The organism is Streptomyces sp. NPDC049597, assembly GCF_040675505.1.
Taxonomy (GTDB): Bacteria; Actinomycetota; Actinomycetes; order Streptomycetales; family Streptomycetaceae; genus Streptomyces.
Genome location: NZ_JBFAOY010000002.1, coordinates 62,409 through 118,479, shown reverse-complemented (window position 1 = coordinate 118,479; position 56,071 = coordinate 62,409). Strand labels below are relative to the sequence as shown.

At 73.4% G+C, this 56,071-nt stretch carries 47 protein-coding genes and 1 pseudogene (1 of these 48 running past the window's edge); 25 read left to right on the top strand and 23 right to left on the bottom strand.

The genetic code is table 11. The features are described from left to right. Positions 1 to 143, bottom strand: partial view of a PaaI family thioesterase gene (locus AB0K02_RS04390; protein WP_365990838.1) — the 5' end (the start) only. Its footprint begins 271 nt before the window's first position; only the first 143 of its 414 coding nucleotides appear in the window; its start codon is at positions 141 to 143; its stop codon lies beyond the left edge, outside the window. Positions 144 to 649: 506 nt separating this feature from the next. Here AB0K02_RS04390 and AB0K02_RS04385 point away from each other — a divergent pair. Beyond that, positions 650 to 2,206 (top strand): alpha/beta fold hydrolase, encoded by a 1,557-nt coding sequence (locus AB0K02_RS04385; RefSeq protein ID WP_365990837.1) that lies wholly within the window; start codon positions 650 to 652, stop codon positions 2,204 to 2,206. A gap of 12 nt (positions 2,207 to 2,218) precedes the next feature. Beyond that, complete coding sequence (locus tag AB0K02_RS04380) at positions 2,219 to 3,823, top strand: alpha/beta fold hydrolase (protein ID WP_365990836.1); 1,605 nt, start codon at positions 2,219 to 2,221, stop codon at positions 3,821 to 3,823. Positions 3,824 to 3,947: 124 nt separating this feature from the next. On the opposite strand, the gene AB0K02_RS04375 is transcribed toward AB0K02_RS04380, so the two are convergent. After that, positions 3,948 to 5,168 (bottom strand): amidohydrolase family protein, encoded by a 1,221-nt coding sequence (locus tag AB0K02_RS04375; RefSeq protein WP_365990835.1) that lies wholly within the window; start codon positions 5,166 to 5,168, stop codon positions 3,948 to 3,950. A gap of 157 nt (positions 5,169 to 5,325) precedes the next feature. Here AB0K02_RS04375 and AB0K02_RS04370 point away from each other — a divergent pair, with 157 nt between their 5' ends. From AB0K02_RS04370 to AB0K02_RS04360, 3 genes are all read left to right on the top strand, one after another. Next, positions 5,326 to 6,141 (top strand): polysaccharide deacetylase family protein, encoded by an 816-nt coding sequence (locus AB0K02_RS04370; RefSeq protein WP_365990834.1) that lies wholly within the window; start codon positions 5,326 to 5,328, stop codon positions 6,139 to 6,141. 124 nt (positions 6,142 to 6,265) lie between these two features. Then, complete coding sequence (locus tag AB0K02_RS04365) at positions 6,266 to 9,223, top strand: BTAD domain-containing putative transcriptional regulator (RefSeq protein ID WP_365990833.1); 2,958 nt, start codon at positions 6,266 to 6,268, stop codon at positions 9,221 to 9,223. Between the two features lie 196 nt (positions 9,224 to 9,419). Next, complete coding sequence (locus tag AB0K02_RS04360; RefSeq protein ID WP_365990832.1) at positions 9,420 to 9,650, top strand: hypothetical protein; 231 nt, start codon at positions 9,420 to 9,422, stop codon at positions 9,648 to 9,650. Between the two features lie 73 nt (positions 9,651 to 9,723). Here AB0K02_RS04360 and AB0K02_RS04355 read toward each other — a convergent pair whose 3' ends face one another. Continuing rightward, entirely contained in the window at positions 9,724 to 11,295 is a 1,572-nt protein-coding gene (locus AB0K02_RS04355) for a FadD3 family acyl-CoA ligase (RefSeq protein WP_365990831.1), read from the bottom strand. Between the two features lie 55 nt (positions 11,296 to 11,350). On the opposite strand from AB0K02_RS04355, the gene AB0K02_RS04350 reads away from it, so the two are divergent. Genes AB0K02_RS04350 through AB0K02_RS04340 form a run of 3 tightly spaced genes read left to right on the top strand, consistent with a single transcriptional unit; the run spans position 11,351 to position 13,719 of the window. Then, positions 11,351 to 12,499 (top strand): lipid-transfer protein, encoded by a 1,149-nt coding sequence (locus tag AB0K02_RS04350; protein WP_365990830.1) that lies wholly within the window; start codon positions 11,351 to 11,353, stop codon positions 12,497 to 12,499. 9 nt (positions 12,500 to 12,508) lie between these two features. Then, on the top strand, positions 12,509 to 12,931 hold the full coding sequence (locus tag AB0K02_RS04345) for an OB-fold domain-containing protein (protein ID WP_365990829.1): 423 nt from the start codon (positions 12,509 to 12,511) through the stop codon (positions 12,929 to 12,931). After that, positions 12,928 to 13,719 carry an enoyl-CoA hydratase/isomerase family protein gene (locus tag AB0K02_RS04340; protein ID WP_365990828.1) on the top strand — a complete coding sequence of 264 codons (792 nt, stop codon included), beginning with the start codon at positions 12,928 to 12,930 and terminating at the stop codon, positions 13,717 to 13,719. Before AB0K02_RS04345 ends, AB0K02_RS04340 begins: the two co-directional genes overlap by 4 nt. Positions 13,720 to 13,773: 54 nt before the next feature. On the opposite strand, the gene AB0K02_RS04335 is transcribed toward AB0K02_RS04340, so the two are convergent. The 4 genes and pseudogenes from AB0K02_RS04335 to AB0K02_RS04320 all read right to left on the bottom strand — a co-directional run. Then, entirely contained in the window at positions 13,774 to 14,262 is a 489-nt protein-coding gene (locus AB0K02_RS04335) for a hypothetical protein (RefSeq protein WP_365990827.1), read from the bottom strand. A gap of 110 nt (positions 14,263 to 14,372) precedes the next feature. Continuing rightward, positions 14,373 to 14,966, bottom strand: coding sequence for a hypothetical protein (locus AB0K02_RS04330; RefSeq protein ID WP_365990826.1), 594 nt, complete (start codon positions 14,964 to 14,966; stop codon positions 14,373 to 14,375). Positions 14,967 to 15,108: 142 nt separating this feature from the next. Continuing rightward, positions 15,109 to 17,490 carry a PQQ-binding-like beta-propeller repeat protein gene (locus AB0K02_RS04325; protein ID WP_365990825.1) on the bottom strand — a complete coding sequence of 794 codons (2,382 nt, stop codon included), beginning with the start codon at positions 17,488 to 17,490 and terminating at the stop codon, positions 15,109 to 15,111. 1,133 nt (positions 17,491 to 18,623) lie between these two features. Next, positions 18,624 to 19,418 (bottom strand): annotated as a pseudogene (locus AB0K02_RS04320) (VOC family protein); the annotation flags it as partial. 255 nt (positions 19,419 to 19,673) lie between these two features. On the opposite strand from AB0K02_RS04320, the gene AB0K02_RS04315 reads away from it, so the two are divergent. The 3 genes from AB0K02_RS04315 (at position 19,674) to AB0K02_RS04305 (ending at position 22,471) form a co-directional block, all read left to right on the top strand. Then, the gene (locus AB0K02_RS04315; protein ID WP_307714933.1) at positions 19,674 to 20,321 is read left to right on the top strand and encodes a TetR family transcriptional regulator; all 648 of its coding nucleotides are present in this window, start codon (positions 19,674 to 19,676) and stop codon (positions 20,319 to 20,321) included. Between the two features lie 231 nt (positions 20,322 to 20,552). Further along, positions 20,553 to 21,722, top strand: a complete 1,170-nt coding sequence (locus AB0K02_RS04310) for an acetyl-CoA acetyltransferase (protein WP_365990824.1) — start codon at positions 20,553 to 20,555, stop codon at positions 21,720 to 21,722. A gap of 68 nt (positions 21,723 to 21,790) precedes the next feature. Next, positions 21,791 to 22,471 carry a pyridoxal 5'-phosphate synthase gene (locus AB0K02_RS04305; RefSeq protein WP_365990823.1) on the top strand — a complete coding sequence of 227 codons (681 nt, stop codon included), beginning with the start codon at positions 21,791 to 21,793 and terminating at the stop codon, positions 22,469 to 22,471. A gap of 3 nt (positions 22,472 to 22,474) precedes the next feature. Here the strand turns inward: AB0K02_RS04305 and AB0K02_RS04300 are convergent, their stop codons facing one another. Next, on the bottom strand, positions 22,475 to 22,870 hold the full coding sequence (locus AB0K02_RS04300; RefSeq protein WP_365990822.1) for a Zn-ribbon domain-containing OB-fold protein: 396 nt from the start codon (positions 22,868 to 22,870) through the stop codon (positions 22,475 to 22,477). Beyond that, positions 22,867 to 23,319 carry a DoxX family membrane protein gene (locus AB0K02_RS04295; protein ID WP_365990821.1) on the bottom strand — a complete coding sequence of 151 codons (453 nt, stop codon included), beginning with the start codon at positions 23,317 to 23,319 and terminating at the stop codon, positions 22,867 to 22,869. Before AB0K02_RS04295 ends, AB0K02_RS04300 begins: the two co-directional genes overlap by 4 nt. Positions 23,320 to 23,473: 154 nt before the next feature. Here AB0K02_RS04295 and AB0K02_RS04290 point away from each other — a divergent pair, with 154 nt between their 5' ends. The 5 genes from AB0K02_RS04290 (at position 23,474) to AB0K02_RS04270 (ending at position 29,256) form a co-directional block, all read left to right on the top strand. After that, entirely contained in the window at positions 23,474 to 24,658 is a 1,185-nt protein-coding gene (locus AB0K02_RS04290; protein ID WP_365990820.1) for an NAD(P)/FAD-dependent oxidoreductase, read from the top strand. Between the two features lie 260 nt (positions 24,659 to 24,918). Next, a complete protein-coding gene (locus AB0K02_RS04285) occupies positions 24,919 to 27,150 on the top strand; it encodes an acetate--CoA ligase family protein (RefSeq protein ID WP_365990819.1) in 2,232 nt (743 codons plus the stop codon). A gap of 65 nt (positions 27,151 to 27,215) precedes the next feature. Further along, positions 27,216 to 27,941, top strand: a complete 726-nt coding sequence (locus AB0K02_RS04280) for an enoyl-CoA hydratase-related protein (protein ID WP_365991013.1) — start codon at positions 27,216 to 27,218, stop codon at positions 27,939 to 27,941. Between the two features lie 182 nt (positions 27,942 to 28,123). Then, entirely contained in the window at positions 28,124 to 28,711 is a 588-nt protein-coding gene (locus AB0K02_RS04275; RefSeq protein WP_365991012.1) for a flavin reductase family protein, read from the top strand. A gap of 44 nt (positions 28,712 to 28,755) precedes the next feature. Then, a complete protein-coding gene (locus tag AB0K02_RS04270) occupies positions 28,756 to 29,256 on the top strand; it encodes a DUF1203 domain-containing protein (RefSeq protein ID WP_365990818.1) in 501 nt (166 codons plus the stop codon). Between the two features lie 104 nt (positions 29,257 to 29,360). Here AB0K02_RS04270 and AB0K02_RS04265 read toward each other — a convergent pair whose 3' ends face one another. Then, entirely contained in the window at positions 29,361 to 30,668 is a 1,308-nt protein-coding gene (locus AB0K02_RS04265) for an MFS transporter (protein ID WP_365990817.1), read from the bottom strand. A 73-nt stretch (positions 30,669 to 30,741) separates the two neighbouring features. Between AB0K02_RS04265 and AB0K02_RS04260 the strand changes: the two genes are divergently transcribed. Beyond that, a complete protein-coding gene (locus AB0K02_RS04260; RefSeq protein ID WP_365990816.1) occupies positions 30,742 to 31,728 on the top strand; it encodes a helix-turn-helix domain-containing protein in 987 nt (328 codons plus the stop codon). 73 nt (positions 31,729 to 31,801) lie between these two features. On the opposite strand, the gene AB0K02_RS04255 is transcribed toward AB0K02_RS04260, so the two are convergent. The 3 genes from AB0K02_RS04255 to AB0K02_RS04245 form a co-directional block, all read right to left on the bottom strand. After that, the gene (locus tag AB0K02_RS04255) at positions 31,802 to 32,851 is read right to left on the bottom strand and encodes a Zn-dependent alcohol dehydrogenase (RefSeq protein ID WP_365990815.1); all 1,050 of its coding nucleotides are present in this window, start codon (positions 32,849 to 32,851) and stop codon (positions 31,802 to 31,804) included. Then, on the bottom strand, positions 32,848 to 33,111 hold the full coding sequence (locus AB0K02_RS04250) for a hypothetical protein (RefSeq protein ID WP_365990814.1): 264 nt from the start codon (positions 33,109 to 33,111) through the stop codon (positions 32,848 to 32,850). Before AB0K02_RS04250 ends, AB0K02_RS04255 begins: the two co-directional genes overlap by 4 nt. A gap of 415 nt (positions 33,112 to 33,526) precedes the next feature. Then, the gene (locus AB0K02_RS04245) at positions 33,527 to 34,441 is read right to left on the bottom strand and encodes an SDR family oxidoreductase (RefSeq protein WP_365990813.1); all 915 of its coding nucleotides are present in this window, start codon (positions 34,439 to 34,441) and stop codon (positions 33,527 to 33,529) included. An 80-nt stretch (positions 34,442 to 34,521) separates the two neighbouring features. Here AB0K02_RS04245 and AB0K02_RS04240 point away from each other — a divergent pair, with 80 nt between their 5' ends. Beyond that, positions 34,522 to 35,448 carry a cyclase family protein gene (locus tag AB0K02_RS04240; protein ID WP_365990812.1) on the top strand — a complete coding sequence of 309 codons (927 nt, stop codon included), beginning with the start codon at positions 34,522 to 34,524 and terminating at the stop codon, positions 35,446 to 35,448. A gap of 10 nt (positions 35,449 to 35,458) precedes the next feature. Here AB0K02_RS04240 and AB0K02_RS04235 read toward each other — a convergent pair whose 3' ends face one another. The 4 genes from AB0K02_RS04235 to AB0K02_RS04220 all read right to left on the bottom strand — a co-directional run bounded on the left by AB0K02_RS04235 (position 35,459) and on the right by AB0K02_RS04220 (position 39,547). Further along, complete coding sequence (locus AB0K02_RS04235; protein WP_365990811.1) at positions 35,459 to 35,968, bottom strand: ATP-binding protein; 510 nt, start codon at positions 35,966 to 35,968, stop codon at positions 35,459 to 35,461. Between the two features lie 377 nt (positions 35,969 to 36,345). Then, a complete protein-coding gene (locus tag AB0K02_RS04230; RefSeq protein ID WP_365990810.1) occupies positions 36,346 to 37,221 on the bottom strand; it encodes an acyl-CoA dehydrogenase family protein in 876 nt (291 codons plus the stop codon). Next, the gene (locus tag AB0K02_RS04225; RefSeq protein ID WP_365990809.1) at positions 37,221 to 38,354 is read right to left on the bottom strand and encodes an acyl-CoA dehydrogenase family protein; all 1,134 of its coding nucleotides are present in this window, start codon (positions 38,352 to 38,354) and stop codon (positions 37,221 to 37,223) included. The genes AB0K02_RS04230 and AB0K02_RS04225 overlap by 1 nt, the downstream gene beginning before the upstream one ends. Next, on the bottom strand, positions 38,354 to 39,547 hold the full coding sequence (locus AB0K02_RS04220; protein ID WP_365990808.1) for an amidohydrolase family protein: 1,194 nt from the start codon (positions 39,545 to 39,547) through the stop codon (positions 38,354 to 38,356). Before AB0K02_RS04220 ends, AB0K02_RS04225 begins: the two co-directional genes overlap by 1 nt. Positions 39,548 to 39,688: 141 nt before the next feature. Here AB0K02_RS04220 and AB0K02_RS04215 point away from each other — a divergent pair, with 141 nt between their 5' ends. Next, positions 39,689 to 41,179, top strand: coding sequence for an AMP-binding protein (locus tag AB0K02_RS04215; protein WP_365990807.1), 1,491 nt, complete (start codon positions 39,689 to 39,691; stop codon positions 41,177 to 41,179). Between the two features lie 51 nt (positions 41,180 to 41,230). On the opposite strand, the gene AB0K02_RS04210 is transcribed toward AB0K02_RS04215, so the two are convergent. Continuing rightward, positions 41,231 to 41,749, bottom strand: coding sequence for an EF-hand domain-containing protein (locus AB0K02_RS04210; protein WP_365990806.1), 519 nt, complete (start codon positions 41,747 to 41,749; stop codon positions 41,231 to 41,233). Positions 41,750 to 41,904: 155 nt separating this feature from the next. Further along, the gene (locus tag AB0K02_RS04205) at positions 41,905 to 42,279 is read right to left on the bottom strand and encodes an STAS domain-containing protein (RefSeq protein WP_365991011.1); all 375 of its coding nucleotides are present in this window, start codon (positions 42,277 to 42,279) and stop codon (positions 41,905 to 41,907) included. 239 nt (positions 42,280 to 42,518) lie between these two features. On the opposite strand from AB0K02_RS04205, the gene AB0K02_RS04200 reads away from it, so the two are divergent. Next, positions 42,519 to 43,100 carry a sigma-70 family RNA polymerase sigma factor gene (locus tag AB0K02_RS04200; protein ID WP_365990805.1) on the top strand — a complete coding sequence of 194 codons (582 nt, stop codon included), beginning with the start codon at positions 42,519 to 42,521 and terminating at the stop codon, positions 43,098 to 43,100. Further along, positions 43,097 to 44,866 carry a zf-HC2 domain-containing protein gene (locus AB0K02_RS04195; protein ID WP_365990804.1) on the top strand — a complete coding sequence of 590 codons (1,770 nt, stop codon included), beginning with the start codon at positions 43,097 to 43,099 and terminating at the stop codon, positions 44,864 to 44,866. Before AB0K02_RS04200 ends, AB0K02_RS04195 begins: the two co-directional genes overlap by 4 nt. 16 nt (positions 44,867 to 44,882) lie before the next feature. Here AB0K02_RS04195 and AB0K02_RS04190 read toward each other — a convergent pair whose 3' ends face one another. Next, positions 44,883 to 45,197 carry a trypco2 family protein gene (locus AB0K02_RS04190; RefSeq protein ID WP_365990803.1) on the bottom strand — a complete coding sequence of 105 codons (315 nt, stop codon included), beginning with the start codon at positions 45,195 to 45,197 and terminating at the stop codon, positions 44,883 to 44,885. Between the two features lie 36 nt (positions 45,198 to 45,233). Here AB0K02_RS04190 and AB0K02_RS04185 point away from each other — a divergent pair, with 36 nt between their 5' ends. Genes AB0K02_RS04185 through AB0K02_RS04175 form a run of 3 tightly spaced genes read left to right on the top strand, consistent with a single transcriptional unit; the run spans position 45,234 to position 51,642 of the window. Continuing rightward, the gene (locus tag AB0K02_RS04185; protein ID WP_365990802.1) at positions 45,234 to 48,911 is read left to right on the top strand and encodes a tetratricopeptide repeat protein; all 3,678 of its coding nucleotides are present in this window, start codon (positions 45,234 to 45,236) and stop codon (positions 48,909 to 48,911) included. Further along, complete coding sequence (locus AB0K02_RS04180; protein ID WP_365990801.1) at positions 48,908 to 50,335, top strand: hypothetical protein; 1,428 nt, start codon at positions 48,908 to 48,910, stop codon at positions 50,333 to 50,335. The genes AB0K02_RS04185 and AB0K02_RS04180 overlap by 4 nt, the downstream gene beginning before the upstream one ends. After that, positions 50,332 to 51,642, top strand: a complete 1,311-nt coding sequence (locus AB0K02_RS04175; RefSeq protein ID WP_365990800.1) for an extracellular solute-binding protein — start codon at positions 50,332 to 50,334, stop codon at positions 51,640 to 51,642. The genes AB0K02_RS04180 and AB0K02_RS04175 overlap by 4 nt, the downstream gene beginning before the upstream one ends. A 21-nt stretch (positions 51,643 to 51,663) precedes the next feature. Here AB0K02_RS04175 and purU read toward each other — a convergent pair whose 3' ends face one another. Beyond that, complete coding sequence (gene purU, locus AB0K02_RS04170; protein ID WP_365990799.1) at positions 51,664 to 52,515, bottom strand: formyltetrahydrofolate deformylase; 852 nt, start codon at positions 52,513 to 52,515, stop codon at positions 51,664 to 51,666. A 70-nt stretch (positions 52,516 to 52,585) separates the two neighbouring features. Continuing rightward, entirely contained in the window at positions 52,586 to 53,032 is a 447-nt protein-coding gene (locus AB0K02_RS04165; protein ID WP_365991010.1) for a hypothetical protein, read from the bottom strand. Between the two features lie 173 nt (positions 53,033 to 53,205). Between AB0K02_RS04165 and AB0K02_RS04160 the strand changes: the two genes are divergently transcribed. Beyond that, complete coding sequence (locus AB0K02_RS04160) at positions 53,206 to 54,516, top strand: ABC transporter substrate-binding protein (protein ID WP_365990798.1); 1,311 nt, start codon at positions 53,206 to 53,208, stop codon at positions 54,514 to 54,516. Between the two features lie 63 nt (positions 54,517 to 54,579). On the opposite strand, the gene AB0K02_RS04155 is transcribed toward AB0K02_RS04160, so the two are convergent. Beyond that, positions 54,580 to 55,902, bottom strand: a complete 1,323-nt coding sequence (locus tag AB0K02_RS04155; RefSeq protein ID WP_365991009.1) for a hypothetical protein — start codon at positions 55,900 to 55,902, stop codon at positions 54,580 to 54,582. Positions 55,903 to 56,071: the final 169 nt, after the last annotated feature.

Genomic DNA, 56,071 nt, shown 5'->3' with positions numbered 1-56,071 from the left:
TCCCGGGCGAGCCGCTCGGACCACGGCAGGCGCAGCACGGCGTGCAGCTCGCCCGCCTCGTGGACGGTCAGCCCGAGGTCGAGCACCCAGGGGGCGAAGTTGTCGGAGAGGATCTTGTCTGCTTCGGCGAGGGAGAGCGTCATGCCCCGATGGTGCCGGGCCGCAACGCGTCACGGTAGCGGCCCTGCCCGCGCGCTGGGGCCTCCCTGATGGATTCGGCCACTCGTGTCGAGCGCGACCGCTGAGTATCGACTGGCCCGCCATGCGAGGGAGGCGCATCATGACGGTGATGCTGGAACGCCCCCGTTCGACTGTCACGTCGACACGACTGGCTTCCAGGCGCCCGGCGAAGGCTGACCAAGGAAAGGCGGCGCGCCCCGTCGTGCGGCCTCAGGTCCGTGCAGCGCGGCTGCCGCACGAAGTCGTGAACGCCCGGGCCACCCCGGCGTTCGGTTCCCGCGAACCTCGCACGGTCCACGACGAGATCCACGATCACCGCCGTCCGTTGTCCGCCATGTCACGGGTTGCGACCGCTCCACGTGCGCGTGAAAGCGCCACCCGGTAGCGTCGAGAAGGTGCGTTCCGCCCAAACCGCTGCGGGCCTGGCCCGGCAGGGCCGCCGCCTACGTCGGCAGAGGAACGAGACCACATGCCAAAGCACAGCATCCACGCGGTGATGGCCGCGACGGCTCTGGCCTGCCTTGCGGCATTCGGCCCCACACCCGGTGGCGCCGCGTCACCAGCCGACCGGGCCGCGGGGCAGCTCAGCCAGGTGGCCCCGTCCCGGTTCGTGCCCGGCCCCTGTCCGAAGCCTCCCGAGCCCATCGAAGCGCTGAGCGGCGCACGGTGCGGCTTCCTCGAGGTTCCCGAGAACCGCTCCCGCCCAGGCGGCCGGACCATCAAGCTGGCCGTGGCGGTCATTCCGGCTGTCACCCCGGCGAAGCCCGCACAGGAACCCGTGGTGTTCATGTCGGGCGGTCCCGGCGGCGACGCGATCGACGACATCCCGTTCCTCGTCGACTCCGGCCTGAACAGGAACCGCGACCTGATCGTGATGACCCAGCGCGGGGACCTCTACGCGCAGCCGAACCTCGCCTGCCCGGAGATCGACCGGTTCAACGCGCGGGCCGTGGGCCTGCGCTATGGCGCGAAGCCGACGGAACAGCTCATGCTGAAGGCGGTGAAGGAGTGCCGGGACCGCCTGACGGCCGACGGCGTCGACCTGAGCGCCTACAACACCACCGAGAACGCCGCTGACTTCGCCGACCTGCGGAAGGCGCTCGATCTCCCCCGGTGGAACGTCTACGGGTACTCCTACGGCAGCGACCTGGCCCTCACATACCTGCGCCTGCACCCCGAGGGAATCCGCGCGGTGGCGATCGACTCGATCACACCTCCCCAGAGCGCGACCCTGCCATGGGGATGGAGCAGCGCCGCTGAGGGGATCAACAACATCTTCGAGGCGTGCGCGGCGCAGCCCGCCTGCAAGGACCGGTACCCGGACCTTCCCCGTACGCTGACGGAGCAGGTGCGCAAGCTGGAGGCCCAGCCCCTGAGGCTGAACGTCGCGCCGCCGGGTGGAGGAGAGCCGGTCGAGGTCGTCCTCGACGGGGGCGGGCTGCTGGACCTGATCGTCGCCTTCCATCCCCGGCCCAAGGACCTCCCGGCGGCGCTCGAGGAACTCAGCAACGGGAACCCGAAGCGCTTCGCGCAGGCCCGCGCGGCCGGTTCGGTCCAGAACGTCGGCGCGTTCGCACATGGCCTGACGGAGTCGGTGGCGTGCAGCGAGTGGGCGCCGGGATACTCCGAACCCGACGTGCTGAAGGCGGGGCGCAAGGCCTTCCCCGGGTGGCCGGACACGGTCCTGGCCCAGGTGCCACAACTTCCCTTCCAATACCCGGCGTGCCGGATCTGGAATGTTCCGGACCGCGCGTCCGTCCAGCGGGTGGCCACGGTCAGCTCGGTGCCGGCGCTCGTCATCTCCGGCACGTTCGACGCGAAGACCGGGGCGAGTTGGGCGCGGGGCGTGGCCCGTGACCTGTCCCGCTCGACCGCCGTGCAGATTCCCGGAATCGGCCACTGGGTCGTCCCGCAGTCGCCTTGCGCGCAACGCGTGCTGGCCTCGTTCCTCGCTCGCCCGACCGCGCCCGACACCAGTTGCGTGGACGATCTCGAGCCCGAACCGTTCACGATCATCCCGAAATGACCGGGAGGGCAAATGGAATTCCACCAAGCGCCCCGTCGCCGGCGCACCGCACGGCGACTCCTGGCCCCGTCGGCCGCCACGGCGACCGGTCTCCTCGTCACCGGCCTGCTCACGGCACCCGCCCAGGCACAGCCCCTCACCGGCACCGGCACCGGAGCGCCGATCGGCACGGTCGCCCGGACGGTGGGCGACGCCAGCTTCGAACCGGGCCCCTGCCCGAAGACGCCGGAACCGATCGAGGAACTGAAGGGGGCCCGCTGCGGAACGCTCACCGTGCCCGAGAACCGCGCCGAACCGAGCAGAAGAACGATCGAACTCGGTGTCGCGATCGTGCCCGCCGCGGCCGACAAACCGAAACCCGATCCCATCGTGTGGCTCGCGGGCGGCCCCGGGGACGACGCGGTCGGCGAGGCGAAGATGGCGATCGACGGCGGTCTGAACCGCGACCGTGACGTGATCCTCATGTCCCAGCGCGGTACGTACTCGGCCGATCCGAATGTTCTCTGCCCCAACATCGACGAGTTCAACGCACAGGCGGTCGGCCTCGTCTACGACGCGCCGTCCACCGAGCGCCTGCACGTCGAGGCCACCAAGGCCTGCCGCGACAAACTGGCGGGCCGCGGGATCGATCTCAGTGCCTACAACGACAGTGAGAGCGCCGCCGACTACGACGACCTGCGCACCGCGCTCGGCATCAAGCAGTGGAACCTGTACGCCATCTCCTACGGCACCCACCTGGCACTGGTCTACATGCGCCTGCACCCCGAGGGGCTCCGCTCGGTGGGCCTCGACGGCATACTGCCGCCCTCCAAGGGCGGATCGGCTCTGACCTGGAGCAGCGCCCGGCAGGGCTTCGACGGCCTGTTCAAGGCCTGCGCGGACCAGCCGGCGTGCAACAAGCGCTATCCGAACCTGCCGGCCACCTTCGACAAGCTCGTCCGCGACCTCGAAGCCAAACCGGTCACGACCAACGTCACGCTCCCCGGCGAGGACAAGCCGGTGAAGGTCGTACTGGACGGCGGAGCCCTGGTGAACTGGATGACCTCCGCGACCCACGTGGCGGAGCAGGTACCCGCCGCCCTCGACGAGCTGGCGAACGGCAAACCGGAGCGGATCGCGAAGCAGTGGGCGGGCGGCAAGCTCAGTCCCCAGGCCGTGGGAAGGGTCGCGCACGGTCTCGTCTACGGCGTCTTCTGCAGCGAGTGGACGCCGTACGAGAGCCAGGAGGAGGCGCTCAAGGGCGGCCAGGAGGCGTTCCCCTCATTCCCCCGCTCGGTGCAGGCCCAGGCTCCCCAGCTCACCTTCCTCCGTCCGGACTGCGCCGTCTGGAACGTCCCCGCGGCGGCGCCCTCGATCCGGGACGTCACGCGCGGCGACATCCCCACCCTCGCCCTGTCGGGCGGGTTCGACGCCCAGACGGGGGCGGACAACGGACCGTACGTCGCCCGTACGCTGAGCAAGGCCAAGGTCGTCACGGTCCCCTACGAGCCGCACGTGGTGTTCGCCACGTCGGAGTGCGCCCAGGAGATCGCCGTCTCGTTCTTCGAGGACCCGGCCGCGCCGAAGACCGAATGCCTGAAGAGACTCGAGCCGCCCAGGTTCGAGATCGTGCGCTGAAACCGGGTCGTTGTCCTGGGCTCCGCCCCGGCCCGTGTGCCTCACATGCCGGTGGGGCTGGATGTCCGGTCCCGCCGGCATGTACGACGCGCCCACCGCTCAGGCCCCGGCCCGCCGGATGGCGTTACGGCCCCGCCCACAACCCGTCCTCCGTCAGGCCCAGCAACTCGATCGCGTTGCCGCGCACGATGCGGTTCACCACGTCCGGGGGGAGGTGGGCCATCTGGGACTCGCCGACCTCCTTCGACTTCGGCCAGGTCGAGTCGGAGTGCGGGTAGTCCGTCTCGTAGAGCACGTTGTCCGCGCCGATCGCGCGCAGGCTTCGCAGGCCGAAGGCGTCGTCGAAGAAGCAGCCGTACACGTGCTCGGCGAACAGCTCCGAGGGCGGCCGGGTGACCTTTTCGGCGACACCTCCCCAGGCGCGGTTCTCCTCCCAGACCACGTCCGCCCGTTCCAGGATGTAGGGGATCCAGCCGATCTGGCCCTCGGCGTACATGACCCGCAGGTTGGGGAAGCGCTCGAACTTGCCGCTCATCAGCCAGTCCACCATCGAGAAGCAGCAGTTGGCGAAGGTGATGGTCGACCCCACGGCCGGCGGGGCGTCCGCCGACGTCGAGGGCATCCTCGAGGACGAGCCGATGTGCATGGCGACGACCGTGCCCGTCTCGTCGCACGCGGCGAGGAACGGGTCCCACGCGTCGGTGTGGATGGACGGCAGCCCGAGGTGCGGGGGTATCTCGGAGAAGGCGACCGCGCGCACGCCGCGTGCCGCGTTGCGCCGGACCTCGTCGGCGGCGAGGCGGGCGTCCCACAGCGGGACGAGGGTGAGCGGGATCAGCCGGCCGCGGGCCTCGGGGCCGCACCACTCCTCCACCATCCAGTCGTTGTACGCCCGCACACACAGCAGGCCGAGCTCCCGGTCGGCCGCCTCGGTGAAGGTCTGGCCGCAGAAGCGGGGGAAGGTCGGGAAGCAGAGCGCGGACTGCACGTGGTTGACGTCCATGTCGGCGAGCCGGTCGGGCACGGAGTACGACCCCGGGCGCATCTGCTCGTAGGTGATGATCTCCAGCCTGATCTCGTCCCTGTCGTACCCGACGGCCGTGTCGAGCCGGGTCAGGGGGCGGTGCAGGTCCTCGTACACCCACCAGTCGCCGATCGGGCCGTCGTCGCCGGGCGCCCCCATGACCGGGGAGAACTTCCCGCCGAGGAAGGTCATGTCCTTCAGCGGGGCCCGGACGACGCGCGGGCCGGTGTCGCGGTACTTCGACGGGAGCCGGTCCCGCCAGACGCTGGGGGGCTCCACCGTGTGGTCGTCCACCGAGATGATCTTCGGGAAGGTCTCCATGAACCCACGGTAGCGCTGATCTGACGAGTCGTCAGCTCCCTGCGGGCCAACCGGGAATCCCCTCTATACACCGTGTGTATAGTGCGCTCACGCACCACGGCAGACCACCGCGGCACACCGCCGCGCGCCGTGACCATCACACAGGGGGAACACCGTCATGCCCGTCAAGACGCACATACGCAGGCCGCGGGTTGTCTCCGCGCTCGCCGCCGCCTCACTCGCGCTCGTTCTCGCCGGCTGCTCGGCGGACGCCACCTCGCCCGCCGACGCCCGCGCGGACGCCCGCGCCGACGGGGCGGCGTTCTCCGGCGACGAGCAGCCCGGCAGCGGCAAGGGCGTCGGAGCGGGGGCCCGGCCGGCCGTGGACTGCGAGAAGGCCAAGTGCATCGCCCTGACCTTCGACGCGGGCCCCGGCAAGGACACCCCGCGGCTGCTCGACATCCTCAAGAAGGAGAAGGTGCCCGCCACCTTCTTCCTTCTCGGCAAGAACCACGTCGTCAGGTACCCGGACGTCGTCCGGCGCCTCGCCGCCGAGGGTCACGAGGTCGCCAACCACACCTGGACGCACCAGCGCCTGGACCGGCTGGACAAGGAGGAGATACGCGATGAACTGGGCCGCACCCAGGACGCCATCGCCGACATCACCGGCACCAAGCCCACCCTGATGCGCCCGCCCCAGGGCCGTACCGACGACGACGTCACCGCCGTCAGCAAGGAACTCGGCCTCTCCCAGGTGCTGTGGAGCGCCACGGCCAAGGACTACTCGACCACCGACTCCGCGCTCATCGAGAAACGCATCCTCGACCAGGCCGGCCGTGACGGAATCATCCTGCTGCACGACATCTACGACGGAACGGTGCCGGCCGTCCCCGGCATCATCGAAAAGCTGAAGGAACGCGGTTACACCTTCGTCACGGTCCCCGAGCTCCTCGCGCCCGCCGAACCGCAGCCAGGAAAGGTCTATCGTCCCTGATCAGGTGTGGGACGAGGTTCACATGGGCAGGCGGGAGACGGAGGTGCCCCGCTGCTGACGGGGCCGCCCCCCACAGGGCAGACTGTCGAGGGCGATTTCCGGCAGTACGGGCAGGGGGCAGCCAATGGACCGTGACAGCGGGCCACGCGTACCGAATCAGCGCGCTCCGCTGCACAGCGGCGCGGACGACGCGGCCCAGCTCCACTTCAGCGTGCTCGGACCGGTCCGGGTCAGGCGGGGCGCCGAGACCCTGCCGCCCGGCTCGCCGCAGCAACGCGCCCTGCTCGCCGCCCTGTTGCTGCGCGACGGCCGGACCGCGACGGCGTCGGAGCTGATCGACGCGATCTGGGGCGAGGAACCGCCCTCGCAGGCGCTCGCCGCCGTTCGCACATACGCCTCACGGCTGCGCAAGTCGCTGTCCGCCGCCGCGCTCGTGAGCGAGTCCGGCGGTTACGCCCTGCGGGTGGGGCGCGACGCGCTCGACCTCGCCGTGGCGCAGGAGCTCGCCGCGGAGGCGGAAAAGGCACGCTCCGCCGGCGACCGCTCCCAGGCCCGGACGCTGATCAACAAGTCGCTCGGCCTGTGGGACGGCGAACCGCTGGCCAACGTCCCCGGGCCGTACGCGGAGAACCAGCGCGCCCGGCTGGAGGAGTGGCGGCTACAACTGCTGGAGACCCGCCTCGATCTGGACCTGGAGCTCGGCTGTCACGCCGAGGCCGTCTCGGAGCTGACCGCGCTCACCGCCGCGCATCCGCTGCGCGAGCGGCTGCGGGAACTGCTGATGCTCGCGCTGTACCGCAGCGGGCGGCAGGCGGAGGCCCTGGCCGTCTACGCCGACACGCGGCGACTGCTCGCCGACGAACTGGGCGTGGACCCGCGGCCCGAGCTGGCCCGCCTCCAGCAGCGCATCCTCCAGGCGGACGCCGAGCTGGCGCGACCGGTCGAGGAGCCGTCACCCGCGCCGCAGGTCACGCGCCCCGCGCAACTTCCCGCCACCGTGCCGGACTTCACCGGCCGGGCCTGTTTCGTACGGGAGCTGGGCGACCAGCTCGCCACCGCCGAGGGCTCGGTGATGGCGGTCTCCGCCCTCGCGGGCATCGGCGGCGTCGGCAAGACGACGCTGGCCGTGCACGTCGCCCACCAGGCGCGCAAGCACTTCCCGGACGGGCAGTTGTACGTGGACCTCCAGGGCGCGGGCAACCGGGCCGCCGAGCCGGAGACCGTGCTCGGCGCGTTCCTGCGCGCCCTCGGCACGGCGGACTCCGCGATCCCGGACACGCTGGACGAGCGGGCCGCGCTGTACCGCTCGACGCTGGACGGGCGCCGAGTGCTCGTCCTGCTGGACAACGCGCGCGACGCGGCCCAGATCCGGCCCCTGCTGCCGGGCACGGCCGGGTGCGCGGCGCTGATCACCAGCCGGGTGCGGATGGTGGACCTCGCGGGCGCGCACCTGGTGGACCTGGACGTGATGTCGCCGGAGGAGGCGCTGCAGCTCTTCACGCGGATCGTGGGCGAGGAACGGGTGCGTGCGGAGCGGGAGGCGGCGCTGGACGTGGTCGCGGCGTGCGGGTTCCTGCCGCTGGCGATCCGTATCGCGGCCTCGCGCCTGGCGTCGCGCCGGACCTGGACCGTCTCGGTCCTGGCGGCCAAACTCGCGGACGAACGCCGCAGACTGGACGAGCTCCAGGCGGGCGACCTGGCGGTGAAGGCGACGTTCGAGCTGGGCTACGGCCAGTTGGAGCCGGCCCAGGCCCGCGCCTTCCGCCTGCTGGGCCTGGCGGACGGCCCGGACATCTCGCTGGCAGCGGCCGCGGCGGTGCTGGACCTCCCCCTCCACGAGACGGAGGACCTGCTGGAGGCCCTGGTCGACACGTCCCTGCTGGAGTCGGCGGCGCCGGGCAGGTACCGCTACCACGACCTGGTCCGCCTCTACGCGCGTGCATGCGCGGAGCGGGACGAACGGCCGCCGTCCGAAGCGGAGGCGGCGCTGTCGCGGCTGCTGGACTTCTATCTGGGGACGGCGGCGCGGGTGTTCGCCATCGAACGTCCCGGCGACCGGCTGGTGGACCATCTGGAGCCGACCGGGGACGCCGGGCTGTCGTTCGCCGACCGGCAGGAGGCCCAGGACTGGCTCTACGCCGAGGCGAACTGCCTGCTGGCCTGCGCGCGCCAGGCATCCGGCGGGACGCACCTCCGGCGGGCGGTGGACCTGCTGTGGGCCGCCCAGAACCTGGCCGAGTCCGGGGCCAACGCCAAGACCTACGAGGCGGCCGCCTTCCTCGCTTTCGAGGCGGCCCGAGCCGCCGGTGACGCGCGCACGGAAGCCCGTGCGAGGACATCGCTCACCAATGTCCACCTGGTCGCGGGCCGTTACACGGAGGCGGACGAGGAGGCCGCTCAGGCGGCCGTGCTGGCGAAGGCCGCGGATGATCCGGCGCCGGTCTACTGGTCGGACAACGACCGCGGCATCATCGCGTTCAACCAGGGACGCCATGCGGAGGCCGAACAGCATCTGCGTCACGCCATGGAGGGCTCCCGCGCCGACGGCAATCTGCCCGGCGAGGCGAGCGCACTGTGCAACCTGTCGCGCGTCCATGTTGTCACCGGCCGGGCCTCCGAAGCCATCACGCTGGCCCGTGAGGGCGTCGCCATATACGAGAGGATCGGCCACAAGCTGCGCCTCGCGAACGCCAGGTTCGCACTCGGCATCGCGCTCACGGCGGCGGGACAGCTCGCTGAGGCGCTGAAGCAACTGACCGAAGCTCTGGGACAGTTCGAGGCGAACCGGCAGCGACTGTGGGAAGGGACGACTCACTTCCGCATCGCCGAGGCCCACCTGTCCGCCTGCCGCCCCGCCGGGGCGGCCCAGCATGCCGAACAGGCTCTGGCCATCGGCTGCATCGGAGGCGACCGCACGCGCGGCAAGGTGCTGCTCACACTCGGCCGGGCGCTGGAGGCTCTCGGCCAGGCGGACCGGGCCCGCGCCTGCTGGCGAGAGGCGCTGGCCCTGCACGAGCAGTCCGGCGCAGCTGAGGCCGATGAGGCCCGGCAACTGCTCACCACTCCACTGAGTGCCGCCTGAAAAGGCCGGGCCAGGGCGTTCATCGAATGTTTATGCTCGTCCGACATGCTCAACGGCAGTCGATCCGTCGCGTCGGGGGGCAGACGGATCACCGGGGCCGAAAGGTCCACCGGCCTTCCGTCCGGCAGCCCTCGGGGGAGTTTCCGGGCGGAGGGCCGAACTCAGTCGCATCGGTCAATCCCATGGGGGACGAAACATGAGCAGCACCGAGAAGAAGAGCGAAGAGATCACCACGATGGGCGACCACCACTCGCCGGTACCGCCGGCCGACGGCGGCATCACCACCATGGGCGACCACCACTCGCCGCTGCCTCCCGCCGACGGTGCGGTGACGACTCTCGGGGACCACCACTCTCCGCTTCCGCCTGCCGACGGCGGCATCACCACCATGGGCGACCACCACTCGCCCGCCCCGCCGCGCGACTGAGCCACATCCGACGGGGAACGGCCGCGGCGGCGCGGAGGGGGAGCCGCCGCGGCCGTGGTGCGTCCGGGCGCGGTCAGTCGGCGTGCCGCGCCCTGAGCTCCGCCTTCAGCACCTTCCCGCTCGCGTTCCGCGGCAGTTCGTCCACGAACTCCACCTGCCGCGGCACCTTGTAGTTCGCCATCTCCCGCCGCGACCAAGCGATCAGGTCGTCCGCCGTGAGCGTCGCGCCGGGGCGGCGGACCGCGTACGCCTTGCCGGCCTCGCCGAGGCGGGCGTCCGGGATGCCGATCACCGCGACGTCCGCGACGTCGGGGTGCAGGCCGAGCAGTTGCTCGATCTCCGCGGGGTAGGCGTTGAAGCCCCCGACGATGAACATGTCCTTGATCCGGTCCGTGACGCGCAGGTTGCCGTCCCCGTCGAGGACGCCCACGTCGCCCGTGTGCAGCCAGCCGTCCGGGGTGATGGTTCGGGACGTCTCGGCCGGGTCCTCGAAGTAGCCCGTCATCACGTTGTGCCCGCGGACGAGGATCTCGCCCGGTTCGCCGGGGGCGGCGAGGACCTTCACCTCCGTGCCGGGGATCGCGCGGCCCGAGGTCGCGGCGATCACCGAAGGGGCGTCACCGCGGCGGCACATGGTGACGATGCCGCTCGCCTCGCAGAGGCCGTAGGCGGTCAGCACGGTGGGCACCCCGAGTTCGCCGCGGAGACGTTCGACGAGGCGCAGGGGCACCACCGCGGCCCCGGTCACCACGAGGCGCAGGGCCGACAGATCGTGCCGGCTCCGGGCGGGATGGTCGAGCAGCGACTGGTGCAGGGCCGGCGGTCCGGGCAGGACCGAGATCCGTTCGGCGGCGATGTTGGCGAGGACCGTGTCCACGGTGAAGACGGGTTGCGGCACCATCGTCGCGCCGCGGGTGAGGCAGGCGATCACGCCCGCCTTGTAGCCGAAGGTGTGGAAGAACGGGTTCACGATCAGGTAGCGGTCGCCCGTGCGCAGACCGGCGAGGTCGCTCCACAGGTCGTAGCAGCGCAGTGTCTGGGCGTGGGTGACGACCGCGCCCTTGGGGCGACCGGTGGTGCCCGACGTGTACAGGATGTCGGACGGGTCGGCACCGGTGACGGTGTCCGCGCGGGCCCGGACCTCGCGGGCCGTGACCGAGTCGCCGCCCGCGAGGAAGTCCTTCCAGGTGCGGTAGCGGGTGTCGTCGGGCGCGCAGTCGGCGAGGACCACGATCTGTCCAAGGTCGGGCAGTTCCCCGCCGGTGCGGCGCAGCGAGGCGACGTACGAGGTGCCGAGGAAGGTCCCGGTGACGAACAGGAGCCGGGCGCGGGAGCGCCGCAGGACGTCGGCTGCCTCGGCGCCCTTGAAGCGGGTGTTGAGGGGGACGAGCACGGCGCCGGCCGTGACCGCGCCGAGCGCGCAGACGATCCAGTCGAGGGAGTTGGGCGCCCAGATCGCGACCCGGTCTCCCTTGGCGACGCCGGAGGCGACGCATGCGGCGGCGGCGCGTTCGACGCGTTGGCCGAGTTCGGCGTAGCTGACGCGGGTGCGGCCGTCGACGACGGCCTCCCGTTGCCCGTACCGCTCGGCCGCGTCCCGCACCAGCCCCGGGACAGAGCCCCACTCCAGGTCGCCGCGTCGCATCGCAAGCCCCTCTCGTTAGCTGACGGTATGTCAGATTAGCTGTACGCTGCCCGGCATGGCGACCCTCAAGGACCGGGCGGCGATAGTCGGCACAGGACAGACCGCCTTCGCGAAACATCTGCCGGAATCCGAGAAGGCCCTGGCCTGCCGGGCGGTGCTCGCCGCACTCGACGACGCCGGCATCGCGCCGTCGGAGGTCGACGCCTTCGCCTCGTACACGATGGAGGAGACGGACGAGGTCGAGCTCGCGAAGGCGATCGGCGCCGGGGACGTCACCTTCCTCTCACGGGTGGGCTTCGGCGGCGGGGGCTCCTGCGCCACCGTCGCGCACCTCGCCGCCGCGATCGCCACCGGACAGGCGACCGTCGGCGTCGCCTGGCGCTCCCGCAAACGCGGCTCGGGCCCGCGCCCCTGGAGGAACACGGCGGTCCAACTTCCCACGCCCGCCCAGTGGACGCGTCCCTTCGGGCTGCTGCGGCCCGCCGACGAGATCGGCATGCTCGCCCGCCGCTACATGCACGAATACGGCGCGACCCGCGACCACTTCTTCAATGTGGCGCTGGCGTGCAGGAACAGGGCCAACCAGAACCCGGCCGCGATCATGTACGACCGGCCGCTGACCCGCGAGATGTACATGACGGCCCGCTGGATCAGCGAACCGCTGTGCCTGTTCGACAACTGCCTGGAGACCGACGGCGCCCTCGCCTGCGTGGTCGTCTCCGCCGAACGGGCCCGCGACTGCCGCAGGCGGCCCGTCTACGTCCACTCGGCCGCCCAGGGCCTGCCCGCCCAGCACCACGGCATGGTCAACTACTGGAACGACGACCCGCTCACCGGCCCGGCCTGGACCGCGGCCCGGCAGCTGTGGAAGCAGGCCGACTTCGGCCCCGAGGACGTCGACGTGGCCCAGATCTACGACGCGTTCACGGCACTCGTCCCGTTGTCCCTGGAGGGCTACGGCTTCTGCGGCAGGGGCGAGGGAGGCGCCTTCACGGAGGGCGGGGCACTGGAGATCGGCGGACGGCTGCCGATCAACACCGGCGGGGGCGGGCTGAGCGAGGCGTACGTGCACGGCTTCAACCTGATCAACGAGGGCGTGCGGCAACTGCGCGGCACGTCGACGGCCCCGGTGGCGGGCGCGGCGACATGCCTGGTCACCGCCGGCGAGGGCGTGCCCACATCGGCCCTTCTGCTGCGTACCTGAGGAGTGGAGATGCTCGTACCGGTGGTCGACGACGACGGCGCCCCCTTCTGGGAGTACGCCGCCCGCGGAGAGCTCCGCGTCCAGTGCTGCGCCCGGCCCGGCTGCGGTGAGCCGCGCTTCCCGCCCCGCCCGTGCTGTCCGCACTGCGGGTCCTTCGACAGCGAGTGGCGCCCCGTGTCGGGCCGCGGGCGCATCTGGTCGTACGTGGTCCCCCACCCGCCGCTGCTGCCCGACTACGCCGCCCAGGCCCCGTACAACGTGGTCGTCGTCGAACTGGCCGACGCTCCCCGCATCCGCCTCGTCGGCAATGTCGTCGCCTCCCCCGACGCCCCGCTGGACTCGCTCGACCCGGCAGGGCTGCGGATCGGGGCGCCGGTGAGGGCGGTGTTCGACCGCACCGGCCTGCCCCGCTGGCTCCTGGAGCGGCCGTGAGCATCCGGGTGGAGACGGACGAGGGCACGGGTGTCGCGCTCGTCACGCTCGACCGGCCGGCCAGGCACAACGCGATCGACCTCGCCATGGCCGGTGAACTGGCCGCCGTCTGGCGGCGGTTCCGCTTCGACGACACGGTGCGCGCGGCGGTGGTGACGGGTGCGGGCACCGCGGCGTTCTGCACGGGCATCGACCGCTCGGCCGAGGTGCCGCAGCCCTCGTCCCCGTACTCGGTGGACGATCCGCTGCTGAGGATCGGCCCCAAGGCCAACGACCTGTGGAAGCCGGTCGTCTCGGCGGTGGAGGGCATGGCCTGCGGAGGCGCGTTCTACCTGCTCGGGGAGAGCGAGTTCGTGGTGGCCTCGCGCGAGGCGACGTTCTTCGATCCGCACACGTCGTACGGGATGGTCAGCGCGTACGAGTCGGCGTACATGGCGCTGCGGATGCCGCCGGGTGAGGTGGCGCGGATGGCGCTGATGGGGACGGCGGAGCGGCTGTCGGCCCGGCGCGCGTACGAGACCGGTCTGGTCTCGGAGCTGACCGAGCCGGGCGGGGCCGTCGCGGCGGCGCTGCGGGCCGCCGCGGTGATCGCCGCGTACCCGCCGGAGGCGGTACAGGGCACCGTGAGGGCGGTGTGGTCGGCGACGGAGTCGGCACGAGCCGGGGCACTCGCCCTTGCCCCGCACCTCGTCGTGCTCGGCAACCTGCCGCCAAAGCGGCAGGCCGCGTTGTTCACGGAGGGGCGGGGCAGGGACGGGCGGGGCAGGGCCGGGTTCACGCTGCGCTGAGGAGGGCCGGTGCGGCCCGTTCCGCCGCGCCGCCGAGGCGCGGCGGCCGGTCCGTCAGCTGCGAGAGGCGCGGGAGACCTCGCACTTGGTGTACTCGGAGCCGTCACCGGTACCGGTGTACGGGGTGGTGAGCACGGCGCTCTCGGAGGCGCCCGCGGCGACGGCGATGGCCGTCTTGGTGGCGGTCGCCGGGACGACGGAGCCGCCGGCGCCACCGACGAACTTCATGGTGACGTCGTAGTCGTAGTCCAGCGCACCGCTGTTGGTGACGGTGATCCTCGCGGTGAGGTTCTTCGTCGCGGTGTCGTACTTGCACTCGTCGATGGTGATGTCACGCGCGGCCTTGTCGGCTCCGGCACCGCCGCCGGGCAGCGAACCGCCGCTGCTGCCGGAGCTGTCGTCGTCGCGGTGGCTGCTGCCGCCGCTGCTGCTGCTGGAGCTGCCGTGGTTGTCGCAGCCGCCGCCACTGGAGCCTCGGGCTCCGGTCAGGGCGACGAGCGCGATCCCGAAGACGGCGAGCGCGCGGACATGACGGATCTTCACGTTTCAACCCCCGTTGAAAGTGTCGGCGTATGGGCTCGGTTGACGAGCGCACGTCACCCTAGCAGCGCTGGAGACCCCTCTCGCGCCGCCCGCCTGCCGCCGCGAGCGTCTCAGCGCTCGTCGCGCTGCCCCGGTGCGGGATACGTGGGCGGGCCCTCGCGCCCGTATCGGTCGTCGGGGTGGAGCCGGTAGGGGCTGTCGCGGTACGGGACGGGCCCGCTGGGGTCGGACCCGTGCGGCCCCCAGTCCTCCTCCTGCGGGGCGTGCCCCTCCTCGTAGAGCTCCTCCCTGCGCGGGCGCCCCCTCATCACCGCGGCCGCGACGAGCAGGAGGATGCCGCCGCCCACCGCGAGCGCGGCGCCGGTGCCGAGGCCCGGCCCGTCACCGCCGATGGCCAGGCTGCCGGCCGCCTGGCCCTGGCGGACCATCCACAGGACGGTGAAGCCGAGCACGACCAGTCCGGCCAGGGCGACGAGCAGGCGGGAGCGCAGCAGCACTCCGACCAGCGCGATCAGCGCGCCGAAGGCGAGCGGCAGCAGGACCGACGTCAGGAGCGGTCCGTCGTTGCCGGTGATGCCGGTGAAGAGGTCCTGGACGCGGTAGTCGCGCCCGAGACGGCCGTCGTACCAGTCACGGAAGGGGCTCCATACGGCGGCCGTCGCTCCGGCGAGGGCGAGGATCGAGCCGATGACGTTGCGGATCATCGCCGGCCTCCTTGGGTCAGCCGCTCCGGTCGTGACCACTCCCGGTCACAACGCTACGCAGGCCGCGGGTACCCCACCTCGCGTGTCGTACGCCTTCCCCCGCGTACGGGACCCGGGCCGTGCGCGGCTGCGGGGCCCGCGCCTACCGCGGGCCGCGGGCCGTGGCCGTGCCCTTCTCCGCGTCGAGCGCATAGACGCAGCGGTCCTTGCTGCACGCGTACACGACACCGTTCTGCGCGACCGGGGAGCCGGTGATCTCGCCGCCCGTGGCGAGCTTCCAGCGCAGCTGCCCCCCGCCGGCGTCGAGGGTGTAGAGCACATGGTCGGCCGAACCGAAGTGCACGCGCCCGTCCGCGACGACCGGTGTGCCGACGACCTCCCCGCCCGCCGCGAACCGCCACAGCGGCGTCCCGGTCACGGCGTCGAGGGTGTAGAGCGCGCTGCCGCTGCCGACGTGGATGTTGCCGGCGGCGACGAGCACGGGCTCGATGGACTGGCGCGACTCGGTCGCGATGCGCCAGCGGTCCTTGCCGGTCGTGGCGTCCAGCGCGTACACGGTGCCCAGGTAGTCGGCGAGGTACACGCCGCCGCCCGTCACGGCGGGACCCGGCGCGAAGGCGGGCGGCGAGAGGAAGACGGCCGGCGCCTCGAAGTGCCAGCGCACCAGGCCGGAGGCGATGTCCACGGCGAGGACCCGCGTGCCGGCGGAGACGTAGACGTAGCCGTCGGGCGCCGGCTGTACGCGCACGGGCACGTTGCCGCAGGACGCGGCGTCGCCCACGGGATAGGACCAGCGCTCGTCGCCGGTGCGGGCCTCCAGAGCGCGCAGGCGGGCGTCCTTCCACACGTAGACGGTGTCACCGAAGATCGCCGGCCCCGCCTCGGGCGTCTCGAAGTCCGTCTGGGCGCCGGTGATCTCCCACAGCTTCTGGCCGTTGGACGCCTCCCATGCCTGCACGCCGCCGCCGCGGGTGCCGGTGAGGACGGTGCCGCGGTCGACCTTGAGGGAGTACACCCAGGCATCGGTCTGGAGCCGCCAGCGCTCGCCGCCGCTCGCGGCGTCGAGCGCGTAGAGCGTCGGCCCGTCGGAGGCGTGGATACGGCCTCCCCCGACGGCCATGGACCAGGCGACGTCGCGGGTCTTGAACTGGCGGCGGCCGGTGCCGACGTCGAGCGCGTGGACCTCGAACGAGGTCACGTACAGCAGATCGTCGGAGACGACCGGCGTCCCCCACACGTCGTTCGACATCCGGAAACGCCACGGGCGCCAGTGCCCGGGGCCGGTCTCCGGCGGGGGCGGGGCAGGGGCGGGCGCCGGCGCGGGGACGGCGCTCGTGGCGGCGTCGGAGCCGTTCAGTCCGCCGGGCGGGCGGATCCAGCCGGTGGCCGGGCCGGCGTCGGCGACCGGGGCGTGTCCGGCGCCGACCGCGCGCAGCCCCGGGCCGATGGGCACGACGGAGCCCGCCAGTCGCACCGGTCCTCCGCCGGAGTGGGCGGGGGCGTGGCCGGTACGGGGGTCGCTCCCGCTCTGCCAGGCGGGCTCCCGGTCGGGAACGGGCGGCACGGAGGGCTGCGGGGGCACGGGGGGTGCGGGCCGGGAGGGCTCGGCGGGGCGCGGCGCGGGGGCGCGGCCGCCGCCGCGGCGGGTCTCGATCATGGCGGTGGCGAGGCCGGGCAGCCACGCGGAGGCGGTGCCGCTGTCGTCGCCGCCGGCGGCGAACAGGTGCGGGGCGAGCTGGGCCTGCAGGTCCTCGGGGGTCGGCCGCTGCCCGGCCTCCATCTGCATGCACGAATCGATGAGGGGGCGGAGCTCGTCCGGCAGGCCCTCCAGGTCGGGCCCCTCGCGCAGCAGCATGAAGACGGTCTCGACGGGGTTGGCGCCGTGGAAGGGCGCGTGGCCGGTGGCGGCGAAGACGAGGGTGGAGCCGAGGGAGAACACGTCGCTGGCGCCGGTGACGCTGCGCGAGTCGCGGGCCTGCTCGGGCGACATGTACGCGGGCGTGCCGACGGCGACATTGGTCATGGTCAGGCGGGTGTTGGAGACGCCGGACGCGATACCGAAGTCGATGACGCGGGGGCCGTCCTCGACGACGAGGACGTTGGACGGCTTGAGGTCGCGGTGGACGAGGCCGGCGCCGTGGATGGACTGGAGGGCCTCCGCGATCCCGGCCGCGAGCCAGCGCACCGCCTGCGCGGGCAGCGGCCCGCACTCGTTGACGATCTCCTCCAGGGAAGGGGCGGGCACGTAGGCGGTGGCGAGCCAGGGCACGGCGGCGCGCGGGTCGGCGTCCACGACGGCGGCCGTGTAGAAGCCGCTGACCGCGCGGGCGGCCTCCACCTCGCGCGTGAAGCGGACGCGGAACAGCTGGTCCTCGGCGAGCTCGGTGCGCACCGTCTTGATCGCGACCCGGCGGCCGGACGCCGACCGGGCGAGATAGACCAGTCCCATGCCGCCGGCGCCGAGCCGGCCCAGCACCTCGAACGGACCGATCCGTCTCGGGTCGTGCTGCGTCAGCTGCTCCATACTTGCGTGCCACCTCCCCGTACGGGCTCCGTCTGAAGGAGCCCGTCATCTCCAGCCCCGTGCAGGGTCTCACCCTCAAGCCCCTCTGCGGTGAGCACCCTGATTCTTCCTGTCCGGGCCGACGGTTGCGAACCCGGGGGCGGATCGGGGTGTCTCACCCGGTTTCGGACACGTCGGGCACCCGGGCCGCACCCTGGTGGGGGACGCGCCGCGGCGCGCGGGGGTTGCCCCCGGGGTGCCGTGGGGGCGCGCAGGCACCGGACCGCGGCGGCTGCGCTTCCGCCCCTGCCCGGGCGTGGCCTCCACCCGGGCGGCGCGGCACGGAATGGTCAGGCGGGGCCTCGTCGGCAGGCCGGGCCGGCCCGGCTGCTAACGCGGCCTCGGGCGTCGGCCCGCAGGCGGCGGCCCGCGGGTGGGTGACCGGCCGGGCCGCCGTCGTCGCCCTCCCCGCACCGGGGGGCGTCCGCGCCTCAGCCACGTGCGCTGCCGCCGCTCCCCGATGCGTCGGGCCGACCGGGCCGCGACGCTGCCTCCGACTCGGGCCCCGGGCCCGGCCGGGGCTCGGGCTCAGCGGGGCCGCCAGGCTCCGACTCGGGCCCCGGGCCCAGCCCAGGCTCCGACTCGGGTCCCGCACCCGGCCGGGACTCGGGCTCAACGGGGCCGCCAGGCTCCGACTCGGGTCCCGCGCCCGGCCCAGGCTCCGACTCGGGTCCCGCACCCGGCCGGGGCCCGGGCTCAACGGGGCCGCCGGCCCCCGCCTGGGGGCGGGCCCCTGTACCCGGCTCGGGTCCGGGCTCCGGCTCCGGGCGCGCCGCCGCACCCGGCCCGGTTGCGGGATCCGGCTCCGGGCGCGCCGCCCCACCCGGCTCACGTCCGGTATCCGGCTCGGCGGCGGGCCCCGGCTCGGGCCGCGCCCCCGCACCCGGTTCTCGAGCCTGTTCCGGGTTCGGGCCCGGCGCACGGCCCCACTCCGCCTCCGGGTTCGGGCCCGGCGCACGGCCCCACTCCGCCTCCGTGTTCGGGCCCGGCGCGCGGCCCCACTCCGCCTCCGGGTGGAGTTCGGGGTCGAGGCGCGGGGCCGGCGACGCGGTCGGCTCCGGGGCGCGGTGGGCCAGGGGGCCCTCCGGGAGTGCGGGCTCCGCCAGGATCCCGAACGTCGCGCCCTGGTCGTCCGCGAGGACCGCGATACGGCCGTAGGGGATGTCGAACGGCGCCGTCCGCACCCGGCCGCCGAGCCGGACGACCGTCGCCGCCGCCGCGTCGCAGTCCTCCACGCAGAAGTAGACGAGGAAGTGGCCGGGCATCTCGGCCGGCAGGGAGTCGTCGATCACGCTGCGCCCGCCCACGGCCGTCCTCTCGCCCGGTTCCGTGCCCGCCGGCGACCACATGCGGAAGTCCGCGGAGGTGATGCCGGGCAGGTCGGTGCCCTGGAAGCCGAGGACCCCCTCGTAGAAGGCGTCGGCCCGCTCCTTGTCCCGCGTGTAGACCTCGGTCCAGCAGAACGAGCCGGGCTCGCCGTGCTTCTCGAAGCCCGTGCGCTCCCCCGCCTGCCACAGACCGAAGACCGCGCCGCCCGGGTCCGCCACGAGGGCGGCCGTGCCCGCCCGCCCCACGCGCAGCGGATCGTTGATCACATGGCCGCCGCCCGCGGCGATGCGGCGCGCGAGCCCGGCGGCGTCCGAGGTGGCCAGGTACACGCCCCATACGGTCGGCATGCGCCCGTCACGCTTGGGCGTGAGGGTGGCGACGAGACGGCCGTCGCTGTAGGCGTCGGCGTACCGGCCGCGCGTGCCGCCGCCGGGGAGGGGGTCCCCGCCGCCCTCCGTGAAGGTCCATCCGAAGAGCTCCCCGTAGAAGCGCTTGCCCGCCTCGACGTCGGGAAGGGACGCGTCCACCCAGCAGGGCGTGCCCTCTGTGAATACGGCCATGGACCGGTCCCTTCCGTGTGGTGCCCGTCACATCAAGCTAACGTCGCGACACCCGGAGCGCGCGGAAGAAAATCGAACATACGCCGCAAAGGCGGACCAGGGCGACCGGTCGTCACGGTCCGCGACGACCCGTCTCGGCGAGTTGTCCACCGAAGTTGTCCACAGGCTGTTGATAACACTATTGCCGTCGCGCGCCCGCACCCCATTTGCAGTCGGCCGAATCGCGCCCCGATCACCCCTCGGTAAGCTGACGGCATGACAGGACAAGTACGCACCGTCGACGGCCGAGTGGCCGGACGACGCGGACAGGCGACGCGGCAGAAGCTGCTCGACTGCCTCAGCGAGATGCTCAGCTCCTCGCCGTACCGGGACGTCAAGGTCATCGACGTGGCCCGGAAGGCGGGCACTTCACCCGCGACGTTCTATCAGTACTTCCCGGACGTGGAGGGCGCCGTCCTCGAGATCGCCGAGGAAATGGCCAAGGAAGGCGCATCGTTGACCGATCTGGTCTCCGGGCGCTCGTGGGTCGGCAAGGCCGGCTGGCAGTCCTCGGAGGAACTGGTCGAGGGCTTCCTCGACTTCTGGCGCCGCAACGACGCGATCCTGCGCGTGGTCGACCTCGGCGCGGCGGAGGGCGACAAGCGGTTCTACAAGATCCGCATGAAGATCCTGAACTCCGTCACCAACTCCCTTACGGAGGCGGTGCAGGAGCTCCAGTCCAAGGGCAAGGTCGACAAGGACGTGAGTCCCGCGGCCATGGCCGGGTCACTCGTGGCGATGCTCGCCGCGGTGGCCTCGCACCAGAAGGGCTTCACCACCTGGGGCGTGAAGCAGGCCGAACTGAAGCCGAACCTTGCGCTGTTGGTGCACCTGGGCATCACCGGGAAGAAGCCGACGAAGTAGCGCCACCCAGCACCACCCGAAGTCCTGTCACGCCGACGGCGGTCACCCACGAGGTGACCGCCGTCGCGCGTTCCGCCCCCGGCCCCCCGCCCACCCGCCGGCCGGTCCCGGCACGAAGAGTCCGGAGGCATCCATCCGGCGGAGTCCGCCTCACCGACCACACATGACGTCTCGTCATTTCGCGGGCGACGACAGGATGCCCGGGCAACTTTCTGATGTACCGTCAGATGCATGCCTTCCCCACCGCGCAAAGTCGCCGTCGTCGGCATATCCCTCTCGGACTGCGGCCGCGTCGACGGCCCCACCCCCTACGCCCTCCACGCCCAGGCCGCGCGGCGCGCGCTCGCCGATTGCGGCCTCGACCGGTCCGTCGTCGACGGCCTGTGCTCGGCCGGTCTCGGCACGCTGGCACCGATCGACGTCGCGGAATACCTGGGCCTGCGCCCGACCTGGGTGGACTCCACGGCGGTCGGCGGCGCGACCTGGGAGGTCATGGCCGCGCACGCGGCCGACGCGATCGCCGCAGGGCACGCGAACGCGGTCCTCCTCGTCTACGGATCGACGGCCCGGGCCGACATCAGGGCGGGCCGACGGACCTCCGACCTCTCCTTCGGGGCACGCGGCCCGCTGCAGTTCGAGGTGCCGTACGGGCACACGCTGGTCGCCAAGTACGCGATGGCCGCCCGCCGCCACATGCACCGGTACGGCACGACCCTGGAGCAGCTCGCCGAGGTCGCCGTCCAGGCCCGTGCGAACGCCGCCGCGAACCCGGACGCCATGTTCCGCGACCCGATCACCGTGGACGACGTGCTGGGCGGACCGGTGATCGCGGACCCGTTCACCAAGCTGCACTGCTGCATCCGCAGCGACGGAGGCTGCGCGGTGCTGCTCGCCGCGGAGGAGTACGTGCCGGACACGGCGAAGGAACCGGTGTGGATCCTCGGCACCGGCGAGCACGTCTCGCACACCACGATGTCGGAGTGGGACGACTTCACCGTCTCGCCGGCCGCGGTGAGCGGCCGGCTCGCCTTCGAGCGGGCCGGGGTGCGGCCCGCCGAGATCGACATCGCCGAGATCTACGACGCCTTCACGTACATGACGCTGGTGACGCTGGAGGACCTGGGCTTCTGCGCGAAGGGCGAGGGCGGCGCGTTCGTGGAGAAGGGCCGGCTGCTGCGGGACGGGGGGCTTCCGGTGAACACGGACGGCGGCGGACTGTCGGCGTGCCACCCCGGAATGCGGGGCCTGTTCCTGCTGGTGGAGGCGGTGCGCCAGCTGCGCGGCGAGGCAGGGGCGCACCAGGTCCGCGGTGCGGAAGGAGCGGCGCCCCGGCTGGCGGTGGCGTCCGGGACCGGGGGCTGGTTCTGCGCGTCGGGGACGGTGGTGCTGGGGCGGTCGTGACGTGTCCCGCCGCGGGTCGCCGGGACCCGTGGACAGGCCCCGCGCCGTGGCGGCGTTGAATGACCCCCATGAGCGACGACCAGACCGCCCGCCAGGAGACGTTCCGGGCCCTCCTGCGCGCCCAGCGCGTGTGGGACGTGCCGTCCCTGCCCTCCTTCGACCCGGACGCGGCACCGGACACACCGCTGGAACTGTTCCACCGCTGGTTCGCCGAGGCCGTCGCGGCCGGGCAGCGCGAACCCCACACGATGACGCTCGCGACCGTGGACGACGAGGGCCGCCCCGATCTGCGGACGCTGATGCTGCACGACGCCGACGCGCGCGGCTGGCACTTCGCCTCGCACTCCACGAGCGCCAAGGGCCGGCAGCTGGCCGCCCGTCCGACGGCCGCGCTCGGCTTCTACTGGGCCGGGCAGGGCCGCCAGGTGAGGGTGCGCGGCACGGTCACCGCGGCCTCGGCGACGGAGGGGCAGGCCGATCTGCACGCCCGCTCGACGGGAGCGCTCGCCGCCGCGCTCACCGGGCGCCAGAGCGAGGTGCTGTCCTCGCAGGCCGAGCTGGCGCGGGCGTCGCAGGCCGCGTGGGAGCGGGCCGAGGCGGAGCCGGACGCGCCCGTGCCGACCTGGACGCTGTACGTCCTTCGGCCGCGCGAGGCCGAGTTCTTCCAGGGGGACGCCCGGCGCAGGCACGTACGGCTGCGGTACCGGCGCACCGAGTACGGCTGGGAGCGGGAGCTGCTCTGGCCGTGACCCTCACGCCGGCCGGAAGACCGGGACCGTGACACCGTCCTCCCCCGTGCGGAACGCCACGACCAGCCGCATCCCGACGGCGAGGTCCGCCGCCGCGCAGGCGACGACCTCGGTCATCATCCGTGGCCCTTCGGCGAGTTCGACGACGGCGGCGGTGTACGGGAGCCGGTCGCCGAACGGCGGCAGGTCGTTGCGGTGGACGACGGACCAGGTGTGGAGCACGGCCCGCCCGCTCGCCCGCTCCCAGACGACGTTCTCGCTCCAGCAGCGCGGGCAGAACTCGCGTGGGTAGTGGTGCGCCCTGCCGCAGTCGTCGCAGCGGCGGATCAGCAGGGTCCCGGCCGCGGCCGCCTCCCAGAAGGGGCGGGTGAAGTCGTCTGCTTCGGGGGTGGCGGTCACGGAAGGAGACCGATCGCGCGGTCGAGGGACCAGGTCTGCCAGGACACGGTGAACAGGGCGACGACGGAGGCGAGCGCCATCATGGCGTTCTGCCCCTGCTCCGCCCAGTCGTGGATCATCAGCACGAGGTAGAGCAGGTTGAGGATCAGCCCGCCGGCGAGGGCGACCGGGGTGAGCAGGCCGCTCACCAGACCCAGCCCGAGGGCGAGTTCGGCGTACACGACGATGTACGCCATCAGCCTGGGGCGCGGGGCGACCACCTTCTCGAAGCCGGTGCGCACGGCCTGCCAGCGGTGCTCCCGGGCGACGCCGGCGGCCCAGGCGATGCCGGTGCCGCGCTCGAACCAGCTCTTCCGGTCCTTGTGGCGCCAGCTCTCCAGCCACCAAAGGCCGAGACCGATACGCAGGACGGCGGCCCATTCGGCGCCGGTCAGCCAGACGGTCCGCATGGCCGGTCCCCTCCCCGAAGTGAAATCTGACGATACGTCAGTTGAGCGGATCGGGCCGCTGCGCGCAAGACCTCCACAGGCGTGACCCATTCGCAACCGAACGAGATCTTGACTGATACCCATCAATAAATCGGAAGATTTACGCTCACCGTTCATGGCCGACGAAATGGGCAGGATCAAGGGCGTCATCGACCTGACGGACGACCGGCCCGTCTACGTCGTCGGCGGCGGCCCCGGTGGACTCGCCGCCGCGGCCGCGCTGCGCAGGCGCGGCGTACGGGCGGTGGTACTGGAGAAGTCCGGCTCCGTCGGCGCCTCCTGGCGCGGCCACTACGACCGCCTGCGCCTGCACACCACCCGCGGACTGTCCTCACTGCCGGGCCTCGCGATGCCGCGCTCGTTCGGGCGCTGGGTCGCGCGCGACGACGTCGTCCGCTACCTGGAGACGTACGCCGAGCACCACGAGCTGGACGTCGTCACGGGGGTCGAGGTGTCCCGCGTCGAGCGGGCGGACGCGGGCTGGCTGCTGCGGGCGAGCGGCGGCCGTGAACTGACCGGCCGCGCGGTCGTGGTGGCCACCGGCTACAACCACACCCCGCACGTGCCCTCCTGGCCGGGCCTGGAGGGGTACGGGGACGGGCTGGTCCACGCCTCGCGGTACCGCGACGCCGCGCCCTACGTCGGCAAGGACGTCCTGGTCGTGGGCGCGGGCAACACCGGCGCGGAGATAGCGGTCGACCTCGCGGCGGGCGGGGCCGCACACGTCCGCCTCGCGATCCGCACGGTCCCGCACATCCTGCCCCGCTCCACGGCCGGCTGGCCCGCCCAGCGCACGGGCATCCTCGTGCGCCGCCTGCCGGCACTGCTGACGGACCCCGCGACCGCGCTGATGTGCCGGCTGGCCCTGCCCGACCTCTCGGAGCACGGTCTGCCGCGCCCGGACACCGGCCTGAAGGCGCGGGCGAGGGCCGGCGCGACCCCGGTCCTGGACATGGGGCTGGTCGACGCGGTGCGTTCCGGCCGGGTCGACGTGGTCGCGGCGGTGGAGTCGTTCGACGACCGCAAGGTGGTCCTCGCGGACGGCACCCGGCTGACCGCGGACGCGGTGATCGCCGCCACGGGCTACCGGCGCGGCCTGGAGGGCATGGTCGGCCATCTCGGCGTACTGGACGCCACCGGCCGCCCGCTGGTGCGCGGCGGACGCTGCCCGTCCGAGGCGCCGGGCCTGTACTTCACGGGCTTCACGAACCCGATCAGCGGGATGCTGCGGGAGCTGGCGAAGGACGCGGATCGGATCGCGCGAGCGGTGGCCCGCACACGCGCGAGGCCGACGGCCTGACCATGGGGACCCGGGACCGGCGGAGGCGTGGCCGTCGACCCGCACGAGGGGCCCTCGGACCGTTCGACGGTCTGCACACGGCGTCGCGGGACGGGACGCCGACGGGCGAGCGCACCCCTCCTCGCGCAGCGGCGGCGAGGGAGCGGACCGGCACTGCTTCCGCACGGGCGGTTCCTGACGCTCAGTCAGTTCGCTAATCTGACTGTGCGTCAGTTATGGGCCGACAGGCCCGCACCGTCGAGCGGGAGCGGGGACCAGCGATGCTCGGATCAACTCACGGCACCCTCACCTCCGACCTCCGCGCGCGCGTCGTCGCCTGCGGCGAGCAGACCGGGGACGCCGTCCACGAAACCGCCGCCGTCACCGCGGCGGCAGGCGGGACGGACGTCAGCGGACGGCCGCTGTACGCGCCCGTGCCCGACCTCGACCGGTTCTTCCGGCCCGCGTCCGTCGCCGTCGTCGGCGCGTCCGACGCCGAGGGCCGCCCGAACGCCGGCATCACCCGCCGGCTCGTCGCATGGGCCGAGCGCGCCGGGGCACGGCTGCACCCCGTCCACCCCTCGCGCGCGTCCGTCTTCGGGCGCCCCTGCGTGCGCTCCGTACGGGATCTGCCCGCACCGGTCGACCTGGCCGTCCTCCTGGTCGCCGACCCGCTGCCCGTGGTCGAGGAGCTGGCCGAGGCCAAGGCGCGCTTCGCCGTGGCCTTCGCGTCCGGATACGCCGAGACCGGCCCGGAGGGCGCGGCCGCCCAGGAGCGGCTCGCCCGGGCAGCCGAGGAAGCCGGCGTCCGGCTGCTCGGACCCAACACCAACCTCAACGCCTTCGAGCACTTCCGCGACGACCTGGAAGGACCGGCCGTCGCGCTGATCACCCAGTCCGGGCACCAGGGCCGGCCCCTGTTCGCCCTCCAGGAAATCGGCGTACGCCTCTCCCACTGGGCGCCCACCGGAAACGAGGCGGACCTGGAGTGCGCGGACTTCCTCTCGTACTTCGCCGAGCAGCCGGAGGTCGGGGCCATCGCGTGCTACCTGGAGGGGCTGAAGGACGGGCGTTCCTTCCTGCTCGCCGCCGACCGCGCCGCGCGCCGCGGGGTGCCGGTCGTCGCGGTCAAGGTGGGCCGCACCGAGGCGGGCGCGCGCACGGCCGCCTCGCACACCGGCAAGCTCACCGGGACGGACGCGGTGGTGGACGCGGCGATGCGCCAGTACGGCGTGATCCGGGTCGACGGACTCGACGAACTCCAGGACACCGCCGCCCTGCTGGCGCGTGCCCGCACCCCGGTCGCCGACGGGGTCGCCGTGTACGCGATATCCGGCGGCACGGGCGCGCACTTCGCGGATCTGGCGACGGCCGCGGGCCTGCGCATCCCGCGGCTGTCCGAGGCCCGGCAGGCCGAGCTGCACCGGTGGATACCGCCGTATCTGAACGTGGCGAACCCGGTCGACAACGGCGGCCACCCCGTCGGCGACGAACGGGGCCGGAAGATCATCGACGCGCTTCTCGCCGACCCCGCGATCGGGGTGCTGATCTGTCCGATCACCGGCCCGTTCCCTCCGATGAGCGACCGGCTCGCGCAGGACCTGGCGGACGCCGCGGAGACCACGGACAAGCTGGTGTGCGTGGTGTGGGGGTCGCCGGTCGGCACCGAGGAGGCGTACCGGTCGACCCTGCTCGGGTCCTCGCGCGTCGCGACGTTCCGCACGTTCGCCAACTGCATCACGGCCGTACGGGCCCACCTGGCGCACCACCGCTTCACCGCCGGGTACGTCTCGCCGTTCGACGAGGCGCCGCGCACCCCGTCCCCGTCGTTCCGCAAGGCCCAGGCACTGATGCGGCCGGGCGAGCAGCTGAGCGAGCACGCGGCCAAGCAGCTGCTGCGGGCGTACGGGATCCGGGTGCCGCGCGAGCAGCTGGTGACGAGCGCGGCCGGGGCCGTGCGGGCGGCGGGCCTGGTCGGCTACCCGGTCGTGATGAAGGCGTCCGCGCCGCGCCTCGCGCACAAGACCGAGCTGGGCCTGGTCAGGATCGGGCTCACCTCGGCGAGCCAGGTGCGCGACGCGTACCGCGAGCTGACCGACATCGCCCGCTACGAGGGCATCGGGCTCGACGGGGTGCTGGTGTGCCAGATGGTCGAACGGGGCGTGGAGATGGTCGTCGGCGTCGCCCAGGACGAGCTGTTCGGGCCCACGGTGACCGTGGGGCTGGGGGGCGTGCTGGTGGAGGTGCTCAACGACGTGGCCGTACGCGTCCCTCCGTTCGGCGAGGACCAGGCGCGCGCGATGCTCGCCGAACTGCGCGGCCGCGCGCTGCTGGAGGGGGTGCGCGGCGGCCCGCCGTCGGATGTGGACGCGCTGGTGGAGGTGGTGCTGCGGGTGCAGCGGATGGCGCTGGAACTGGGCGGGGTGCTGTCCGAGCTGGACGTCAACCCGCTGATGGTCCTCCCACGGGGCCGGGGCGCGGTGGCGCTGGACGCGCTGGCGGTGTGCCGGTGACGCGGGACGTGCTGCACGCGTGCGCCGACGGCGTCTCGTGGATCACGCTGAACCGGCCCGAGGCGATGAACGCGGTGACGTGGGAGCAGCGGGAGCGGATCACCGGCCTGCTGGGCTCGGCGTCCGAGGATCCTGCGGTACGGGCCGTGGTGCTGACGGCCACGGGGCGGGGCTTCTGCGCGGGGGCGGACCTGCGCGGCCCGTCGGCCGCGACGGCCGGCGACCGGCTGCCGGGTGACGTGGCCCGGCTGATCCGGCGGGGCGCGCAGCGGCTGATCGGGGCCGTACTGGACTGCGAGAAGCCGGTGATCGCGGCGGTGAACGGGACGGCGGCGGGTATCGGGGCGCATCTGGCGCTGGCGTGCGACCTGGTGCTGGCGTCCCAGGACGCGCGCTTCGTCGAGGTGTTCGTCCGGCGCGGGCTCGTGCCCGACGGCGGCGGGGCCTACCTCCTCCCCCGCCTGATCGGCCCGCAGCGCACGAAGGAGCTGATGTTCTTCGGCGACGCGCTTTCGGCGCACGACGCGGAGCGCCTCGGCCTGGTGAACCGGGTGGTCCCGGCGGACTCCCTGGAGGAGACGGCCCGCGCCTGGGCGAACCGCCTGGCATCGGGCCCCACGAGGGCACTGACCCTGACGAAGCAGCTGGTGAACGCGTCGCTGGACACGGACCGGGCGACGTCGTTCGCGGCGGAGGCGTGGGCCCAGGAGCTCACCATGACGACGCGGGACGCGGCGGAGGGCGTGACGAGCTTCAGGGAGCGGCGGGTGCCGCGGTTCGAGGGGCGGTAGGGGCGGCAGAGGGTTGCCCTTGCCCGAACGGCCGGCGGCCGCACTCGGGGCACGGCTCAGCGTGACGTTCGAGCCCCTTGATCGCGCGAGCCGACGCACGGTGCACACGGAGAAGGGCGTAACGGCCATTCTCTTCTGACGAACCGTCAGGTTCAATGGAGCGCATGATGGGACACGCGGCCATGGCCGCCACCGCCGTGCGCTACCTCCGGTCCGTCGGGGCCGCGACCGCATCGACCGGGGCGTACGAGGTGACGCCGCGGCTGCGGGCCGTCGGGGAGGACGAGCGGGCCGGCGTCGACCGACGTGAGTTCCGGCGGGTGCTCGGAAGCTTCGCCAGCGGCGTCACCGTCGTCACGGCGTGCGACGCGGACGGTCCCGCCGGGTTCGCGTGCCAGTCCTTCGCCTCCCTGTCGCTCGACCCGCCGCTCGTCGTCTTCATGGTCGGGCGCACCTCCACGACCTGGCCGCGCATCGCCCGCGCCGGGGTCTTCTGCGTCAACGTCCTCGCCGAGGACCAGGAGGCGCTGTGCCGGGGCTTCGCGGTGAGCGGCGCGGACAAGTTCGCGGGCGTCGGGCACCGCCCGGCCCCGGCGACCGGCTCCCCGCTGCTCGACGGCGTGGCGGCGTGGATCGACTGCACGGTCCAGGCCGTTCACACCGGCGGCGACCACCTCGTCGTGGTGGGCCGGGTCGAGGCGCTGGACGCCCCCGGCGACGCCATGCCGCTGCTGTTCCACCGGGGGCGGTTCGGGCGGCTCGACGTCTGAATGCCGCCGGCGCACAGGCGGGTGCGCACCCGATGCTGGGGCGCATGGACAGCGACTACGAGGCTCTCGCCATCACCCCCGCCGCACTGAAGCAGTTGCGCAAGCGCGACGACGCCGGGCTCGTCCCACGCCCGTACACCGACCCGGAGGGCGGCGCCCCGCTGCGCTGCTGCCTGCGGCACAGCGAGGCCGGGGAGCGCATCGCCCTCGTCGCGTACGCGCCGCTGCGTCGCTGGGCGGCCGCGACGGGCGCGGACCCGGGCCCGTACGACGAGACCGGGCCCGTCTTCGTGCACGCCGAGGAGTGCGCGGGGCAGACGTCCGGCCCCGGCTACCCGGCCGAACTGCACGGCGCGCGCCGGGTCCTGCGCGCCTACGGCGCCGACGGGCGCATCCTCGGCGGCACGCTCGTCGAGGTCCCCGAGGAGCGGGCCGCCGAGGAGGACGGCATGCTGCGGGACGTGTTCGCCGACCCGGCCGTGGCGCTGGTCCATGTGCGCGCCGTGGACTTCGGCTGCTTCATGGTCGAGGTGCGCCGCCGCTGAGCGCACACCGCCGTCGGGCCGGGCCCGGAACGCGCCGGACTCCCGCGCGGCTGCCCACGGGGCGAGTGTCGCCGCGGGCGCCGGGACCCGCGGCGACAGGTTCCCTATCCCGCGGCGGGCTTCAGCGTCGGCAGCGGCCTGCGGCGGATGACGAGGGCCATCAGCGCCGCCGCGGCGCACAGCGCCCCCGAGGCGTACCAGACCACGTCGTACGAGCCGAACACGTCGCGCGCCACACCCCCGGCGAAGGCCACCGCCGCCGCGCCCACCTGGTGGGAGGCGAGGACCCAGCCGAAGACGATCGCGCTGTCCTCGCCGTAGTGCTCGCGGCACAGCGCGATGGTCGGCGGAACCGTGGCCACCCAGTCCAGACCGTAGAAGACGATGAAGAAGATCATCGGCGGGTGCACGGACGGCGCCAGCAGCATCGGCAGGAAGAGGAGCGAGACGCCGCGCAGCGCGTAGTAGACGGCGAGCAGCCGGCGTGCCTCGAAACGGTCCGTGAACCAGCCGGAGGCGATGGTGCCGACCACGTCGAAGACGCCGATGACGGCGAGCAGCGAAGCGGCCGCCGTGATCGGCATGCCGTGGTCGTGGGCCGCAGGCACGAAGTGGGTCTTGACCAGGCCGTTCGTCGAGGCGCCACAGATCGCGAAGGTGCCGGCGAGCAGCCAGAACGGGCCGGTGCGGGCCGCCTCGAACAGGACGGTGAGCGCGCGGCGGGCCGCGCCCGGCACCGGGTCGGGCTTGGGCGTGAAGCCCTCGGCGCCGTACGCCGCGAGGCCCACGTCGGCCGGGTGGTCGCGCAGCAGCAGCCATACGAACGGGACGACGGCGAGCGCCGCCAGCGCGACGGTGACCGCCGCGGGCCGCCAGCCGTGGTGCTCCACCAGCCAGGAGAGCAGGGGCAGGAAGACCAGCTGCCCGGACGCGCCCGCCGCGGTGAGGATGCCGGTGACCAGGCCGCGCCGCTTGACGAACCAGCGGTTGGTGACGGTCGCGGCGAAGGCGAGCGCCATCGAGCCGGAGCCGAGGCCGACGAGAATGCCCCAGTACAGGACGAGCTGCCACGGCTCGGTCATCCGCACCGTGAGCACGGAGCCCGCCGCGATCACGGAGAGGGCGACCGCGACGACCCGGCGGATGCCGAACCGGTCCATCAGCGCCGCGGCGAACGGCGCGGTGAGCCCGTACAGCGCGAGGTTCACCGAGACGGCGAACCCGATCGTCCCGCGCGACCAGTCGAACTCCGAGTGCAGCGGCTCGATCAGCAGGCCGGGCAGGGAGGCGAAGGCGGCGGCGCCGATGATCGTCACGAAGGTGACGGCGGCGACGAACCACGCGCGGTGGACACGGGCAGGACGGCGAAGGGGCTGCTGGGAGCCGGTGTGCAGGTCGGTTGTCTGGGTCACGTCACCCAGCTTTCGACATGCGTAGCGCACACAACGAGTGGCCCGAAGGACAGCATTCGCTAGGATCGGGCCAATGAGCGAGGTGAGAAGGCATCGGGTGGTGGTCCTGGCGCTGACCGGGCTGCTCCCCTTCGAACTGGGCATTCCGCACCGCATCTTCGGCCGCGCCAGGGACGCCGAGGGCCGTCTCCTGTACGAGATCCTCACGTGCGGTCTCACCGCGGGCCCCGTCCGGACGGACGCGGACTTCGCGGTGACCGTCGAGCACGGCCCCGAGGTGCTGGCCACCGCCGACACGGTCGTGGTCCCCGCCTCGTACGAGCTCGGGCCCGTCTACGAGGAAGGGCGCCTCACCGACGAGCTGGCCGCAGCCCTCGCGTACATCCGGCCGGGCACCCGCATGGTCTCGATCTGCACCGGCGGCTACGTCCTCGCCGCGGGAGGCTACCTCGACGGCAGGCCCGCCACCACGCACTGGTCGTCGGCCGAGCACTTCCAGCGGCTGTTCCCGTCCGTACGGGTCGACGCCGACGTCCTGTTCATCGACGACGGGGACGTGCTGACCTCGGCGGGCGTCGCGGCCGGGATCGACCTGTGCCTGCACATCGTTCGCCGCGACCACGGCACGGCCGTCGCCAACGAGGTCGCGCGCCGCACGGTGGTCCCGCCGCACCGGGACGGCGGCCAGGCCCAGTTCATCCACCGCCCCCTGCCGGAACCGCAGATGGCGACCACCACCTCGGCCCGCGCCTGGGCGCTCGCCCGCCTCCACGAGCCGATCCAGCTGCGCGACATGGCCGCGCAGGAGTCCATGTCCGTACGGACCTTCACGCGCCGCTTCCGCGAGGAGGCCGGGGTCAGCCCCGGCCAGTGGATCACCCAGCAGCGCGTGGAACGGGCCCGGCACCTGCTGGAGTCCACGGACCTGTCGGTGGACCAGGTCGCGCGGGACGCGGGCTTCGGCACGGCCCAGTCGATGCGCCAGCACCTCCAGGCGGCGCTGGGGGTGCCTCCGACGGTCTACCGCCGGACGTTCCGCGCGGGGTCGGGGAGCGGCTGAGCGGGCTGTGCACCGGGTTCTGCGCCCACCGCCGGTCGGCGCCTGAGCTGGGGGCGCCGGGGGCGCCTCCGGCTCAGAACGTCAGCACCCCGCGCGCCACCCGGCCGTGGCGTGCGTCGTCCGCCGCCTTCGCGAAGTCCTCGATCGGGTAGGTCTCGGTGACGAGTTCGTCGAGCAGCAGCTCGCCCCGCCGGTACAGCTCGGCGTAGAGCGCGATGTCGTGCTGCGGCCGCGACGACCCGTAACGGCAGCCGAGCACCGACTTGTCGAGGAACAGCGACGCCGGCAGGAACGCGGCCTCCGCCGTGGGAGAGGTCATGCCCAGCAGGACCGCCTGCCCGCGCCGGTCGAGGAGGTCGATCGCCTGCCGGACCAGCGCGGGGCTCCCGACGCACTCGAAGACGTGGTCGGCGCCGGCCGGCAGGACGTCCCGCACGGCGCCTGTGGAGGTGAGGAAGTCCGTCGCGCCGAACCGGCGCGCCATGGCCTCCTTGGCCGGGTTGGCGTCGACCGCGACGATCGCGGACGCGCCCGCGATCCGGGCGCCCTGGACGACGTTGAGCCCGATGCCACCGGCGCCGATCACGACGACGGTCTCGCCCCGTCCGGTCCCGGCCCGGTTCAGCACGGCGCCGACGCCGGTGAGGACCGCGCAGCCGATGAGCGCGGCGGAGGTCAGCGGGATGTCGGCGGGGATTTTCACCGCCTGCACGGCCTTGACGACCGTGCGCTCGGCGAAGGCGGAGTCGGCGGCGAACTGGAACACCGGCGTGCCGCCGCGCGAGAACGGCCGGCCGGGGCGGCCGATCGCACGCCGGCACATGGTCGGGCGTCCGCGGTCGCAGTCGGCGCACGTCCCGCAGTTCGCGAGGGTCGACAGGCAGACGTGGTCGCCGGGCGCGACATGGCGGACACCGGGGCCGACCGCCTCGACGACCCCCGCGCCCTCGTGGCCGAGCACGACGGGGGAGGGGAAGGGGATCGTTCCGTCGATCACCGACAGGTCGCTGTGGCACAGCCCGGCGGCGGCGATCGCGACGAGGACCTCGCCGGGACCGGGTTCGCGTATCTCCAGGTCGTCGACGACCTGCGTCCGCATGCCGTCGAACACCACGCCTCTCATCGCCTCGGCTCCTCGGGCAGGCCGAGCACGCGCTCGGCGACGACGGTGCGCCGGATCTCGTCCGGGCCGCAGCAGACGATGGCGTCCGGGTCGAGAAGGAACGGGCGCCGGTGGTCGCGGAGTTCGCAGGCGCCGCCCGTGGCCCGCGGCCCCGGCCCGGCGGTGGCCGGCGGACCGCCCGGCGTGCACAGCGCGGTCCAGCGCGTGTGCCGGGCCTCGTCCCTGAAGGCGGGGTCACCGCTGCCGACGTCGACGTCCATGAGTGCTCCTGTCATTGAGCCGGGCCTTCCCACCCATCCGCCCCTCTCTGTCGGGGGGGTACGGCGCACCCCCACGCTCCCGCCCCGGCCCGGCGAACCAACGGCCCCGGCCCCCACCGGACGCGCGGCATCCCTCCGCCCAACCGGCGCGCCACCGCCCCGGACATCGGGCACCCGGTGCGGGCACGCCGCAAGCCCGCGCCCCGGCCCCTGAACCGGGCCCGGGAGCCGCAGCCCTCCGGGTCCACCACAGCCCCGCCACGGGCCGTCGGCTCGGCGGCGGCCCGTGCGCCCACGCTTTCCCGCTCGCGCGGACAACCCACCGCACCCGTCCGCGGGACGGGCCCGCACGGGAGTTGCGGGCCCGCGCCGCCGGGCCACGACCGCGCCGCCGGGCACGCCCGGTCCGCCGGTGTCACGTGTTCGGGCGGGCGCCCTGCGCCGCCGCCGCGGACATGTCGGCGACACGCGACAGCAGCGGCATCGGGTCCGTGCCCACCGTGCCGGGCAGCGCGCGGGCGATCCGCTCCGGGGTCCAGGCGCCGCCCTCCGCGTAGGCCGCGCGGAGTTCCCTCGGCTGGGCCCAGACCGCGATCTTGGGCCCGGCCACCGTGTACACCTGGCCCGTGATGCCCTCCGCGTGCGCGGCGTCGGAGAGCAGGTAGACCACGAGCGCCGCCACGTCCTCCGGGTCGCCGATCTCGGTGAGCTCCACGGGGACGTTCGCCGACATGCGGGTGCGGGCGACGGGGGCCACCGCGTTCGCCGTGACGCCGTACTTGTGGAGGCCGAGCGCCGCGCTGCGGACCAGCGAGATGACGCCGCCCTTCGCCGCCGCGTAGTTGGCCTGGGACACCGATCCCTGATGGTTGCCGCTGGTGAAGCCGATCAGCGTGCCCGCTCCCTGCCGCCGCATCACCGCGGACGCCGCCCGGAAGACGGTGAACGTGCCCTTGAGGTGGGTGGCGACGACCGGGTCCCACTCCTCCTCGGTCATGTTGAACAGCATCCGCTCGCGCAGGATCCCGGCCACGCACACGACGCCGTCGAGCCGCCCGTACCGCTCCAGCGCGACGTCGACGACCCGCTGCCCGCCCGCCATCGTGGAGATGTCGTCGGCGACCGCGACCGCGTCGCCGCCCGCCGCCTCGATCTCCTTGACGACGGCCGCCGCGATCTCGCTCGTCGGTTCGCCGCCCGCGACGGAGACGCCGTAGTCGTTGACCACGACCCTCGCGCCCTCGGACGCGGCCGCGCGGGCGACCGCGCGGCCGATGCCGCGTCCCGCACCGGTCACGGCGACCACCTTGCCTGCCAAGAAGTTCCCCATGCCGGCCCCTTCCGCACAATCTGACGGCCCGTTAGATTCTTGGCCCGTCGGACAGCCGAGCACAAGCCCCAGGAGGTGCCATGTCCCTGCCGGCCGCGTTCCACGAGATCGCGAAACGCGTCAACAACTGGGGGCGGTGGGGGGCCGGGGACGAGGTCGGCACACTGAACCTGATCACCCCGGCCGCCGTGCGGGACGCCGTCGCCACCGTCACGCAGGGTCTGCGCGTCCCGCTCGCGCTCCCGCTCCGGCAGGGCGGTGTCCAGACCGGCGTCATTCCGGGACGGGTCGACCCCCTGCACACCATGGTGCAGATCAACCAGGAGCTCTTCGGTCCCGGCACCGTCGCCACCAGCGACGACGTGGTGACGATGGGGCTGCAGTGCGCGACGCACTGGGACGCGCTCCCCCACGCCTCGCACTCGGGCGTGCTCTACAACGGCCGCCCCGCCGCCTCCGTCACCGCCCACGGCGGCGCCGGGTTCAGCGGCATCGGCACCGCCCCGCCGGTCGTCTCACGGGGCGTCCTGCTGGACGTCGCCCGCGCGAAGGGGGTGGACACGCTGCCCGGCGACCACGCCGTCACGCCCGAGGACCTGGACGAGGCCGAGGAGTTCGGCGGGGTCACGGTCCGGTCCGGTGACATCGTCCTCGTACGGACGGGGCAGATGCGCCGCCTGCTGGCGGGAGACAGGCACGGCTACGGCCATCCCTCGCCCGGCCTGTCCGTCCGCACACCCGAATGGTTCCACGCCCGTGACGTCGCGGCCGTCGCCAACGACACGCTCACCTTCGAGATCTTCCCGCCGGAGATCGAGAACCTCTGGCTGCCCGTGCACGCGCTCCATCTGGTGGAGATGGGCATGCTCCAGGGTCAGAACTGGAACCTGGAGGAGCTGTCCGCCGCCTGCGCGGAGCAGGGGCGCCACGCCTTCCTGCTGTGTGCCATGCCGGAGCCGTTCGTCGGCGGCACGGGCACGCCCGTCGCTCCGGTGGCCGTGCTCTAGGAGGCGGGCGTCAGGCGCCGCGTGCCGTCGCGCGCAGTGCGCCGTACGACTCGATCCCGTACGTCGCCTCGTGCACGCGCGGCCCCGCGTGCGGCGCTTGCCGGACGGGAGCGGGAGCGGGACATCGGTCCACCTCGCACCAGATGGACTTGCCGGAGCCCTCCGCACGCCAACCCCAGCGATCCGCGAGCCCGTCGACGAGTTCCAGACCGCGGCCGTTCGTGTCCTCGCCCTCCGCGCGCCGGCGGCGGGGCGGGCAGGCGCTGCTGTCGGCGACCTCGACCCGCACGGTCCCCACCTCCGCGGGACTCCCGCCGAGCAGCATCCGCAGCACCGCCGGACACCCCGTGTGCACCACGGCGTTGGTGACGAGCTCCGAGATCAGCAGGATCAACGTCTCGGCCAGCGGCTCGTCGTCGCCCACCCCTGACCTCACGAGGCGCGAACGGGCCCACCTGCGCGCCCGCCCCACCTCCGCGGGATCGGGCCCGATCTCCAACTGCACCTGAAGCACCTGCACCGCTCACACCATCCGAACCGGCGGACACATCGCCTTGCGCCTCACAGTCATCACGGAACGTGATTTCCTTGCAGGACAGCATGGTTGACGTTCAGTCACCACAACAAGCGCTTCAGGCATATTCCAGCGTGACGGAGTACCCATGGTGCATACTGTGCGACGCACCTCGCGGGGAGTCGAACACAGGCTCGCAGTCCGCACACGCAGCGGCCGATCAGCGCGCATCGACGGGCCCGGACCGGCCGGACCGGCCGCACCGTGACGCCTCGTCCTCGCAGCGACTCGCATTTCACGGAGCGTACCGGAGCGGCATGACGACTCCGGGCCGTGACGAGTCGCCGGAAGGACACAACCCGATATCAACGCTCGGTGACTCTTCACAGTGCTGAGGCCAACGCCTGGGCCTGCGTCTCCTCCGCCTCCGCCGCCGTGAGCCAGGTCCCGGCCCGCAACCAGGCACGCTTGAGGTGGAGATGGACGTCCGCCTCCCAGGTGAACCCCATCCCGCCGAGGACCTGGAGACAGTCCCGGGCCCCCCGCACGGCCGCCTCGTCGGCGAGGAGCTTGGCCCCGCCGATGTCGACGGGATCGGCGGTGACGGCCGCGGCATAGACGGCGCAGCGGGCGAGTTCCGTGCGGACGAGCATGCCGGCGCACAGGTGCGCCACGGCCTGGAAGGAGCCGATGGGCCGGCCGAACTGGGTGCGCTCGCGGGCGTATCGCGCGGCCGTCTCCGTCGTCCTGGCCGCCGAACCGAGCTGTTCGGCGGCGGTGAGCAGCACCGCGACGGGATCGGGCGGTCCGCCGCGCCCGCCGGTGTCGCGGTGCAGGGGCGTCAGGGGGTCGAGGGACCGTACGGGCACGGGGTCGGTGAGCTTCCCGAGAACGGCGTCCGCGGCGTCCAGCCAGGGCACGAGCGCGCCGTCGGACGCGGTGACGACCGTCTCGCCGGTGGCGGCACCGGGGATCCGGCCCGCCGCGAGGTGCGTGGCGACCAACGGACCCGGCAGCAGGACCCGGCCGGCCTCCTCGAAGGCGAGGACCGCCTCCGGAAGGCCCAGACCGACACCGCCGTCCGCCTCCGGAAGCCGCAGGGAGAAGAATCCGGCGGCCCCCAACTCCCGCCACAGCCCGCGGTCGAGCCGGGGATCCGCCACGGCGGCGCGCAGCGCACCGGTGCCGAAGCTGGACGACAGCAGGGCGCGCACGCCCGCGCGCAGGGCTCGCTGGTCGTCGGTGAGCCGGAAGTCCATCAGCGCCCCTTCGGCAGGCCGAGTATCCGCTCGGCGACGATGTTCCGCTGGATCTGCGAGGTGCCGGCGGCGATCGTGTACGACAGCGAGAAGAGCCGGTCGCGCGTCCAGTCGTGGCCGAGGTCGAGCGCGTCGGGGCCGAGGACGTCCGCGGCCGCGTCGTACAGCTCCTGACGGGCGTGCGAGTAGCGGAGCTTGAAGACGGAGCCGCCGGTGCCGGGGACGCCGCCGGTGGCGGAGGCCTCGCTCACGTTCCACTGGACGAGCCGCCACAGGGCGGCGAACTCGGCGTGGAGCCTGCCGAGTCTGCGGCGCAGCACGGTGTCCTCCCAGCGGCCGTTGTCGCGGGCCGTGCGGGCCACAGCGGCCAGGGTGCGGCGGCAGGCGACGACCTCCGCGGCGAAAGCGGTGCCGCGCTCGAAGGAGAGCGTGATCATGGTGACGCGCCAGCCGTCGTTCTCCTCTCCCACCCGGTTGGCCGCCGGCACCCGCACCTCGTCGAGGAACACCTCGGCGAACTCGGCCGATCCCGCGAGGGTGCGCAGCGGCCGCACGGTGATGCCCGGCGCGTCCATCGGCATCGCGAGCCAGGTGATGCCACGGCGTCCGGAGGTGTCGGAGCCGGTGCGGACGAGGAGTTCGCACCAGTCGGCGACCTGGGCGTGCGAGGTCCAGATCTTGGAGCCGCTCACGACGTAGTCGTCGCCGTCGCGGACGGCGCGGGTGCGCAGGGAGGCGAGGTCGGAGCCGGCGTCCGGCTCGCTGAAGCCCTGGCACCAGATCTCGTCGCCGCGCAGGATCGGCGTCAGCCAGCGCTCCCGCTGCCGGGGGGTGCCCTCGGCGACGATGGTGGGTCCGGCGTGGAGGAGGCCGACGAAGTTGGCGCCGACGTAGGGTGCGCCCGCGAGCTCCGTCTCCTCCAGGAAGACCAGTCGCAGGGCCGGCGGGGCGTTCGTGTGCACGTCCCCGTACCCGGCGTCGTACAGCGCGCGCTGCCAGGCGGTGTCGTACGCGCGCCGGGCCGGCCAGTCCTCCGGCGGCGGCTTCGGCGGGAGCTTCGGGAGGGCGACGGCGAGCCAGGCGCGCAGCCGGGCGCGGAACTCCTCCTCCTCGGCCGTGCTGCCCAGGAACATCAGACGAGGTCCAGGCCGAGCATACGGATCGCGTTGCCGCGCATGAGCTTGTACACCGTCTCGTCATCGAGGTCCTTCACGTGGTCGAGCGCGACCTCCTTGGTGTGCGGGAAGGTCGAGTCGACGTGCGGGTAGTCGGTCTCGAAGGTGGCGTTGTCACGGCCGACGGTGTCGATCGAGGCGATGCCGTGCTTGTCGCGGAAGAAGCAGCAGAAGATCTGCCGGTAGTAGTAGGTGGAGGGCGGTTCGGGGATCAGCTCGCGCACGCCGCCCCAGGCGCGGTGCTCCTGCCACACGTCGTCGGCCCGTTCGAGGGCGTACGGGATCCAGCCCATCTGCCCCTCGCTGTAGGCGAGCGTGAGCCGGGGGAACCTCACCAGCACGCCGCTGAACAGGAAGTCCGTCATCGAGGCCATGGCGTTGTTGAAGCTGAGCGACGCCTGCACGGCGGGCGGGGCGTCGGGGGACGCGGCGGGCATCTGGGAGCTGGACCCGATGTGCATGTTGACGACCGTGCCGGTGTCCTGGCAGGCGGCGAAGAAGGGGTCCCAGTAGCCGGAGTGGATGGACGGGAGCCCGAGGTGGGTCGGGATCTCGGAGAAGGTCACCGCCTTCACGCCCCGCGCGGCGTTGCGCCCGATCTCCGCCACCGCGAGGCCGACGTCCCAGAGCGGGACGATGCACAGGGGGACGAGCCGGCCGCCGCTGTCGCCGCACCACTCCTCGACCATCCAGTCGTTGTAGGCGCGCACGCAGGCGAGGGCGACCTCCTTGTCGTGGGCCTCGGCGAAGGTCTGCCCGCAGAAGCGGGGGAAGGTGGGGAAGCACAGGGACGCCTCGACATGGTTGAGATCCATGTCCTTGAGCCGTTCCTTCGGGTCCCAGCAGCCGGGACGCATCTCCGCGCGCGTGATCCCCTCCAGCGTCATGTCGTCGCGGTCGAAGCCGACGGCGGCGATGTTGCGCTTGTACGGGAACTTCAGGTCCTCGTAGATCCACCAGTCGGCCGGCGGCCCGTCCGGGTCCATCGTGATGCGGTACCTGCCGCCCACGTAGGCGAGCTCGCCGATGCCCGCGGTCAGCGGCTTCGGCCCGCGGTCGCGGTACCTGGCCGGCAGCCAGGTCTCGAAAAGGTGCGCGGGCTCGATCACATGGTCGTCGACGCTCACGATCCGGGGCAGTTCCTGTTCCACCGGGGCCTCCGCTGCGGACGGGTGCGACCGTTTCTGACGGGTCGTCAGGTCTCAGGCTAGTCGCGCACCCCTGGACCGACAAGGCGCGGAGCCCTACGCTCTCCGCACTATCTGACGGATCGTCAGCAAAGGAGCCCGGTGATGGACGAGACCGCACACGCACTCGGCGCGTCACGCACCCTGTGGGAGCTCGTCGACCGGCGCGCCGCGCTCACACCGGGTCGCCCCGTCCTCCTCCAGGAGGAGCGCTCCCTCAGCTTCGGCGGCCTGCGCGAGCGCGCCGAGCGGGTCGCGGCCGGGCTGTACGGCATGGGCGTGCGTCCCGGCACGGTCGTCGCCTGGCAACTGCCCACCCGCATCGAGACCGTGCTGCTGACCGTCGCCCTCGCCAGGCTCGGTGCCGTGCAGAGCCCCGTGATCCCCTTCTACCGGGACCGCGAGACCGGCTTCGCGCTGCGCGAGTGCGAGGCGGAGTTCTTCGCCGTGCCCGGCGAGTGGCGGGGCTTCGACCACACGGCGATGGCCGGACGGCTCGGGGCGCGCGGCGTCTTCGAGGCGTACGGGACACTGCCCGGCGGCGACCCGGCGGTGCTGCCCGAGCCGCCCTCGTCGGGGACCGACGTGCGCTGGATCTACTGGACCTCCGGCACCACGTCCGACCCGAAGGGCGTCCTGCACACGGACCGCTCCCTGATCGCGGGCGGCTCGTGTCTCGCCCAGGCGCTGCGCCTGACCTCCGACGACGTCGGCTCGATCGCCTTCCCCTTCGCGCACATCGGCGGCCCGGACTACCTCGTGATGCTGCTGCTGTACGGGCTTCCGGCGGTCCTCTTCGAGCGGTTCGCGCTGCCCGACGCACTGGCCGAGTACCGCAGGCACGGCGTCACGACGGCCGGCGGCTCCACCGCGTTCTACGCGATGTTCCTCGCCGAACAGCGCAAGCGGCCCGGCGAGAAGCTCATCCCGACCCTGCGGCTGCTCGCGGGCGGCGGCGCGCCCAAGCCGCCGGAGCTGTACCACGCCGTCGTCCGCGAGCTGGGCTGCGCGCTCACCCACGGCTACGGCATGACCGAGGTCCCCATGATCACCATGAACTCGCCGGACGACACCCCCGAGAACCTCGCCCGCACCGAGGGCCGGCCGCCGGCCGGGATGGAGATCCGCATCGTCGACGGCGAGATCCGGCTCCGCGGCGAGGCCGTGTGCCGGGGATACCTGGGGGACACGGAGAGCCCGTTCGACTCCGAGGGCTTCCTGAGGACGGGCGACCTCGGCCACCTCACCGACAGCGGCCACCTCGTGCTCACGGGCCGGGCCAAGGACGTGATCATCCGCAAGGGCGAGAACATCTCGGCCCAGGAGATCGAGGACCTGCTCCACACCCATCCGGCGGTGGGCGACGCGGCGGTCATCGGCCTGCCGGACGCGGAACGCGGCGAACGCGTCTGCGCGGTGGTCGAACGGGCCCCGGGCACAAAGGACCCCACGCTCGGCGGACTCCGCGCCCACCTGCGGTCATCGGGCCTGGCGGTGCACAAACTGCCCGAACAGCTGGAGGTGGTGGACGCACTGCCCCGCAACGAGGCGCTGCGGAAGGTGATGAAGTACAGGCTCAGGGAGCGCTACGCCTGACCGGCGCGGCGCGGGGCCGCCCAGTGGGCCGGGCGGCCCCGGAACCGCCTGTCAGCCGGGCTGTTCGGGGGTGACGCAGTACGCGGCGAACGCCGTCAGGAGCTCCTCCTCGGAGATCCTCCCGTCGCCGTCCGTGTCGAGCGCCGCCGCGGCCTGCTCCGCGACCTGCGCGTCCACGCCGAGGGCCCGCATCACACGCGCGGCCGACGCGGGGGTGACACCGGCGCCGTCCTCCGCGGCGACGGCGACGACGGCGTGCAGAAACGGGCGGGCGATCTCGCCGAACCGCTGGGGGTTGTCGCGCAGCCGCTTGACCGCGCCGGTCACGAACTCCTGTCGGCTGACCCGCTGGTCCCCGTCCACGTCGGCGATCCCGGCCATGCCCTGCCAGAACGCCTCGGCGCCGCTGTAGAGGGCCTGTCCCTTGTCGGAGCGTGCCGTCACGGAGAACTCGGCGAGAACCGAGGCCGCGGCCTTGCTGAAGTCCTCGCGGTCGATGGAGCCATTGCCGTCCTGATCGAAAGCGGCGAAGCGGGAGGCGATCTTCCGCTCGTACTCTGCGCTGTCCATGGCGGGAGCGTAGAGCCCCGGGCGCTGACGCGTGTGTACACCTGGTGAATTACCGGGCGGCGTCTTCGGGACGACGCGCCGGTGACGGGACGGAGTCGCGCCGCGCGGGTTCATGCCGACAGCCGCGCACGCTCGAACCGAGAGCCGCGGCGGACTCATGCCGACAGGGGCCGCGCCTCGTCGTCCGTCGCGGAGTGCGCGTCCGCGTACACCTCGAACAGGCGGCGCACACCGAGCGCGCTCAGCACCCTGTTGACGTGCGAGCCCTCCTCGGCGCCGCGCGCGGGAAGTATCAGCCGGAGCCTGCCCTGGCACGAGCGCATCAGCCGGCGGGCGGCGACGAGCACGCCCACGCCGCTGGAGTCGCAGAAGAACACCTCGGAGAGGTCGAGCACCACATCGCGGTCCCCTGCCGCGACCGCGTCGTGGACCCGCTGGCGGACCACGGGCGAGGACACCAGATCGAGTTCACCGCTGACCTGCAGCACGGTCCACGCGCCCTGCCGGGTCTCGGCCACCTTGAGCATCACCACGTACGGACCTCTCGTCGAACCGGCCGGCGCGAAGACCGGAAGCCGTCCTTCCACTGGCCACTGCCCTGCGGTCCCTCGCTGAAACGCGACGCAGCTCACCCGGACTTCCGCCCGCAGGCCCGTGGCCGCGCCGTCGCCGCGAAGAGCCGCAAAGAGGGGTGCGTACGTCATGGGGCGCACTACATTCGAATGAGGCACGGACCGGGGACTGCGAGGGCGACACGGCTGGGGGCCGCATGGTGAAGGACGCACCACCGCGCTGGGACCGCAAGATGCAGCAGCGGCTCGCGCGGGGCGAGGCCGCGGCTCTCGGGGAGCTGTACGACCGTTTCGCCGCGCTCGTGCACAGCCAGGCCCACCGGGTGCTGGAGGACGAGGAGGCGGCCGACCAGGTCACCCGCGAGGTCTTCGGCTACATCTGGGAGAACCCGGACTCCTACGACCCGCGACAGGGCTCGATGCGCTCCTGGGTGGCACGGCTCACCAACAGGCAGGCCGTGCACCGGCTGCGCCAGAGCGAGGCCGCGGCCCTGGCCCGGGGCGGGGAAGGCAGCGCCGAGGAGCTGGAGCAGAAGGTGCGGCGCGCGGCGGTCGCCGCGCGCGCCGACTACATCGTGACGTCGATGCCCGCTCCGCTGCGGGCGGCGCTGGAGCTGGCGTACCACCAGCGCCGGGACTACCGGCAGACCGCGGCCGACCTCGGGGTGACGGAGGACGAGGCGCGACGCAGGCTGCGGCTGGGCCTGCAGCTGCTGTCCACCGCGCACACGCGCCCACTGGAGGGGTCGTCACCGCCCGGATACGGACACGCGCTGTGAACGGGCCACTCGACGGCGGCGGCGACGGACGCGACCGGGAGCGGGGAGAGGAAGAGATGCGAGGCGTTCCCCGCATACCGTCCCCCAGGCCCGCGGCGGACGACCTGCCGCCGCACGCGTACCGTCCGCCGCGCGAGGACTCCGGCACCGCGGACACCCCGGGCGACGCCGCGCCCGATGAGGCGCCCGCCGCGGAGCCCTCCGGCGACGGCCCCGTCCTCCCGTCCGACGCGGAGGGGACGCGGGCCGCAGGCGGCGCGGGCACGTCGCGCGACGCGCGCGGAACGGAGCCCGATGCGCGGCCCGCGGGCGGCGCGGACGGGAAGCAGGCGACGGACGACGGCCACGTACCGTCGGGCGGCACGGGCCACCCGCCCGGCGCGACCGGGGCAGGCGCAGATCCCGGCTCCCGGACGGCGGGGAACGACGCGGCCCCCGCACCCGCGCCCGGGGCGGCGCCGGGCGCGCCCGGCGGGCAGCCCGCGGGCGGCAGCACCGCTGCCGGCTCCACCGCGGATGCCGACGGCCGGTCCGGCGCGCAGGCCGACGGCCGGTCCAGCGCGCAGGCCGACGGCCGGTCCGGCGCGGATGCAGATGGCCGGTCCGGCGCGCAGGCCGCGGCCGGCACGGGCGGCGCGCCTGACGCGTCAGGAGCGGCGAGCGACGCCCTCGCGTCGCACAGCATGCTCAAGTCGCTGCTGGGCGCGTGGGCCCTGTCCGCCTGTTCCGCCGAGGAGACCGCCGCCGTCGAGGAGCATCTCGGCGAGTGCGCCCCCTGCGCCGACGAGGCGCTGCGGCTGCGCGACGCCGTCGGGCTGCTGCACACCGACCGGGACCTGGACCTCGATCCGCTGCTGCGCTTCCGGGTCCTGGAGAACTGCCTGGGCCGCAGGCCCGCCCGTATCCCCGTGCCCGACTGGGCGGACCCGTACGACGCGGAGACCGCCCGGCTGGACGCGCTGCTGCGCGACATCGGCGAGTCCGAGTGGCACGCGCCCGTGCGGCTGAAGTGGTTCGAGGGCGGTCGGCAGGTCGACCGGCGCACGACCGTCGCCGGGGTCATCGGGCATCTGATGACCGTGGACGGCCTGGTCTCCGGCGCGCTCGGTCTCGACGACCCGCTGGGCCGGGCCGCGCCCGTGCGGCCCGCCGAGCGGACGGAGGCGTTCTGGAGCAGCCGCGAGCTGCCGCCGACGCGCACGATCCGCGAGCCCTGGCGCGACCAGAGCCACGCCCTCATCCGCACCGTGTCGTTCGCGAGCCGGGACGTCACCGAACTGCCCGTCTCGTACGGGGCGTTCACCCTTCCGCTGCGCGACTCGCTCCTCGACCGGGCCTTCGAGTGCTGGATCCACGCCGACGACATCGCCGACGCGGTCGACTACCCCTACGCGCCGCCGAGCGACGCCCATCTCAACCGGATGATCGACCTCGCCGCGCGCCTCCTGCCGGCCGCCCTCGCCGAACGGCGCCGCGCGGGTCTCGCGGGGCCCGCACGTGATCTGGTGGCGGCCGGCGCTCCGGGGCGCTCGCTGCACCTGGAGGTCGAGGGGTCCGGCGGGGGCAACTGGTACATCGCCCTGGACTCGCCGGCCGCCGTCGGATCGCCCGGCCGTTCGGTGGCCCAGGTGGCGCTCGACGGCGTCGAGTTCTGCCGGCTCGTCGCCGGCCACGTGCCGCCGGAAGAAGCCGCGGCGGGCCAGGACGGTGACCGGGAGGCGATCCGGGACGTGCTGTTCGCGGCGGCCTCGCTGAGCCGGCTGTGAGGCGGCGGGGCAGACGCTAGGTCGGGCCGAGGCCGCCGACGCTGATGTTCGGGTTGCCGTCGCGTCCGTGCGGCTTCAGCTGGATCTGGATGGTGTGGGTGCGGTCGTGGCCCTTCGTGCCGCCCCCGCCCGCCGTCAGCACGCCGATCCGCAGCTCGCCGCTCCCGGTGGCCTCGCGCCTGACCTGCACGGCGAACTCCAGCTGCACGCTCTCCACGCTGAACCGCAGATCGCGTCCGGCGCCGGCGCGCTGGGCCCGCTCCAGTTCGTCGCGGACCTGTCCGATCACCTCGGCCAGTCCCGCCACCGCGGTTTCGTCACGCTCGGCCATCGCGCCCCCCGCATCGCGTAGTTATCGTTGGCCAGTATGAGCGATGCGTATCGCACATCCAACTCCTCGGCGCACGAGGAGAGTTGGCGGGTCCGCCTGCTGCGCACGCCGGACCGCGGCGGCACCCCGCTGGGCGCCGGAGTCCTCCTGTCCCGTTCCTGGGTGCTGACCTGCGCGCACACGGTCCTCTCGCCGCCCGACCGGGCGGGCGCCCGCGCCAGGCTGGACACGGTGTACATCGACGTGGTGCGCCCCGCGCCGTCCGGCGGCACGGGTGCGCCGGTGCGTGCCCGCGTGGTCCCCAAGTTCTTCGTCGAGCCCACCCCCGACTTCGGCGGCGACATCGCCCTCCTCGAACTGGACGACCGGCCCGGTCTGCCCCACGACGTTCCGGCCGCGGTGCTGCACCGGCAGATCCCGGCCACCGGCGAGCCGGTCCACTTCACGGGCTACCCGGACGACCTGCCGGGTGGCGAGCACCTGCACGCCCGGCTGATGGGGCGCGGGGGTCCCGCACCGACGCCGGAGTGGGTGCAGCTCGACACCCAGGACTCGCCGTACGTGGTGCGGCACGGCTACAGCGGCTGCGGCGTCGTGCACAGCCGCTCCCGCCGCGTCATCGGCATCCTTGTGCACCAGTTCGGCACGCCCGAGGCCCGCGTGCGCCGGGACCACGCGTACATGATCCCGACGGAGACGGTGCTGCGGCACCTGCGGCGGGAGCGGCTGGAGCGGCTCGGGCTGAAGATCACCGGACTGCGGGCCGTGTCCCGGGACGTCGCGGTCGCGCCGGACCGGACGGTCTCGGGGCGGGTGCCGGGACTGCAACGGCGGCTGACCCGCTGGCTGGACGGCGAGCCGGACACCGACCCGGTGGAGCCCGTCTTCGCCGGAGCCGGCGAGCACGACCTCCGGTACACGATCCGCTCGGTGCTGACGCTCGCGGACCGCGAGCAGAGCCCGCCGACGCCGTCGGCGATGCCCTCGTCGGCCGGCGAGCCGCAGCTGGGCAGCATCGACATCGCGGTGGACGCGACGAACCGCACGGCCGAAGAGCTGGCACGCCAGGCGGCGGACCGTATCGGACTCGACGGGCCGGTGCCGACCGAGGAAACCGGTCCCGATCCCCACGCGGCCCTGCTGCGGCGCCTCGCCGAGGAGAGCCCGCCACTGAACATCGCGTTCCTCGCCGTCGACCGGTCCGCGTCCTCGGACGACGAGGTCATGGACCTGCTGCGCGCCCTGCGCGCCGGCGGCGGGACCCGCCTCCTCCTCGTCTTCGCCGACCGCAGTTCGCCGCTGCTCGACCGGGTGCGCGCCGACCTGATGGAGCCCGACTGGCCGGACCGCCGCGCCGCCCGGCTGCGTCCTCGGCTCGACCGGCTCGCCGCCTGCGAACGGCGCATTCGCGAGCACCCCGCCCGCCCCGAGGACGCGGCCGAACGGCACGCGCACGCCGAGCGGTTGCGGGCGAAGCTCGGACAACTGCGCCCCGGCGGCCTGTCGTACGACGACCGGACCCTGCCCTACGCGATGTTCCGCATCGCCGTCGACATCGAGACGGCGCTGCTGGAGGCCGAGAACAGGGAGGAGATCCTGCACCGGACGGCGGGCCCGCCCGAGTTCGTCGTCGAGCCGCCGGGCGAGGGACTGACGGATCTGCCGGTCGTCACCGTCGGCGCGCCGGACGCGCTGGTCACCGCCCGCTCCGGCGCGAAGCTCGCGGCCGGCGACCTGCTGCACCAGCAGTACGAGGTGGTGGGACCGATCGGCCGGGGCAGCCACGGGCAGGTGTACCTGGCCCGCGATCTGCTGCTGGAGAAGCGGCCGGTGGCGCTCAAGGGCGTCCTCGACCCCGACAACCCGGTGGCCGTCCGCCAGGCCCACCAGGAGCGGCTGCGCCTGGTGCGGCTCAACCATCCGTCCATCATCCGGGTGGTCAACTACGCGCGGCATCCGTCGGCCCCGGACGAGTTCATCGTGATGGAGTTCGCCGACGGGGCGCCGCTGTCGTGGGTCGCGGACCGCATCGCCGAGCGGAGAGCGCCGTTCGCCGGGGCGAGGGTCCGCGAGTTCGTGGTCACGTACGGGCTGCTGATCCTGGACGCGCTGAGTTATCTGCACGAGGAGGGGCTCGTCTACGGCGACCTGTCGCTCACGAACGTCCTGCACTGCCGCGACGGCATCAAGCTCATCGACGTCGCCGGCGTGCGCAAGCCGGGCGAGTCGGGTCCGGTCACGCACAAACCGCCGCACTCGGGGCCGCGGGGCGAGATGACGACCGCCGGCGACCTGTACACCGTCGGCGCCGTACTGCGCGAGCTGCTGTCCCGGGACCCCGAGCCGTCCGCCGACATCGGCGAGGAGTCGCTGAACCGGGCGCTGGAGCGGGCCATGGCCGAGGAGCCGGAGCTGCGGTACGCCTCCGCCGACGAGATGGCCGTGCAGTTGCGCGGTGTGCTGCGCGAACTGCGGTCGCTGCGGCTGGGCGAGGAGACCTACCAGCCGTCGACCCTGTTCGACCCGCCGGCCGCCGCGCTCGACGGCCAGCTCGGCAAGGCGCCGCCGCTGGAGCGCTGGCGTACGGACCGCGCGCCGGACCGCCTCGGGGCCCGCATCCCGGATCCGGCGGAGGCCGCGGTGGCACTGCCGAAGCCCAAGCCGGACGTGCGGGACCCCAACTGGAAGGAGCTGCAGCGCACGTCGTACGACGACCCGGCCGGTCTGTTGCAGCTCAGCCGCGAGTGGGAGCGCTCGCCGGAACTGCATCTGCTGCGCTGCCGGCTCCGTCTCCAGCTCGGGGACGTGGCGGCGGCCGAGACGGAACGCGGGCTGGCCGAGGAGCGGCTGGGCGACAGGGCCCGGTACGACTGGCGGCTGGACTGGCACCAGGGGCTCATCGACCTCGCGTCCGGCCGCACGGCGGACGCCTGGCGCGGTTTCGACGCCGTGTACCGGGCGAACCCCGGCGAGTACGCGCCCAAGCTCGCGCTCGGCTACTGCCACGAGAAGCTGGCCGTCGCGCCGCCGCAGGAGGAGGAGCCGTCGGAGCTGCCGCGGCCCCCGGGGGACCGGGAGGGGAACGTGGCGCAGGCGAAGAAGTTCTACGAGGCGGTGCTCCAGCGCAACCACGCGATGGGCGCGGCGGCGTTCGGGCTCGCCCGGATCCACCTCGCCGAGGACGAGTGGCAGAAGGCGTGCGCGTACCTGGAGAGCGTGCCGCCGGACTCGCGGCACCGCACGGCCGCGCGCACGGCCGTCGTGCGCATCCATGTCAACCGGCGCTCACCCGCGGACGCCTACGCCGCTCTGCACCGGCTGACCAACGACGAGGGGCTCACGGACGGACAGGCGCAGGACCGGATCAGGACGGAGCTGCTCTCGATGCTGCTCGGCCTGGTCGAGGAGGCGGGCGAGGACCCCGGTCCCGGCGGCCCCCTGGAGCGGCTGGAGGCGGCCGGCTTCTCGGAGAAGCAGGTCCCGAGGACGGAGCGGCAGCTGCGGGACCAGCTGTCGGCGAGCTACCGCCGGCTGGCGAAGCAGGTCCCCCGCACGGACCGGCCGGAGGACGCGGCGCTGGCGGAGGCGCTGCTGGACCGCGCGTTCCGCACCCGCCCGCTGGGGATCCGCCATGTCCGTGGCCGCCACCGCTCGGCGCTCTGGCCGCGGTGGGCCAGGCGCGGCCCGCTCCGGGACGGGGAGGGGTCCGCATGACGGCCGGCGGCCCGAACCCGTCACGCGCCACGGGGCACGGCCGTGACGGCGACCCGGCGGACACGGCCCCGCGGGCCGACGGCAGCGTCCGGCGGGACGACGAACCGGCGCACACGGCCCGGCGCGACCACGACGGCCGAGCCCGGCCGGACGACGACGGCACCCGCCGTGACGACGACCCGGCGCACACGGCCCGGCCACCCGCCGCGACGCGGGCAGGCGGCAGCGTCCGGCGGGACGACGTGACCTCACCTGCCACGGCCTCGCCACGACGCGGCGGTGGACCGGCGCGCGCCGCCACCGCGCTTCGGCGGCTCGGCGGTCGCCTTCGGCGGGACGGCGGCCGTGCCTGGCGGTGGGCCCGGCGCGTCCCGCCCGCCCTGTGGGTGCGGGCCACCGGCCGGTCCCCCGGCGCCGGTCGGCGGCCGACCGCCGCCTTCCTGCGGCGCAGGATGCTGGTGCTGCCCGCCCTCGCACTGATCGCCCTGGCACTCGGCGCCGCCGCCTACAACGACGTGCACCGGCGCTCCGAGGAGCTGCGGGACCGGTCCGTGCCGGCACTCGTGGGGCTCGCCCAGGCGCGTACCTCCCTCGGACTCGCCCAGACCCAGGCGGAGTTACGGCTGCTGAACCCCGAGCACGCCGGGCTCGTCGAACTCGGCGAGACCTACCGTTCGCACCTGGCCGAGGCGACCCAGAGCCTGAACCGGGTCGCGCAGTCCGGGGCCCTGAGCAGGGCCCAGGAGCAGGAGCTGCGAGTGGTGTCCGGTCTCGTCGTCGCGTACGGGGACAAGATCGCCTGGGCGGACCGCAACCGCACGAGCCGGGTGCTGCGCGAGGCGGGGGTGGCGTACGCGGCCGGGATGCTGCGCAGCCCGCAGCCGGCGAACGGCGATCAGGACCCCACCACCGTGCTGGACCGCATCGAGGACCTGGAGGAGCAACTCCTGGACGAGAGCGGCGACCTGGCCGCGTGGAGCCCGCTCACCCAGACTGCGGCGGCCGCGGCCGCGCTGGTCGCCGCCCTGTTCGCCTTCACGGTCGTGGGCACGTCGGTGTTCCTGCGCGACCGGCTGCGGCTGGTGAGCCTCCAGATCCTCGCGGCCTCGGTGCCCGTCCTGCTGACGCCCGTGCTGCTCACCGTCGGCGGCGCCCAGGAGCACGCCGCCCAGGCGGACGTCCACGACGCGGTCGCGCAGCTGGAGTACGTCACGGCCGTGTCCGGGGTCGGGCGCGAGATCGAGGGCGTGGCGGCGGGCGCGGCGGCACGGATGCGGTCGGCGCATCCGGACGGCTGGGCGCTGACCGCGGGCGTCGCCGTGCCCGTGACCGGCCTCGGGGCGCTGGCCTGCGGCGTCACGCTCTACCTGTACGCCCGGCCGTATCCACCGCACTTCGCCCGGCGAAAGGACACGGACGCATGAAGCGCTTGGGACTCGCCCTGGCGGCCTGTCTGCTCGCCGTGTCCGCCGCGTCGGCGGGCGGTTGCGCGAGCGCCCCCGAGGAGCGGACGCTCGTCGTCCTCGGCCCGTGGACGGACGGCGAGGAGACGCCGTTCGTGGCCGCGCTGCGCAGCATCGGCGAGAAGACCGGGCACCGCTACGTCTACAAGGGCACGCGCTCGCTGCGCGAGACCCTGGTCGCCCAGCTCCAGGCCGGTGCGCCACCGGACCTGGCGATCCTCAACAGCCCCGGCGAGCTGGCCCAGTACGCGCACTCCGGCGACGCCCATCCGCTGCCGGAGGAGGTGGCCGGGGCGGCCATTCCTCCCTGGGCGCCTGCGGTCACCGTCCCCGGCCGGGGCGGCGCGGCCCGGACGCACGTCTTCTGGGCGCCGGTGCGCGTCGACCTGAAGTCGCTGGTGTGGAGCCGTACGGACGCCGGGGAGAGCGAGCCCGTGTGGTGCCTCGGCCTGAACTCGGGCGCCACCTCCGGCTGGCCGGGCACGGACTGGATCGAGGACCTGATCCTCCAGCGCCGGGGTGCGGACGCGTACGAGCGCTGGGCGACCGGCAAGTCGTCGTGGAAGAGCACGCGTCCGGTGTGGGAGGAGTGGGCGCGGATGCTCACGGCGAACGGCCGCTCCCCCGCGCCCAACGCGCTGACGGACTCCTTCGAGCTGCTCGACGACGGCCGCTACGGGCTGCTGAACCGCGGCGACTGCACCCACGAGCACCAGGGTTCGTTCATCCGCAGGCACTACGGCGACGACGTGCGGCCGACACCGACGGCCCGCCATCTCGACGGGCTCGCAACCGGCGAGGAGGACGGCGGCGCCGTCTTCGAGGTGTCCGGCGACATGGCCGCGGTCTTCCGGCCGAGCGCCGCCGCCTGGGACCTGCTGGGCCGCCTCACGTCCGCGCCTGCCCGAGAGGACTGGGCGGACGCGGCCCGGCCCGGTGAGCGGCCGTTCTTCCCGGGCGGCACGTTCGCCTCCAAGGCGCCGTCGCCGGGGACGCGGGCGGTGCAGGAGCTGTTCGACTCGGCGGACCGGATCTGCATGGACGCCTCGGACACGATGCCGCCGACGCTGCGCGACGCGTTCTACCGGGCCGTGCTGGAGTTCGTCGGCGACCCGGAGGACCCGGCGCTGCTGACCCGCCTGCTCGAACGGCTGGACGCGGAGACCGCGCTCCAGCGGGAGAAGGAGGAGGAGCAGGAGGGGGCGTTCGTCCTGGACGATCTCTGCGACAACCCGGTGGCCGCGTCGCAGGACGGGGTCACTCCCTAGCCGGCGTGCGCCGCGCGGGGCTCAGTCGAAGACGACCGTACGGCGCCCGTTCAGCAGGATGCGGTGTTCGGCGTGCCACTTCACGGCGCGGGCCAGGGCCTGGCACTCCACGTCCCGGCCCACGGCCACCAGCTGCTCCGGCGTGACCTCGTGGCCGACGCGCTCGACCTCCTGCTCGATGATCGGGCCCTCGTCGAGGTCGGCCGTCACGTAGTGCGCGGTCGCGCCGATCAGCTTCACGCCGCGCGCGTGCGCCTGGTGGTAGGGCTTGGCGCCCTTGAAGCTCGGCAGGAAGGAATGGTGGATGTTGATGATCCGGCCGCTGAGCTGCTTGCACAGGTCGTCGGAGAGCACCTGCATGTAGCGGGCGAGGACGACCAGCTCGACCCGCTCCTCGTGCACGAGGTCCAGCAGCCGCGCCTCGGCCTCGGCCTTGGTGTCCTTCGTCACCGGGATGTGGTGGAAGGGGATGCCGTACGAGCCGACCAGCTCGGCGAAGTCCGTGTGGTTGGAGACGACCGCCGCGATCTCCACCGGCAGGGCGCCGGTCCGGGAGCGGAAGAGGAGGTCGTTCAGGCAGTGGCCGAACTTGCTGACCATCAGGATGATCCGCATGCGCTCGTCGGCCTGGTGGATCTGCCAGTCCATACCGAAGGCGTCGCCGACGGCGGCGAAGCCGGCGCGCAGCTTGTCCACGGTCACCGGAGCCTCGGCGGAGAAGTGCACCCGCATGAAGAACAGGCCCGTGTCCCGGTCTCCGAACTGCTGGCTGTCCTCGATGTTGCAGCCGGTGATGAAGAGGTAGCTCGACACGGCGTGCACGATGCCCTGTTTGTCCGGGCAGGAAAGCGTGAGGACGTACTGGTCAGTCATCCTTGTAGCCTGCCACAAACGGGCGGCGGGCCCGTCCGGCGTCCGTCAAGCGGACGCGGTCGTGGACAGCTCACACCGACCGGGTCATGATCCGCAGCACGTCCAGCGAGCGCGGCGGTGCGTCCGGGTCCTCGCCGTCGTTCGACGCGAGGAGCACGTGCGCGTCACGGGTGGCGCGGACGGCCTCGGGCCAGCCTTGGTGCTCCATGTACGCCGACACGGGTGCGTCCGCGCCGACCTGGTGCATGATGCGCAGCACCCGCAGCACGGCGACGTCCACCAGCGCGGCCTCGCCCGAGTCGCGGAAGATCGTGCCGACGTACTTCTCGGCCGACCAGTTGTCCAGCCAGGTGTCCTCGACCAGGCGGTACACGGCGTCCGTGACGTCGCCGTACCCCTCGCGCCCGGCCAGCCAGCACTCCTGGTGGAAAACGGGGTCGGAAAGCATGTGCAGCGCCGAGCGCACGTTGCTGCGCCAGCGCCACCAGGGCATGTCGTTGAGCGGCATGCCGCCCATGGTGGAGGAGCGACGGCCGCGACGGGAAGGGTTGACCGAACCTTGCTGCACGACTTCGATCGTACGTTCCCTTTTCGATCACCCGGACCCGCCCCCGCAATTCACCTTCTCGTCACCTTGCGTTGAACAATGCTCACTGTGCCGTTCCCTGGAGGGCGGAAGCGTGTGGAGTCATGACCGGTTGGCGACGTTCCTCCACCCCCCGCCCCTCCCATTCCCGTCGACGGGCCGCGCGCGCCTCGGCCGTGGCGGCAGCGGCGTCCCTCGTCGCCGGCTGTGGTGTCCTCCCAGGAGAGGCCGGGGGCTCCCGGGAGCCCGTCACCGTCATGACGTTCGCCCCCGAGGAGACGAAGGCCACCAACATGCCAGGCATGATGGCGATGGCCAAGGCCTACGAACGCTGGGCTGACGCGCGCGGCGGCATCGACGGGCACGACCTGCGCGTCATCACCTGCAACGAGGGCAACACGCCCCAGGGCGCGGCCACTTGCGCACGCCGGGCCGTCAGGGAGGGCGCGGCGGCAGTCGTCGGCTCCTACAGCCAGTACGGCTCCTTCATGGCACCCCTCGAGGCCGCCGGCATCCCCTTCATCGGCGGATACGGCATGTCCGGGGAGGAGTTCACCAGCTACCTCTCGTACCCGGTCAACGGCGGCCAGCCCGCCCTGGTCGCGGGAAACGGCAGGCAGCTCGCCGACTACTGCGCCGGCGTCTCCCTCGTACGCCCCGACAGCATCAACGGCGACGACCTCGTCCAGCTGCTCAACTCCGGCCTGGAGGAGGGCAGCCGGGACGTCCCCGCGGCCGACATCCTCGCGGCCGACGACGCCACCGAGTACACCGAGCAGGCCAAGCAGGCCCGCAGGCGGGCCGCGGAGCCCACCTGGACGTCGACCGCCTCCTCCGGCAACCGGCCCGGCTGCGTCACCGCCGCGCTCGGCGACCGCACCGAGACCTTCTTCGACTCCTTCCGGCGGCTGCCCGAGGACGGCCGGCACATCCGCATCTCGTCCGTCATCGGCAGCGTCGGCCAGCCCCTCGTCGACCGCACCGGCGGCCGCAAGGGCCCCTTCGAGGGCGCCTACATCACCGGTTGGTACCCGGACGCGAACGACGAACGCTGGGACGCCATGCGCAAGGTGGTCACCGAGCACGCCTTCGGCGACGACCGCATCGACCCGGCCGACGCCGGCGTGCAGACCACCTGGATCGCGTACACGGTGCTGGAGCGGGTGATCCGCGCGCTCGACAGCGACGCGATCACCCCCGGCCTCATCTCCCACGCCCTCGACCAGGGCATGGAGGTGACGACCGACGGCCTGACGCCGCCGCTGCGGTGGGGCTACGAGAACATGCTCGGCGCCCCCGGCTACCCGCGGATCGTCAACCGCAGCGTGACGTTCCAAGTGGTGCGTGACGGACGGCTGGTGTCCCAGAACAAGGACTTCGTGGACGTGGGCACGACGCTGATGGACGCGGCCTGAGCCTTCCGGGAAGGCTCCTCGGCGGAGGCGGGTGAACCGGGTTCACCGCCCCCGCCGTCCGCCTCACAGCTGCTCGCTGCGCCGTTCGGTCAGGCCGTACGTGCGGGCGATCGCGTTCCACAGCGGCGCTGCCTCGTTCTTCGCCTTCGTCGCCTCACCGCTGGCCCGGTTGCCCTGCGCGGTCTGCGAGGTGACACGGGCCTTCCCGCCCTTGCACCCCTTCTTCTCCTTGACCTGCTGAGCCCACGCCGCGTAATGGTCGTCGGCCGACGCCGACGCCTGCCACGCCTTGGTCAGGGCGGCGGTCAGCGCGGCGTTGTCCGGAAGCTTGTCCACCGTCAGGCCGCCCAGCCGGGTCACCAGGCTGCGACGCTGGGCGGCCGCTCCCTTCAGGTCCGTGACGGCCTGGTCGAGGTTCTTGCAGACCTTGATGTTCTCGACCGAACGGATCACCGCGGCACGGCTGTTGTTGCTGTCCGCGAGCAGCTTGTCGAGCTCCTTCGCCTGCGGCTCGGCGGGGTCGGGGGCCTGGGTGGAGGCGCTCTGGCTCGGCGCGGCGGTGGTGGCGGCGACGTTCTTGTCCGGCACCGGGTCCTTGTCGTCGTCCCCGCCGGACATCACGGCCCCGACACCCAGTCCGAGGACGGCGCAGCCGATCACGAGCGCGGCCACGACGGGCACGATGGAGCGCCTGCGCGTCACGGGCTCGTCGTCGTAGCGGGAGGGGTGACCCGGCTCCTGGTACGCGGAGGACGGCTGGGCGCCCTGCCGAGCGTCGAACCGGGGCAGATGCTGGGTGGAGTCGGCCGGCTGGGCCTGGGGAGCGTCCGAACGGAACAGGCTGTCGAACTCGGCCGGCGGCTGCCGGTCCCCCGGCGTACCCGGCCGGATGCCGAAGGGCGCCGCGGAGGGGGCGGGCGGCACGGGCGCGATGTACTGCGTGGCCTCGGAGTCGCCCCCGCCCGCGCGCACACTCCTGAGGACCGTCGTCGACTCGGCGGGCACCTCGGGCGGCAGGGCCCCGGGCGGCGCGGCGGAGCCGCCGGCGACGGGCTGGATGTACTGCGTGGGGTCGGACGCCCCCGCAGATCCGGCGCCGCCCTGGGGCGGCAGCATCTGGGTGCGCTCTTCCTGCCCGGAAGCGTCCTGCGGCGGCAACGGCTGCGACATGACCCGCTGGTGCCCGGGCACGGCGGGGGCCTGCGGGGCCTGTGGCTGCGGGGCCGGGGCGCCGTAGCCGTTGCCCTGCCCCTGCGGCACCGGTGCGCCGGGGTGACCGGGACCACCCGCCTGCGGCGCGGACGCCCCGGGATACCCGTAACCCGGCTGCCCGTGCGGAACCTGCGGGGCCGGGGCGCCGTAGCCATTGCCCTGCCCCTGCGGCACCGGTGCGCCGGGGTGACCAGGACCACCCGCCTGCGGCGCGGACGCCCCGGGATACCCGTAACCCGGCTGCCCCTGCGGAACCTGCGGGGCCGGGGCGCCGTAGCCATTGCCCTGCCCCTGCGGCACCGGTGCGCCGGGGTGACCAGGACCACCCGCCTGCGGCGCGGAC

Bases quoted from the DNA above. Each gene is read 5' to 3' on its own strand.
- AB0K02_RS04250 (WP_365990814.1), bottom strand. From the start codon at position 33,111: ATGGACGTCGACGTCGGCAGCGGTGACCCCGCCTTCAGGGACGAGGCC.
- AB0K02_RS04295 (WP_365990821.1), bottom strand. From the start codon at position 23,319: ATGCGGACCGTCTGGCTGACCGGCGCCGAATGGGCCGCCGTCCTGCGT.
- AB0K02_RS04360 (WP_365990832.1), top strand. From the start codon at position 9,420: ATGAGCAGCACCGAGAAGAAGAGCGAAGAGATCACCACGATGGGCGAC.
- AB0K02_RS04345 (WP_365990829.1), top strand. From the start codon at position 12,509: ATGCTCGTACCGGTGGTCGACGACGACGGCGCCCCCTTCTGGGAGTAC.
- AB0K02_RS04165 (WP_365991010.1), bottom strand. From the start codon at position 53,032: ATGGGCGGCATGCCGCTCAACGACATGCCCTGGTGGCGCTGGCGCAGC.
- AB0K02_RS04190 (WP_365990803.1), bottom strand. From the start codon at position 45,197: ATGGCCGAGCGTGACGAAACCGCGGTGGCGGGACTGGCCGAGGTGATC.
- AB0K02_RS04160 (WP_365990798.1), top strand. From the start codon at position 53,206: ATGACCGGTTGGCGACGTTCCTCCACCCCCCGCCCCTCCCATTCCCGT.
- AB0K02_RS04215 (WP_365990807.1), top strand. From the start codon at position 39,689: ATGGACGAGACCGCACACGCACTCGGCGCGTCACGCACCCTGTGGGAG.
- AB0K02_RS04290 (WP_365990820.1), top strand. From the start codon at position 23,474: ATGGCCGACGAAATGGGCAGGATCAAGGGCGTCATCGACCTGACGGAC.
- AB0K02_RS04330 (WP_365990826.1), bottom strand. From the start codon at position 14,966: ATGATCCGCAACGTCATCGGCTCGATCCTCGCCCTCGCCGGAGCGACG.
- AB0K02_RS04355 (WP_365990831.1), bottom strand. From the start codon at position 11,295: ATGCGACGCGGCGACCTGGAGTGGGGCTCTGTCCCGGGGCTGGTGCGG.
- AB0K02_RS04180 (WP_365990801.1), top strand. From the start codon at position 48,908: ATGACGGCCGGCGGCCCGAACCCGTCACGCGCCACGGGGCACGGCCGT.
- AB0K02_RS04200 (WP_365990805.1), top strand. From the start codon at position 42,519: ATGGTGAAGGACGCACCACCGCGCTGGGACCGCAAGATGCAGCAGCGG.
- AB0K02_RS04305 (WP_365990823.1), top strand. From the start codon at position 21,791: ATGAGCGACGACCAGACCGCCCGCCAGGAGACGTTCCGGGCCCTCCTG.
- AB0K02_RS04230 (WP_365990810.1), bottom strand. From the start codon at position 37,221: ATGGACTTCCGGCTCACCGACGACCAGCGAGCCCTGCGCGCGGGCGTG.
- AB0K02_RS04175 (WP_365990800.1), top strand. From the start codon at position 50,332: ATGAAGCGCTTGGGACTCGCCCTGGCGGCCTGTCTGCTCGCCGTGTCC.
- purU (WP_365990799.1), bottom strand. From the start codon at position 52,515: ATGACTGACCAGTACGTCCTCACGCTTTCCTGCCCGGACAAACAGGGC.
- AB0K02_RS04280 (WP_365991013.1), top strand. From the start codon at position 27,216: ATGAACGCGGTGACGTGGGAGCAGCGGGAGCGGATCACCGGCCTGCTG.
- AB0K02_RS04225 (WP_365990809.1), bottom strand. From the start codon at position 38,354: ATGTTCCTGGGCAGCACGGCCGAGGAGGAGGAGTTCCGCGCCCGGCTG.
- AB0K02_RS04255 (WP_365990815.1), bottom strand. From the start codon at position 32,851: ATGAGAGGCGTGGTGTTCGACGGCATGCGGACGCAGGTCGTCGACGAC.
- AB0K02_RS04385 (WP_365990837.1), top strand. From the start codon at position 650: ATGCCAAAGCACAGCATCCACGCGGTGATGGCCGCGACGGCTCTGGCC.
- AB0K02_RS04370 (WP_365990834.1), top strand. From the start codon at position 5,326: ATGCCCGTCAAGACGCACATACGCAGGCCGCGGGTTGTCTCCGCGCTC.
- AB0K02_RS04350 (WP_365990830.1), top strand. From the start codon at position 11,351: ATGGCGACCCTCAAGGACCGGGCGGCGATAGTCGGCACAGGACAGACC.
- AB0K02_RS04245 (WP_365990813.1), bottom strand. From the start codon at position 34,441: ATGGGGAACTTCTTGGCAGGCAAGGTGGTCGCCGTGACCGGTGCGGGA.
- AB0K02_RS04325 (WP_365990825.1), bottom strand. From the start codon at position 17,490: ATGGAGCAGCTGACGCAGCACGACCCGAGACGGATCGGTCCGTTCGAG.
- AB0K02_RS04210 (WP_365990806.1), bottom strand. From the start codon at position 41,749: ATGGACAGCGCAGAGTACGAGCGGAAGATCGCCTCCCGCTTCGCCGCT.
- AB0K02_RS04285 (WP_365990819.1), top strand. From the start codon at position 24,919: ATGCTCGGATCAACTCACGGCACCCTCACCTCCGACCTCCGCGCGCGC.
- AB0K02_RS04185 (WP_365990802.1), top strand. From the start codon at position 45,234: ATGAGCGATGCGTATCGCACATCCAACTCCTCGGCGCACGAGGAGAGT.
- AB0K02_RS04315 (WP_307714933.1), top strand. From the start codon at position 19,674: ATGACAGGACAAGTACGCACCGTCGACGGCCGAGTGGCCGGACGACGC.
- AB0K02_RS04275 (WP_365991012.1), top strand. From the start codon at position 28,124: ATGGCCGCCACCGCCGTGCGCTACCTCCGGTCCGTCGGGGCCGCGACC.
- AB0K02_RS04260 (WP_365990816.1), top strand. From the start codon at position 30,742: ATGAGCGAGGTGAGAAGGCATCGGGTGGTGGTCCTGGCGCTGACCGGG.
- AB0K02_RS04270 (WP_365990818.1), top strand. From the start codon at position 28,756: ATGGACAGCGACTACGAGGCTCTCGCCATCACCCCCGCCGCACTGAAG.
- AB0K02_RS04375 (WP_365990835.1), bottom strand. From the start codon at position 5,168: ATGGAGACCTTCCCGAAGATCATCTCGGTGGACGACCACACGGTGGAG.
- AB0K02_RS04365 (WP_365990833.1), top strand. From the start codon at position 6,266: ATGGACCGTGACAGCGGGCCACGCGTACCGAATCAGCGCGCTCCGCTG.
- AB0K02_RS04380 (WP_365990836.1), top strand. From the start codon at position 2,219: ATGGAATTCCACCAAGCGCCCCGTCGCCGGCGCACCGCACGGCGACTC.
- AB0K02_RS04240 (WP_365990812.1), top strand. From the start codon at position 34,522: ATGTCCCTGCCGGCCGCGTTCCACGAGATCGCGAAACGCGTCAACAAC.
- AB0K02_RS04310 (WP_365990824.1), top strand. From the start codon at position 20,553: ATGCCTTCCCCACCGCGCAAAGTCGCCGTCGTCGGCATATCCCTCTCG.